The 55464-nt window shown below is 63.7% G+C and carries 58 protein-coding genes and 1 tRNA gene (2 of these 59 only partly in view); 19 read left to right on the top strand and 40 right to left on the bottom strand.

Translation table 11 applies throughout. The annotated features are described in order from the left end of the window. The 4 genes from F3H95_RS06755 to F3H95_RS06740 all read left to right on the top strand — a co-directional run. Positions 1–355 carry the end of an FAD-binding oxidoreductase gene (locus tag F3H95_RS06755; RefSeq protein WP_149745351.1) on the top strand. Its footprint begins 1061 nt before the window's first position, so the window shows 355 of its 1416 coding nt (coding positions 1062–1416); its start codon lies off the left edge, out of view; its stop codon occupies positions 353–355. Positions 356–613: 258 nt separating this feature from the next. Then, positions 614–1195: an NAD(P)H-dependent oxidoreductase gene (locus F3H95_RS06750; RefSeq protein ID WP_149745350.1), complete on the top strand. Its 582-nt coding sequence runs from the start codon at positions 614–616 to the stop codon at positions 1193–1195. A 69-nt stretch (positions 1196–1264) separates the two neighbouring features. Next, complete coding sequence (locus tag F3H95_RS06745; RefSeq protein ID WP_143127326.1) at positions 1265–1837, top strand: transglycosylase SLT domain-containing protein; 573 nt, start codon at positions 1265–1267, stop codon at positions 1835–1837. Positions 1838–1939: 102 nt separating this feature from the next. Then, positions 1940–3469: a pyruvate kinase gene (locus F3H95_RS06740; protein WP_149745349.1), complete on the top strand. Its 1530-nt coding sequence runs from the start codon at positions 1940–1942 to the stop codon at positions 3467–3469. A gap of 48 nt (positions 3470–3517) precedes the next feature. On the opposite strand, the gene F3H95_RS06735 is transcribed toward F3H95_RS06740, so the two are convergent. From F3H95_RS06735 to galE, 5 genes are all read right to left on the bottom strand, one after another. Then, complete coding sequence (locus F3H95_RS06735; RefSeq protein ID WP_149745348.1) at positions 3518–3919, bottom strand: RidA family protein; 402 nt, start codon at positions 3917–3919, stop codon at positions 3518–3520. A gap of 149 nt (positions 3920–4068) precedes the next feature. Next, entirely contained in the window at positions 4069–4677 is a 609-nt protein-coding gene (locus F3H95_RS06730) for an alpha/beta hydrolase (RefSeq protein ID WP_149745347.1), read from the bottom strand. Between the two features lie 9 nt (positions 4678–4686). Further along, positions 4687–5619, bottom strand: coding sequence for a VOC family protein (locus tag F3H95_RS06725; protein ID WP_149745346.1), 933 nt, complete (start codon positions 5617–5619; stop codon positions 4687–4689). A gap of 136 nt (positions 5620–5755) precedes the next feature. Then, positions 5756–6460 (bottom strand): uracil-DNA glycosylase, encoded by a 705-nt coding sequence (gene ung, locus F3H95_RS06720; RefSeq protein ID WP_149745345.1) that lies wholly within the window; start codon positions 6458–6460, stop codon positions 5756–5758. 18 nt (positions 6461–6478) lie between these two features. Beyond that, positions 6479–7468 (bottom strand): UDP-glucose 4-epimerase GalE, encoded by a 990-nt coding sequence (gene galE, locus F3H95_RS06715; RefSeq protein WP_143127320.1) that lies wholly within the window; start codon positions 7466–7468, stop codon positions 6479–6481. Between the two features lie 150 nt (positions 7469–7618). Here galE and F3H95_RS06710 point away from each other — a divergent pair, with 150 nt between their 5' ends. Next, entirely contained in the window at positions 7619–7978 is a 360-nt protein-coding gene (locus F3H95_RS06710; protein ID WP_149745344.1) for a YbaN family protein, read from the top strand. A gap of 6 nt (positions 7979–7984) precedes the next feature. On the opposite strand, the gene F3H95_RS06705 is transcribed toward F3H95_RS06710, so the two are convergent. From F3H95_RS06705 to F3H95_RS06695, 3 genes are read right to left on the bottom strand one after another with little or no spacing between them, the layout of a single operon-like run. After that, positions 7985–8776: a heme ABC transporter ATP-binding protein gene (locus F3H95_RS06705; RefSeq protein ID WP_149745343.1), complete on the bottom strand. Its 792-nt coding sequence runs from the start codon at positions 8774–8776 to the stop codon at positions 7985–7987. Further along, positions 8773–9864, bottom strand: a complete 1092-nt coding sequence (locus F3H95_RS06700) for an iron ABC transporter permease (protein ID WP_143127317.1) — start codon at positions 9862–9864, stop codon at positions 8773–8775. The genes F3H95_RS06705 and F3H95_RS06700 overlap by 4 nt, the downstream gene beginning before the upstream one ends. A 3-nt stretch (positions 9865–9867) precedes the next feature. Continuing rightward, entirely contained in the window at positions 9868–10710 is an 843-nt protein-coding gene (locus F3H95_RS06695) for an ABC transporter substrate-binding protein (protein ID WP_244617937.1), read from the bottom strand. A gap of 198 nt (positions 10711–10908) precedes the next feature. Here F3H95_RS06695 and F3H95_RS06690 point away from each other — a divergent pair, with 198 nt between their 5' ends. Both F3H95_RS06690 and hutX read left to right on the top strand, forming a co-directional pair. Beyond that, positions 10909–11253 carry an antibiotic biosynthesis monooxygenase gene (locus F3H95_RS06690; protein WP_143127316.1) on the top strand — a complete coding sequence of 115 codons (345 nt, stop codon included), beginning with the start codon at positions 10909–10911 and terminating at the stop codon, positions 11251–11253. Then, complete coding sequence (gene hutX / locus F3H95_RS06685) at positions 11250–11783, top strand: heme utilization cystosolic carrier protein HutX (RefSeq protein ID WP_149745342.1); 534 nt, start codon at positions 11250–11252, stop codon at positions 11781–11783. The genes F3H95_RS06690 and hutX overlap by 4 nt, the downstream gene beginning before the upstream one ends. A 70-nt stretch (positions 11784–11853) precedes the next feature. Here the strand turns inward: hutX and F3H95_RS06680 are convergent, their stop codons facing one another. Then, entirely contained in the window at positions 11854–12165 is a 312-nt protein-coding gene (locus F3H95_RS06680; RefSeq protein WP_143127314.1) for a hypothetical protein, read from the bottom strand. A gap of 196 nt (positions 12166–12361) precedes the next feature. Then, complete coding sequence (locus tag F3H95_RS06675) at positions 12362–12550, bottom strand: DUF3008 family protein (RefSeq protein WP_143127313.1); 189 nt, start codon at positions 12548–12550, stop codon at positions 12362–12364. A 152-nt stretch (positions 12551–12702) separates the two neighbouring features. Here F3H95_RS06675 and F3H95_RS27100 point away from each other — a divergent pair, with 152 nt between their 5' ends. The 4 genes from F3H95_RS27100 to F3H95_RS06660 all read left to right on the top strand — a co-directional run bounded on the left by F3H95_RS27100 (position 12703) and on the right by F3H95_RS06660 (position 17923). Next, positions 12703–12975, top strand: a complete 273-nt coding sequence (locus F3H95_RS27100; protein ID WP_188134309.1) for a hypothetical protein — start codon at positions 12703–12705, stop codon at positions 12973–12975. A gap of 109 nt (positions 12976–13084) precedes the next feature. Further along, the gene (gene treY / locus F3H95_RS06670; RefSeq protein WP_188134308.1) at positions 13085–15757 is read left to right on the top strand and encodes a malto-oligosyltrehalose synthase; all 2673 of its coding nucleotides are present in this window, start codon (positions 13085–13087) and stop codon (positions 15755–15757) included. Between the two features lie 514 nt (positions 15758–16271). Beyond that, the gene (locus tag F3H95_RS06665; protein ID WP_149745340.1) at positions 16272–17642 is read left to right on the top strand and encodes an NAD(P)/FAD-dependent oxidoreductase; all 1371 of its coding nucleotides are present in this window, start codon (positions 16272–16274) and stop codon (positions 17640–17642) included. Next, a complete protein-coding gene (locus F3H95_RS06660) occupies positions 17639–17923 on the top strand; it encodes a nitrile hydratase subunit beta (protein WP_149745339.1) in 285 nt (94 codons plus the stop codon). The genes F3H95_RS06665 and F3H95_RS06660 overlap by 4 nt, the downstream gene beginning before the upstream one ends. A 74-nt stretch (positions 17924–17997) precedes the next feature. Here F3H95_RS06660 and F3H95_RS06655 read toward each other — a convergent pair whose 3' ends face one another. Further along, entirely contained in the window at positions 17998–18810 is an 813-nt protein-coding gene (locus F3H95_RS06655) for an SDR family oxidoreductase (RefSeq protein WP_149745616.1), read from the bottom strand. A gap of 268 nt (positions 18811–19078) precedes the next feature. On the opposite strand from F3H95_RS06655, the gene F3H95_RS06650 reads away from it, so the two are divergent. After that, entirely contained in the window at positions 19079–19942 is an 864-nt protein-coding gene (locus F3H95_RS06650; RefSeq protein ID WP_149745615.1) for a glycerophosphodiester phosphodiesterase family protein, read from the top strand. On the opposite strand, the gene F3H95_RS06645 is transcribed toward F3H95_RS06650, so the two are convergent. Next, on the bottom strand, positions 19926–20279 hold the full coding sequence (locus F3H95_RS06645; RefSeq protein ID WP_143127309.1) for a DMT family protein: 354 nt from the start codon (positions 20277–20279) through the stop codon (positions 19926–19928). The genes F3H95_RS06650 and F3H95_RS06645 overlap by 17 nt on opposite strands. Before the next feature lie 320 nt (positions 20280–20599). Between F3H95_RS06645 and F3H95_RS27625 the strand changes: the two genes are divergently transcribed. Then, positions 20600–22405, top strand: coding sequence for a methyl-accepting chemotaxis protein (locus F3H95_RS27625; protein WP_188134307.1), 1806 nt, complete (start codon positions 20600–20602; stop codon positions 22403–22405). A 94-nt stretch (positions 22406–22499) separates the two neighbouring features. Here the strand turns inward: F3H95_RS27625 and F3H95_RS06635 are convergent, their stop codons facing one another. Both F3H95_RS06635 and F3H95_RS06630 read right to left on the bottom strand, forming a co-directional pair. Next, a complete protein-coding gene (locus F3H95_RS06635) occupies positions 22500–23330 on the bottom strand; it encodes a universal stress protein (protein WP_149745337.1) in 831 nt (276 codons plus the stop codon). Positions 23331–23448: 118 nt separating this feature from the next. Further along, on the bottom strand, positions 23449–24459 hold the full coding sequence (locus F3H95_RS06630) for a 1-phosphofructokinase family hexose kinase (RefSeq protein WP_244617906.1): 1011 nt from the start codon (positions 24457–24459) through the stop codon (positions 23449–23451). A 443-nt stretch (positions 24460–24902) separates the two neighbouring features. Between F3H95_RS06630 and F3H95_RS06625 the strand changes: the two genes are divergently transcribed. Further along, positions 24903–25124: a helix-turn-helix domain-containing protein gene (locus F3H95_RS06625; protein WP_244617905.1), complete on the top strand. Its 222-nt coding sequence runs from the start codon at positions 24903–24905 to the stop codon at positions 25122–25124. 107 nt (positions 25125–25231) lie between these two features. Here the strand turns inward: F3H95_RS06625 and F3H95_RS06620 are convergent. The 3 genes from F3H95_RS06620 to F3H95_RS06610 all read right to left on the bottom strand — a co-directional run bounded on the left by F3H95_RS06620 (position 25232) and on the right by F3H95_RS06610 (position 27876). After that, a tRNA-Met gene (locus F3H95_RS06620) sits at positions 25232–25308 on the bottom strand. A gap of 156 nt (positions 25309–25464) precedes the next feature. Next, positions 25465–26661: a tRNA 2-thiouridine(34) synthase MnmA gene (gene mnmA / locus F3H95_RS06615; protein WP_143126828.1), complete on the bottom strand. Its 1197-nt coding sequence runs from the start codon at positions 26659–26661 to the stop codon at positions 25465–25467. Between the two features lie 153 nt (positions 26662–26814). Beyond that, complete coding sequence (locus F3H95_RS06610; RefSeq protein ID WP_244617904.1) at positions 26815–27876, bottom strand: mechanosensitive ion channel domain-containing protein; 1062 nt, start codon at positions 27874–27876, stop codon at positions 26815–26817. 181 nt (positions 27877–28057) lie between these two features. Between F3H95_RS06610 and F3H95_RS06605 the strand changes: the two genes are divergently transcribed. Next, positions 28058–28480, top strand: a complete 423-nt coding sequence (locus F3H95_RS06605) for a DUF1810 domain-containing protein (protein ID WP_143126826.1) — start codon at positions 28058–28060, stop codon at positions 28478–28480. Positions 28481–28501: 21 nt separating this feature from the next. Here the strand turns inward: F3H95_RS06605 and F3H95_RS06600 are convergent, their stop codons facing one another. From F3H95_RS06600 to F3H95_RS06585, 4 genes are all read right to left on the bottom strand, one after another. Then, a complete protein-coding gene (locus F3H95_RS06600; RefSeq protein WP_143126825.1) occupies positions 28502–28729 on the bottom strand; it encodes a hypothetical protein in 228 nt (75 codons plus the stop codon). A gap of 313 nt (positions 28730–29042) precedes the next feature. Continuing rightward, entirely contained in the window at positions 29043–30059 is a 1017-nt protein-coding gene (locus F3H95_RS06595; protein ID WP_143126824.1) for a Tim44 domain-containing protein, read from the bottom strand. A gap of 200 nt (positions 30060–30259) precedes the next feature. Further along, positions 30260–31855, bottom strand: coding sequence for a phosphoglycerate dehydrogenase (serA, locus tag F3H95_RS06590; RefSeq protein ID WP_149745335.1), 1596 nt, complete (start codon positions 31853–31855; stop codon positions 30260–30262). A gap of 96 nt (positions 31856–31951) precedes the next feature. Next, positions 31952–33130, bottom strand: a complete 1179-nt coding sequence (locus tag F3H95_RS06585; protein ID WP_149745334.1) for a phosphoserine transaminase — start codon at positions 33128–33130, stop codon at positions 31952–31954. A 304-nt stretch (positions 33131–33434) separates the two neighbouring features. On the opposite strand from F3H95_RS06585, the gene F3H95_RS06580 reads away from it, so the two are divergent. Beyond that, a complete protein-coding gene (locus tag F3H95_RS06580; RefSeq protein WP_149745333.1) occupies positions 33435–34025 on the top strand; it encodes a DoxX family protein in 591 nt (196 codons plus the stop codon). 81 nt (positions 34026–34106) lie between these two features. Here F3H95_RS06580 and F3H95_RS06575 read toward each other — a convergent pair whose 3' ends face one another. The 17 genes from F3H95_RS06575 to ruvC form a co-directional block, all read right to left on the bottom strand. Next, on the bottom strand, positions 34107–34961 hold the full coding sequence (locus tag F3H95_RS06575) for an outer membrane protein (protein WP_143126820.1): 855 nt from the start codon (positions 34959–34961) through the stop codon (positions 34107–34109). Between the two features lie 233 nt (positions 34962–35194). Then, the gene (glmM, locus tag F3H95_RS06570; protein WP_149745332.1) at positions 35195–36547 is read right to left on the bottom strand and encodes a phosphoglucosamine mutase; all 1353 of its coding nucleotides are present in this window, start codon (positions 36545–36547) and stop codon (positions 35195–35197) included. 240 nt (positions 36548–36787) lie between these two features. Then, on the bottom strand, positions 36788–38725 hold the full coding sequence (gene ftsH, locus F3H95_RS06565) for an ATP-dependent zinc metalloprotease FtsH (protein ID WP_143126195.1): 1938 nt from the start codon (positions 38723–38725) through the stop codon (positions 36788–36790). A 43-nt stretch (positions 38726–38768) separates the two neighbouring features. Beyond that, on the bottom strand, positions 38769–40199 hold the full coding sequence (gene tilS / locus F3H95_RS06560) for a tRNA lysidine(34) synthetase TilS (protein WP_149745331.1): 1431 nt from the start codon (positions 40197–40199) through the stop codon (positions 38769–38771). 2 nt (positions 40200–40201) lie between these two features. Then, entirely contained in the window at positions 40202–41191 is a 990-nt protein-coding gene (gene ybgF / locus F3H95_RS06555) for a tol-pal system protein YbgF (RefSeq protein WP_149745330.1), read from the bottom strand. A 186-nt stretch (positions 41192–41377) separates the two neighbouring features. Further along, positions 41378–41917 carry a peptidoglycan-associated lipoprotein Pal gene (gene pal, locus F3H95_RS06550; RefSeq protein ID WP_143126192.1) on the bottom strand — a complete coding sequence of 180 codons (540 nt, stop codon included), beginning with the start codon at positions 41915–41917 and terminating at the stop codon, positions 41378–41380. 172 nt (positions 41918–42089) lie between these two features. Continuing rightward, complete coding sequence (tolB, locus tag F3H95_RS06545; protein WP_143126191.1) at positions 42090–43397, bottom strand: Tol-Pal system beta propeller repeat protein TolB; 1308 nt, start codon at positions 43395–43397, stop codon at positions 42090–42092. A gap of 14 nt (positions 43398–43411) precedes the next feature. Then, positions 43412–44539 carry a hypothetical protein gene (locus tag F3H95_RS06540; protein WP_143126190.1) on the bottom strand — a complete coding sequence of 376 codons (1128 nt, stop codon included), beginning with the start codon at positions 44537–44539 and terminating at the stop codon, positions 43412–43414. Positions 44540–44549: 10 nt separating this feature from the next. Then, positions 44550–45011, bottom strand: a complete 462-nt coding sequence (gene tolR / locus F3H95_RS06535; RefSeq protein WP_143126189.1) for a protein TolR — start codon at positions 45009–45011, stop codon at positions 44550–44552. A 26-nt stretch (positions 45012–45037) separates the two neighbouring features. Continuing rightward, complete coding sequence (tolQ, locus tag F3H95_RS06530) at positions 45038–45757, bottom strand: protein TolQ (protein WP_143126188.1); 720 nt, start codon at positions 45755–45757, stop codon at positions 45038–45040. A gap of 239 nt (positions 45758–45996) precedes the next feature. Beyond that, complete coding sequence (gene ybgC, locus F3H95_RS06525; protein ID WP_143126187.1) at positions 45997–46440, bottom strand: tol-pal system-associated acyl-CoA thioesterase; 444 nt, start codon at positions 46438–46440, stop codon at positions 45997–45999. Positions 46441–46484: 44 nt separating this feature from the next. Further along, a complete protein-coding gene (locus F3H95_RS06520) occupies positions 46485–46997 on the bottom strand; it encodes an NUDIX hydrolase (RefSeq protein ID WP_149745329.1) in 513 nt (170 codons plus the stop codon). Further along, complete coding sequence (gene ruvB, locus F3H95_RS06515; RefSeq protein WP_143126185.1) at positions 46990–48030, bottom strand: Holliday junction branch migration DNA helicase RuvB; 1041 nt, start codon at positions 48028–48030, stop codon at positions 46990–46992. Before ruvB ends, F3H95_RS06520 begins: the two co-directional genes overlap by 8 nt. Further along, positions 48027–48434 carry a type II toxin-antitoxin system VapC family toxin gene (locus F3H95_RS06510; protein ID WP_149745328.1) on the bottom strand — a complete coding sequence of 136 codons (408 nt, stop codon included), beginning with the start codon at positions 48432–48434 and terminating at the stop codon, positions 48027–48029. Before F3H95_RS06510 ends, ruvB begins: the two co-directional genes overlap by 4 nt. After that, positions 48431–48709 carry an AbrB/MazE/SpoVT family DNA-binding domain-containing protein gene (locus tag F3H95_RS06505; protein WP_149745327.1) on the bottom strand — a complete coding sequence of 93 codons (279 nt, stop codon included), beginning with the start codon at positions 48707–48709 and terminating at the stop codon, positions 48431–48433. The genes F3H95_RS06510 and F3H95_RS06505 overlap by 4 nt, the downstream gene beginning before the upstream one ends. Before the next feature lie 61 nt (positions 48710–48770). Then, positions 48771–49388 carry a Holliday junction branch migration protein RuvA gene (gene ruvA, locus F3H95_RS06500; RefSeq protein ID WP_149745326.1) on the bottom strand — a complete coding sequence of 206 codons (618 nt, stop codon included), beginning with the start codon at positions 49386–49388 and terminating at the stop codon, positions 48771–48773. A gap of 207 nt (positions 49389–49595) precedes the next feature. Further along, a complete protein-coding gene (ruvC, locus tag F3H95_RS06495) occupies positions 49596–50108 on the bottom strand; it encodes a crossover junction endodeoxyribonuclease RuvC (RefSeq protein WP_143126181.1) in 513 nt (170 codons plus the stop codon). Between the two features lie 192 nt (positions 50109–50300). On the opposite strand from ruvC, the gene F3H95_RS06490 reads away from it, so the two are divergent. The 3 genes from F3H95_RS06490 (at position 50301) to F3H95_RS06480 (ending at position 53937) form a co-directional block, all read left to right on the top strand. Next, the gene (locus F3H95_RS06490) at positions 50301–51635 is read left to right on the top strand and encodes a hypothetical protein (protein ID WP_149745325.1); all 1335 of its coding nucleotides are present in this window, start codon (positions 50301–50303) and stop codon (positions 51633–51635) included. A 173-nt stretch (positions 51636–51808) separates the two neighbouring features. Continuing rightward, positions 51809–52819, top strand: coding sequence for an LLM class flavin-dependent oxidoreductase (locus tag F3H95_RS06485; protein WP_149745324.1), 1011 nt, complete (start codon positions 51809–51811; stop codon positions 52817–52819). A 172-nt stretch (positions 52820–52991) separates the two neighbouring features. Continuing rightward, positions 52992–53937, top strand: a protein-coding gene (locus F3H95_RS06480; RefSeq protein ID WP_149745613.1) for an IS630 family transposase whose coding sequence is annotated in 2 segments (ribosomal slippage) — positions 52992–53330 and positions 53332–53937 — 945 coding nt in all. Because the reading frame shifts where the segments join, the coding sequence is not laid out codon by codon here. A 33-nt stretch (positions 53938–53970) separates the two neighbouring features. Here the strand turns inward: F3H95_RS06480 and F3H95_RS06475 are convergent. After that, positions 53971–54615, bottom strand: a complete 645-nt coding sequence (locus F3H95_RS06475; RefSeq protein ID WP_149745323.1) for a hypothetical protein — start codon at positions 54613–54615, stop codon at positions 53971–53973. Between the two features lie 235 nt (positions 54616–54850). Beyond that, a protein-coding gene (locus F3H95_RS06470) for a YebC/PmpR family DNA-binding transcriptional regulator (protein WP_143126177.1) crosses the window boundary here: on the bottom strand, positions 54851–55464 show its 3' portion. The gene runs 133 nt beyond the window's last position; only the last 614 of its 747 coding nucleotides appear in the window; its start codon lies off the right edge, out of view; its stop codon occupies positions 54851–54853.

Raw genomic sequence — 55464 nt, 5'->3', positions numbered from 1 at the left:
GGAAATCTTCGGCGACGAAGTGCCCGGCCATCTCGAGTTCATCAAGTTCGACGGCAACATGCAATGCGCCGGCCTGCCCCTGGTGCGCTACACGACGAAGGAGCGGCTGGAGGAGATCATCAAGATCCACGAGGATCACGGCTGCCCGATCTTCAACCCGCACCGCTACACGCTGGAGGAAGGCGGCATGAAGCAGACCGACGAGGTGCAGCTTGCCTTCAAGAAGGAAACCGATCCGCAAGGGCTGCTGAACCCAGGCAAGATGATTGCCTGGGAGAACCCGAGCTTCGATTTCAAGGCGGGCAAGAACTATCTCTTTCCGGGTTTGCAGGCGTTTGCGGAAGCGGGGGAATAGGATCGCGACCGCCTTATCCGGGGGGATACCACAGGCACAACCATCTGAGAACACCACAGGAAAACCGCCAACCCATCCATTCCGAAGGTACTCCCGGCCGGCTCCGCCGGCCCATGCGTTCACGCACATGGCATCGTGTCTCTCTCGGCTGGGCGGCGAGGGAATGCGGTGCTGGGACAAACGGCGCGGAAGTTTTGACTTGAACCCCGATCGGGCCGGAAAGCGGCAGCCGGCGGGCAACAACTTGGAGCTTTTGACATGCGCGTACTCGTTCTGCATTCCCATCCCGTCGAGGAAAGCTACGGCAAGGCCCTGTTCCGCAAGACCTGCGAGAGCCTGGCGCGGGCCGGCCACGAGGTGGATGCCTGCGATCTTTATGCGGAAGGCTTCGATCCGGTCCTTTCCGCCGACGGGCGGCGCATCTATCACGATCATCCGGAAAACATGGCAGGACTGGAAAGCTATGTGGAACGGCTGAAAGCCGCGCGGGGCCTCGTGATCTGCACGCCGGTGTGGAATTTCGGCTTTCCCGCCATGCTGAAGGGCTATTTCGACCGGGTCTGGCTGCCGGGCGTGTCCTTCGCGCTTGAGGATGGCAAGCTGACGCCGACGCTGCGCCACATCGAGAAACTCGCCGCCGTCCTCACCTATGGCGGCACGCCGATGCGGGCCTTTCTGGTCGGCAACCCGCCGAAAAAGGTGATCACCCGCGTCATCCGCGCCCAGATCAAGATCGGCGCGCCGGTAAGATTTCTCGCGCATTACGACATGAACAACTGCACGCCGGAAACCCGCGCCGCCTTCCTCTCGAAGGTGGAACGGGAAATGGAGAATTTCTGACACTTTATCATTTAAACGTTTAATTAAATCTTTCCCGCTAGATCCGATGTAGGAACAAGAGGTCTAGCGATGCGTTATGCGTTCTTCATCGCCCTTCTGGTTCTTGCCGGTTGCGGCACGGCACCCAGCAGGATCGACAATATCTGCGCCATTTTCGCGCAGAAGGACGGGCTCTTCAACAATTGGGCGCGCGAGGCCAATACGGCATCGCAGCGTTACGGCGTGCCCGTGCCCGTGCTGATGGCGACAATCTACACCGAATCCGGTTTCCGCGCCCATGCACGCCCGCCGCGCACCATGCTGCTGGGCTTCATTCCCTGGACGCGCCCCTCCTCGGCCTATGGCTATGCTCAGGCACTGGACGGCACCTGGGAAACCTACAAGAACGAAACCGGCCGCTGGGGCGCAAGCCGCTCGGATTTCGGCGATGCCATCGATTTCGTCGGCTGGTATCATCGCAAGAGCCATGACCGCAACGGAATCGCCCTGACGGACGGCTATCGCCTCTACCTCGCCTATTATTCCGGCCATAACGGCTATGCGCGCGGCGATTTCTCCTCCGGCACCCGCGCTGCGGCGGAACGCTCCGCAAGCATAGCCAGCCGCTATGAAAACCAGTTGCGCGCCTGCGGCTATCGGTAACAATACCGCCCGCTCTTGCGCTGACGCAAAGACAGCACGCTCTCCGTCACACCATCGTCACCTCCGCATCGCAGCGTCTCACCAGCGATGCGGAGACCGATGATGCAAAACACAGCCACAGACCTGAACCAGCTTCCCACCCCTGAAACCGCAGAGGATGACGACCTCGGCGCACTCTTCGCCGACATGCTGTTCCTGCGCCAGTCGATCGCCAAGGAAACCGCGCCGCTCGTCGAGCAACTGGCAGCCGGGGCCGAGCTGCCGTTTGCCGACGAGGCGCGGCTTGCCAATCTGGCCGATTACCTGACGCTGCGGCGCCGCGACATCCGCCCGCTGCAGCGCCGCCTGATGCGCCTCGGCTTCTCCTCGCTCGGCCGGCTGGAAAGCCGCGTGCTGCCGACCTTCGATGCGACGCTGGCAAGCCTTGCCGCCGCAGCCGGTCGCCCGGCCCCCTTTGTCCGCCCGACGGAGGAAACCTTCTTCCGCGGCGAGGCGGATCTGGTGACGGCCACCGACGACCTGTTCGGCGAAGCCCCGGCAAATCGTCGCGGCCGCATCATGGTGACGCTGCCGAGCGAAGCGGCCGCCGATCCGGATCTCATCCTCGATCTCGTGCGCCGCGGCATGAACATTGCCCGCATCAACTGCGCCCATGACGACCGCGCCGCCTGGATGGCAATGACCGCCCATGTGCGGGCAGCCGGCGAAAAGCTCGGCGTGCCGGTGCGCGTGCTGATGGACATTGCCGGCCCGAAGATCCGCACCGAACAGATCATGCCCGAGAAGAAGGGCAAGCTGCAGGTCAACGATCTCTTCCGCCTTGTGGCAGACGGCGAGCCGGCGCTGACCGGCGGCGTCACCGCCTGCGCCTCCGTCTCGCTGCCGGAAATCGTCACCCGCCTCTCGGTCGGCGACCGGGTCCGCTATGACGACGGCAAGCTGGAAGGCGTGGTGGAAGCCCGCACGCTGACGGACGCGATCATCCGCGTGACCCACTGCAAGACCGGCGGCACCAAGCTGAAGCCGGAAAAGGGCCTGAACCTGCCCGACACGGCGCTTGGCCTTTCGCCGCTCACCACCAAGGACGAGGCGGATCTTTCGACCGTCGTCGAATGCGCGGACATGCTGGGCTATTCCTTCGTCAGCCGGCCGGAAGACATCGATCTGCTGGAGGCAGCGCTTGCCCGCAGCCTTCCGCGTGAGACACCGCTCGGGCTCGTCGCCAAGATCGAGCAGCCGGAGGCGGTGCGCAACCTGCCGGCCCTGATCGCCGCAGCCTTCCGCCACCAGCGCCCCTTCGGCGTGATGATTGCCCGCGGCGATCTCGCCGCCGAAATCGGCTTCGATCGCGTCGCGGAAATGCAGGAGGAGATCCTGTGGATCTGCGAGGCCGCCTCGGTGCCGACCATCTGGGCGACCCAGGTGCTGGAGGATCTGGTGAAGACCGGCCTTCCCTCGCGCGGCGAAATGACCGATGCGGCCATGGCCGCCCGCGCCGAATGCGTGATGCTGAACAAGGGGCCGGCCGTCAGCGAAGCCGTCTCGCTGCTCGATCATCTGCTCTCGCGCATGGACGGGCACATCTTCAAGAAGACGCCGATGCTGCGGGCGCTGAAAAGCTGGCAGGCGTGATATCTGCCGGGGGCTTCGGCGGTCGACGCCGGAGCCCGCTTCCGACCTTTACATCACCTTCGCCGCCGTCACCTCCACCTCGACCAGAAATTCCGGCCGGGTGAACCCGCCGACCACGATCAGCGTGGAGACAGGCTTCGGCTCCAGCGTGTAGCGGTCGCGCACGGCCATGTAGGGGGCGAAATCCTCGCGCTTCGTGACGAAAGCGGAAATGCGGATCACGTCCGCAAAGCTCATGCCGGCCTCCGCCAGAATGGCCTTGATCGCCTCGAAGCAGAGTTCCGCCTGGCCCGTCACGTCAGGCGGAATGGTGTCATCCGGCGCAATACCGAGCTGGCCGGAGGTGACCAGCAACTGGGCACCCGGCGGCACCAGAAGCCCGTGATTGTAATGACCGAAGGGTTTGCGAACGGAGGGTGGGTTGAAGACCTGCTTTTCCGACGACGCCATGCCGCCCTCTCCTGATTCTGTGGGTATCGAGGAAAGTATAGCGACGGCAAGACGGGCCGGAAGGGGAAATGCTGCGGCGCATCAGACGCCGCAGCATTTCCCCCATCAGGACTGACGAACTGCGGAAGGTGGGGCGATTTGAGGAGCCATCAAGCCCCGTAAGGCGCCAGAAACCGCTTCACCGCCTCGATCTCGTTGCTGCGGATCTCGTGGCCGCCGGGGTGCCAGTCGAGGGTAACCTCCTCGCCTTGGGCGGCGAAATAATCGGCGAGAGACTGCGTCAGCGGCACCGGGCAGATCGGGTCGCGCTCGCCGGCGGTGATCAGCACCCGGCCAGCCCCCGCCCGCGGCTGCGGCTGGAAGGGGATCAGCGGATGCATCAGCACCGAGGCGGCAAACAGGTCCGGATGCGCGATCACCACATTGGCGAGAATGTTGGCGCCATTGGAGAAGCCGAGGCCGATCACCGGGCCGGCGGCCGCCGCATCCCGATGGGCAGCGACGAAGGCCGCCATCTTCTCCGTGGCCCGCGCCAGATCCTCCAGATCATAGAGACCTTCGGCCCGGCGGCGGAAGAAGCGGGCCGCACCATGTTCCGACACATCGCCGCGCGGCGAGATCACCGTCGCCTCCGGCAGCAGGCGACTGCCGAAGTCGAAAAACTGGTTCTCGTCGCCACCGGTTCCGTGGAGGACGAAGAGAATGGGCGCGCCCGGTTTCCCGGGGCGCGCGTGGTGAACATAGGCATTCGTGCTCATGATCTGTCCTCAGCCTTCCAGCTTTTCCAGGTGCTGTTCCAGATAGGAGCGCAGATGGGCATGCTGGGTCGGCAGTTTCAGCGCTTCGCCGAGATGGGCGGTGTCCTCATCGCGGTCGAAGCCCGGTTCGTTGGTGGCGATTTCGAACAGCACGCCGCCCGGCGTGCGGAAGTAGATCGCCCAGAAGTAGTCGCGGTCGATGACCGGGGTGACCTGATAGCCGGTATCCATCAGGGCCTTGCGGACCTCCAGCTGCTTTTCACGGTTTTCGACCGCAAAGGCGACATGGTGGACGGAGCCGGCACCGAGATTGGCCCGCGCAATGTTCGGCATCGTTTCGATGTCGATGGTATCGGCACCGTTGCCGCCGGGAATGGCCAGCCGCGTGACGCCATCCTTGTGGTCGACCTGCTCGTAGCCCATGAACTTCAGCAGTTCGACGGTGGCGCCTTCATCGCGCAGCCGCATGGAGGCCGAGTGGAAGCCGCGAATGGCATGATCGACATCGACACCATTGCCGGTCCAGGGTGCGCGGGCATCGTCCTTCACCTCGACCAGCGCGAAACCGTCGCCATCCGGGCCGAAGAAGTTCAGGCGCTTTTCACCGAAGGCTTCATCGGCCTTCAACTCCAGGCTGCCCTTCGAGGCGAGGCGCTCACCCCAGTAGCCGATCGAGCCCTCAGGCACGGAAAAGACGGTGGTGCCGACCTCGCCAGTGCCGGGACGGCCCTTCGCGATATGCGGGAACGGGAAATAGGTCATCACCGAACCCGGCGTTCCCACTTCGTCGCCATAGTAGAGATGGTAGACATCCGGCGCATCGAAGTTGACGGTCTTCTTGACCCGGCGAAGGCCGAGCGTATCGGTAAAGAACTGGTTGTTGGTGCGGGCGCTCGCGGCCATCGACGTGACGTGATGCAGGCCCTTGATCTGGTTCAACATGGCTTACCCCTTTGTCCTCAGGATCTGCGGGCCGGCGATCGGTCCGCTTGTCTGGGGTGAAGATGGTCGCTTTTATCCTTGGCGCATAGAGTGAACAATCAGAACGGATTGTTCACAAAACAAATCTTGCAGCCCTTCAGGCGTCCTGCACCGGCGCAACCGGAAGCTGCCAGTCGATCGGCTCCCGGCCATTCGACACCAGATAGGCATTGGCCTTGGAAAAATGGCCGGAGCCGAAAAAGCCGTTATGCGCCGAGAGCGGCGAGGGATGCGGCGCCTTCAGCACCAGATGCCGGCGCTGGTCGACGAAGGCCGCCTTCTTCTGGGCATAGGAGCCCCACAGCAGGAAGACGACATGGCTGCACTCCTCGTTGACGGCGCGGATCACCGCATCGGTGAAGCGCTCCCAGCCCCGGCCCTGATGGGCGGCAGCGCGCCCCTCCTCCACGGTCAGCACGCTGTTGAGAAGCAGCACGCCCTGCCGCGCCCAGTGCTCGAGAAAGCCGTGCTGCGCAGGCGCAATGCCGAGATCCGTCTGCATTTCCTTGTAGATGTTGACGAGCGAGGGCGGGATGCGCACGCCCGGCCTGACGCTGAAGCAGAGCCCGTGCGCCTGCCCCGCGCCGTGATACGGATCCTGCCCGAGGATCACCACCTTCACCTGAGGCAGCGGCGTGAGATCAAGGGCGCGAAAATACTCGCTGCCCTTCGGGAAAATGCGCTTGCCCGCCTCCTTCTCCGCCGTCAGGAAACGGCGGAGGTCGGCCATGTAGGGGTCGGCGAACTGCGGCGCGAGAACCTGTTTCCAGCTGTCTTCAAGCTTTACGCCACCCTCTGCCATACTCTTGCGATCCTTTTGTTATTGCAGGTGAAAATTGGCCTTGGAATGCCAGTCCCAGGCCGAGCGGATGATGTCGTGCAGGGTATATTGCGGCTCCCATCCCAGCACGGCCTTCGCCTTTTCGTTATTGGCCACCAGCGTGGTGGAATCGCCATCGCGACGGCCGACATATTCGACCGGGAACGGCTTGCCGGACACATCCGAAATGGCGGCCAGCAGTTCCTTCACCGTGGTGCCGGTGCCGGTGCCGAGGTTGAGTTCCACCGTCTCGCCGCCGTTGAGAAGATAATCCACGGCGCGTACATGCGCATCGGCGAGATCGAGCACGTGGATGTAATCGCGCACGCAGGTTCCGTCGCGCGTCTCATAGTCCGAACCGAACACCTTGAAGCCCTGCCGGCGGCCGAGCGCCGCCTCGATGGCAAGCGGGATGGCATGCGTTTCCGGCGTATGCCATTCACCGATGCGACCTTCGAAATCCGCGCCCGCCGCGTTGAAGTAGCGCAGCATCACCGAGCGCAGACCCTTATAGGTGCCGTAATCCTTCAGCGCCTGCTCGATGATGAACTTGGTGCGGCCGTAAGGGTTGATCGGCGCCTGACGGTGTGTTTCGTCCATCGGCACCTGTTCTGGCAGGCCATAGGTCGCGCAGGTGGAGGAGAAGACGAAGGCCTGAACGCCCGCATCCATGGCCGCCGACAGCAGCGTCAGCGCACCGATGACATTGTTGTCGTAGAAGGCGACCGGGTTCTTCACCGATTCGCCCACCTCGATGAGAGCTGCGAAATGCAGCACAGCATCCGGCTTATGCTTGGCGAACACCTCGTCTAGGCGCGCGCGGTCACGGATATCGCCCTCTTCCAGCGGACCCCATTTGACGAATTCCGAATGTCCGTTGGACAGGTTGTCGAACACGATGGGCTGATAGCCGCGCTCGGCAAGCAGCAGGCAATTGTGCGAGCCGATGTATCCGGCACCACCGACGACCAGAACCTTCTTCTGAGACATGAAAGACGACACTCCGTTCAACATTGCGGCGCACTATAGTGTGGACGGCACGGATTGCCAGCAGCAACAACAGCAGAACGAATGGTACAGGCTGAGGATTACATCCTGTGTGGCATGCGCTATGGTCGCGGCACGGAAAGGGATGCGGGGATGCGAATTCTATTGATGGGCCTCGGCTGGCTGTTCGTGGCGCTCGGCATTCTCGGCGCCTTCCTGCCGCTGTTGCCCACCACGCCCTTCCTGCTTCTGGCGGTGGCCTGCTTCACCCGCTCCTCACCAAGGCTGGAGGCCTGGCTGCTGAACCATCCCCGCTTCGGGCCACCTCTGCGAAACTGGCGCGAACACGGCGCGATCTCCCGCCGCGCCAAGGTGGCGGCGGTCGGGCTGATGGCGGCCAGCTATGCGATCTTCGTGGCGAGCACCGCGCCGCCACTGTGGCGGGCGCTGCTGGTGCTGGCTATCCTGCTCTGCTCGTCACTGTTCATCGTCACGCGGCCGGATGCCAGCTGAGCAAAATCAGGCGGAAGCACCGTGGCGGGCCTGCGGCAGGATGAAGGGAATATGCGCGGCCGGCATGCGCCCGACGGCACCGCGGATGCCATAGACGGTCGCAATCGTGGCATCGCTCAGCGTCTCCACCGCCGGACCTTCCGCGGCAACCCGGCCCTTGTGCAGCACCACAATCCGGTCGGCAAATTCCGCCGCCAGATTGAGGTCATGCAGGATGGCGAGCACGATCCCGCCCTCGGTCGCAAAGGCGCGTGCCGTTTCCAGCACGCCGATCTGATGGCCGAGATCGAGGCTGGCGGTCGGCTCATCGAGAAAGAGCGCGCGGGCGATCCCGGCCTCGACGGGACGCGGCACCTGCGCCAGCGCCCGGGCAAACTGCACGCGCTGCTGTTCGCCGCCAGACAGCGAGGGAAAGGCACGCCCCTCAAAGCCGGAGAGGCCGACGCGGGCAAGCGCCGTGCGCGCGGCGGCCGAGGGATCGAGCGCGCCTTGCGCGACCGCCCCCATCCGCACGATTTCCAGCGCCGTGAAGGGAAAGGCGAGTTCGCTCGCCTGCGGCAGCACGGCCCGGCGCGCCGCGAGTGCCTGCGGATCATGCGCCGCAAGCCGCACTCCGTCATAGGTCACCGCCCCGGAGGACAGCTCAAGTTCACCGGTCAGCGCCTTCAGGAGGGTGGATTTGCCCGCACCATTGGGGCCGATGATCACCGTCATCGTGCCGGGCTCCAGTGTCAGGGAAACGGAATCCAGAAGGCGCCGGCCGGCGCGCTCGACGGTCACGGCATCGGCGCGGATCATGCGGCATCTCCCCGGTGGTGATGGCCCTTGCGGCGCAGCAGCAGAAGCAGGAAAACGGGCGCGCCGAACAGCGCGGTGATGATGCCGATCGGCAGTTCGGCGGGCGAGACGACGGTGCGCGCCACGCTGTCGGCCAGCAGCAGCAGCGCGCCGCCGCCGATCGCCGAGGCCGGCAGCAGGAAGCGATGCGCCGGGCCGATCATCAGCCTCAGCAGATGCGGCACCACGATTCCGACGAAGCCGATGGAGCCGGCGACCGCCACCGTCGCGCCGCAGGCCGCTGCCACGGCCAGGATGACCAGCCGTTTCAGCCGCTGCACCGGAATTCCCATGTGGAAGGCGGCGGCATCGCCGAGAATCAGCGCATCGAGACCCCGCGCCACGAAGGGGATGACGACCATGACCAGGGCCACGAAAGGCAGCACGGAGAGGACGCGGGCAAAGGTGGCGCCGCCCAGTGAACCGAGGCTCCAGAAGGTAATGTCGCGCAACTGCCGGTCATCGGCCATGAAGATCAAGAGGCCGGTCAGCGCGGCACTCAGCGCCCCGACCGCAATACCTGACAGCACCAGCGTGGTGGTATGCGTCTGGTTGCCACGGGTCGCGATGCAATAGAGCAGCCACGTGTTCAACAGGCCGCCGAAAAAGGCCATCAGCGGCAGGAACTGGCTGCCCAGCGCCATCGAGACGGGCGCCAGCACACCATGACCGAAGACGATGCCGGCGACCGCAAACAGCGCCGCACCCGAGGTGACGCCGACGACCCCCGGATCCGCCAACGGATTGCGGAACAGGCCCTGCATCATGGCGCCCGATACGCCGAGCCCGGCCCCGACGAGAATGCCGAGGGCCGTGCGCGGCAGTCGCACCGCCTCCAGCACCACCCGTTCCTGCACGGCGAGCGCCTCGCCCCGGCCGGTAAGATAGAGCCAGAGATGGCCGAGATTGACGCCCGTCGGCCCGCTGCCCAGCGAAACCAGGCAGGCGAGCGCGAGGAGAAGAAGAAGGAGGACAAGGCAGAGCACGCCCTGCCCCGAGCGATCCCCATCATCGCGTCTGAAGCGTGCCGGCAGCGTCAGCGCCCGCATGGCTCAGAAGCTCCCGGGATAGAGTTGGGAGGCAAGGCTTCGGGCTGCTTCCGGCGTGCGCGGGCCAAAGCCGAGCAGCAGCAGGCCATCCATGCGCACCAGCGCCTTCGCCGCCGCCGCCGGGGTGGACTGGAAGGCCGGCAGGGCGAAGACCGCCTCATTGGAAAGGCCGTGATTGCCGGATTGCATCACGAGGATCACGTCCGGCCGCGCCGCGATGACGGCCTCGTCGCTCAGTGGCTTGTAGCCGGAAATGGCATCGGCCGCGTTGACGCCGCCCGCGAGACCGATCATTGCGGCGGCTTCCGTGTCCTTGCCGCCAGCCATGATGCGGCCATTGGCCAGCGAGAGAACGAAGAGCACCCGCTTGCGCGGCTGCGGCAGCCGGGCGATATCGGCGGCCAGCGTCTTGAGGTCCGCATCGGTCTTGACGGCCAGCGCCTCGGCCTTGTCCGCCAGGCCGACGGCGGCACCGACATCACGGATCTTGCCAGCGATGGCATCGACGCGCGGCGGCGTGTGGACCGTCACCATCGGGATGGCGCTCGCCTTGAGGATCGCGACCGCATCCGGCGGACCAGCGCCTTCCTCGGAAAGGATCAGATCGGGCGTCTGGCCGAGAATGCCTTCCGGCGACAGCGCGCGCATATAGCCGATATCCGGCTTTTTCATCGCCTCCGGCGGATAGCTGCTCGTCGTATCGCGGGCGATCACCCGGTCGCCGGCGCCCAGCGCATAGAGGATTTCAGTCGCCGTGCCGCCGATCGACACGATGCGCTTTGCGGAAGGATTGGTCGCATCCGAGGCGGAGGCGGAAATGCCGCCAACCGCCGTGGCGAGCCACATGGACAAAAAACCGGCCTTGAGAACGGCGCGCATCGTCATATCATTCGATCCCGATATCGGCCGGGCGCGGGAGGACACCGACGGCGCCTCACACACCCGGATAAACTTGAGTGCATGACACCGGTTTAAGCCTTTTCAACAGGCCGGGCAACATATATCTTGAGTGCATTCCACCAGTTAGAAAGGATGTTCGATCTCATGTATATCGCGATGAACCGCTTCCGTGTCGTTCCGGGCTTCGAGGAGGCCTTCGAGGAGATGTGGCGCAGCCGCGAGCGTCATCTCTCCACCGTTCCCGGCTATCTGGAATTTCACATGCTGAAGGGGCCGAAGCAGGAGGATCACACCCTCTATGCCTCGCACACCGTGTGGCAGAGCCACGAGCATTTCACCGCCTGGACGAAGTCGGAACAGTTCCGCGCTGCCCATGCGCGCGCAGGCGAAAACCGCGGCAAGGTGGAATATCTCTCCGGCCCGCATTTCGAGGGCTTCGAGGTGATCATCCACGAGGACCGCAACGGCAAGACGGCGGAGGCCGCATGAGCCTTTCCGCAAGCATCGCAGTACCTGCGGCGGAGGCGGAGCGGCGCGCGCGGGCGCTCGCCGCTCTTGCCGAAAAACCTGATGGTGTGGTCGAAGCCATAGCGGCAAAGGCCGAGGTGACCCCGGCGGAGATTCTCTCGATCCTGCCGAAGGGCGCGTCAACTGCCGCATCGTCAGAGGATTTCGAGGCGATCTGGTCGGAAATGTCGACCTGGGGCGAGGTGCTGTTCATCGTCCATACCGATGACATCGTGCTGGAGGCGAGCGGCTCGCTTCCCTCCGGCAGCGAAGGGCATGGCTGGTTCAACATCCACGGCGACAGCCCCATCGGCGGGCATATCCGCAAGGAGAACTGCGCCGGCATCACCTTCGTCGACCGCGCCTTCCACGGCCGCCGCTCCTGTTCCGTCTGGTTCATGAACCGCAAGGGATCGGCCATGTTCAAGGTGTTCGTGCGCCGCGACGCGGCCCGCGAACTGGTGGCCGAACAGCTTGTGCAGTTCGAGGCGCTGAGAGATCGCTACGCCTGAGCGGCAAACGGATCCGGGCGGACGGCGCGCGCCTCCGCCCGGTGGTCATCTCGCATCCATGACACACTCATCACACGCTCGCGTCTGACGCGGTGTCCCTGTCGATCAGGCGAAGGATGGGCGCGCAGTTCGGATTGCTGGCGTCGAGTAGGCTGACGGGCGACGTCCAGCCGAGGGTCAGGCCGATGGCGGTGCGAACGGCCCAGACGGGCTCGCCCGTGGCGCGCTCGATCAGCCGCGGCCCTTCGGAGGCCACACATTGCTGAACCTGCTGCACCATCTGCACGGAGGCGTCAGCCTGCTGCAGCTCCTGGCGAAGCTCGGCCTGAACCGGGTTGAGAACGAAGGCGGTGATCAGCCATGCGGCAAGATCGGAGAACATGATCTGGCTCCCTGTCGGCGTCGATGTCGAGGATAAAGAGGTCCGACATCGTGGAAGCGCCGACCTTCCACCAGAGGGGCCCGGACCACCGGGTCGACGCTGATATGGGGAGCGTTGGACGGCGTTCAAGACGCGACGCATCGGCCGGCGCGAAAACCTGGCCGTGCCGGATCATCGCGTGCCATGCGGCCGTCGGTCAGGACTTCGCCACGTGTTCCGGCTTGCCCTTGCGGCTGGTAGAGGCCATGTCGTGCAGTTCCTTTTCCGACATGGATTTCTCCATGCTTTTCGATGCGCCCTGCAGCGCGCTCTTCTTGACCTCGCCGCGCTTGGCGGCGAGCGCCGCACCGGCTGCCTTCTGCTGTGCCTTGGACTTTGCGGGCATCTCTCTTCTCCCGAGTTGCGATTGACGCTCTTCCAACCGCGAAGCATCGGTCGTGGTTCCCCTTCGCGATCCACGTCGAGGGAACCGGAAGGCCGCCGCATCGGTTGTCGGGGCGAGCCGTTCGAAGCGGCGAACCGGGAAAGGATCCGACCATGGACGACAAGGACAATCTCGATGCACGGGCGAAGATGACGGAGGGGGATTCCCGCCGCTTTGCCGAGGACGACCGAGAACGGGTGGAAGACGCGCTGCATGCCCGCGAGGACGTCACGAACGTCAAGGCCGTGCAGGAGGCCGCACGCCTCGGCGGCGGCGATACCTATATCGTTGAGACGGATCTCGAAGACCTCGACGAGCGCATCGATGCGGACCAGCCGGACGGGCGACCGAGCCCGATGGCCAATGCCGATAATCCGGAACGCTGAGCAAGGCGTGTGCGAGTTCCGCCACCCCGCCCTTCTTGCAAGGAACCGGCGCGGGTCTTTTACGTTGGGCAGGCTCGAATCCCAGATCCGCGTCGGAGGCGCATCGAGCTTGACCATCCCCACCTCGACCTACCGCATCCAGTTCCGCAACGGCATGACCTTCGATCGGGCAGCCGCGCTGGTGCCCTATCTGAAGCGGCTCGGCATCAGCCATCTCTACGCCTCGCCGATCTTCACCGCCGCCGCCGGCTCCACCCACGGCTATGACGTGGCCGATGCCAACGAGATCGATCCGACGATCGGCGGACGCGAGGGCTTTGACCGTCTGAGCGATGCGTTGAAACAGCATGGCATCGGGCTGATCCTCGACATCGTGCCCAACCACATGGCCGCCTCGCTGGAAAACCGCTGGTGGCGGAGCGTGGTGGAATGGGGCGAGGACAGCCGTTTCAGCCATTTCTTCGATGCCGACTGGACAAGGCGGTTGACGCTTCCCTTCCTCGGCGAGGATTTCGAAGCCGTTGCCGGCAAGGGTGACATGGCGCTCTGCCTCGACCCGGACGCCGGCTGTCTCGCCTTTTGCTATTTCGACAGCCGCTATCCGCTGTCGCCCGCCACCTATGCGCTGGCCCTCGACGGGATCGACCATCCGCTGGCCGAACGGATCCGGCAGGCGGCAGCGCTCGCCACGCCGGAAGACGAGGACGATTTTCATGCGGAGATGAAACAGCTCGCAGCAACCGAGGACCGCGCTGGTATCGATGCGGCGCTGGCGGAGATGGCCGGCAATCCGGCCCGCCTGAAGGTTCTGCATGACGCGCAGCCCTACCGGCTGATGAACTGGCGCGATGCGCCGAATGACCTGAGCTATCGCCGTTTCTTCGAGATCACCGGCCTTGCCGGCCTTCGCGTCGAGACCGAGGAGGTGTTTTCCGAAAGCCATCGGCTCACCATCGAGCTGGTTCTCTCCGGTCAGGTGGACGGTCTGCGCATCGACCATGTCGACGGTCTCGCCGATCCGCGCGGCTATCTCGCCCGCCTGCGCGAGGCGGTGGGACCGGACTGCTACCTCGTCGTCGAGAAGATCCTGGCCCGGAACGAGAGGCTGCCCTCCGACTGGCCGGTTGCCGGCACCACCGGCTACGAATTCATCGCAGCCCTGTCCGAGGCGCTGGTGGACCGCGAGGCGCTGCCCCGCCTGAATGCCCTCTATGGCGAGGTGGCCGGGCGCACGCTCGATCCGCAGGCGGAACTGCGCGAGGCCAAGGCGCGGATGGTGGACGTGAACTTCGCCGGCGAGTTTGCCCGGCTGGCAAGGCTCGCCGGAGAGATCGCGGCCGGTCATGACGATGCAGGGCGCATCGAGGAAACCGCCCTGAAGACCGCGCTGCGGGATCTGCTGCTCGCCTTCCCCATCTACCGCACCTATGGCAGCGACATGGGGCTGGAGCCGGCGGATCGGCACCGGCTCACGGAGATCCTGGAGAGTGTGCGCGCCTTGCCCTCCCCGCCACAGCCGCAGGCGCTCGGCTTTCTCGCCCGCATCCTCGTCGGCGATGTCACCGGGAGCGAGGACGCCCGCGCCGCCGAGTTCCGCACCCGCTTCCAGCAGCTGACCGGGCCGCTGATGGCAAAATCGCTGGAGGACACGCTGTTCTTCCGGCTGAACCCGATGATCGGGCTGAACGAGGTGGGCGGCGAGCCGATGCCCGAGATCGGCGGCCTGCCGGAATTCCACCGGCTGATGGCGCGCCGGTTCGAGGAGCAGCCGGCCGGTCTGTCCGCCACCTCCACCCATGACACCAAGCGCGGCGAGGATGCGCGCGCCCGGCTTTATGCGCTCGGCGAAGCGCCGGAACTGTGGAGCGGCGCCCTTTCCCGCTGGCGCCACATGAACCGCGCCGCCGTGCAGGCGCTGCCGACTGGCCCCGCCCCCGAGCCGGAGGTGGAGTGGTTGATTTATCAGGCGCTGGCGGGTGTCTGGCCACAGGATCTCACAGCGGAGGATGTGGACGGCCTGCAACGGCTGGAAGAGCGTTTTGTCGCCTATCTCGAAAAGGCGATGCGTGAAGCCAAGTTGCGCACGGGCTGGGACCAGCCGGACGAAGCATATGAGGCGGCGGTGACAGACTATGCCCGCCAGCTTCTCTCGCCGGACGCGGTGGACTTTCGCCGCGATTTCATCGCCTTCCTGTCGCCCGTTCTTCTGGCCGGCGCGATCAATGGCATCACCCAGACGCTGATCAAGCTCTGCGCGCCCGGCATTGCGGATATCTATCAGGGCAGCGAAGGTCTCGATCTCAGCCTGGTCGATCCGGACAACCGTCGACCGCCGGATTTCGAGGCGCTGATCGCCGGCCTCGATTGCACCTGTGATCCGGCCGATCCGCAGGCCTGGCTGGACGGGCGGCTGAAGCAGCGGCTGATCCAGCATCTGCTCGCCCATCGCGGCCGGCGGCCGGATCTGTTTGCGAAGGGCGAATACGTGCCGCTGGCGGCAAGCGGAGAGAGGGCGCGCCAGATCCTCGCCTTTGGGCGGCGGACAGCCGATCAGTCCCTGCTGGTGATCGCGCCGCGCCTGATGCTGGGCGTTCTGGAGGGCCGCGGCGACCGGTTGCCGCCGCCCGATGCCTGGAGGGATACGGCCGTTCACTTGACCGAACGCTTCGGCGGGCGCCGTTTCCGCGACCTCGTTTCCGACGATATCCTCGATCCCGGCGCCGAGCTTGAGGTTCGAAGCCTGTTCGCCACGCGGCCCTTCGCCATCCTGCTCAGCACCTGACGGCAGCGTGGGCGGAGCCTTCGGGCTCCGTCCACCGTTCCGGCGCAAAAGGTTTCGGCCGGACCAACGGAAAAAGGCGCCCTCCCAAGGGAGAAGCGCCTTTTGCAGACCATTTCTTGCGAGCGGGCCCGTCCCAACAAGGCCCGCGCCTGCCGGTCAGCCGATGCCGACGAAGGACAGGACGGCAAGCACGATGACGACGGCGCCGACGAGCCACACGATGCTGTTCATGATAGTCTCCCTTGCTGCGATGGAGCGGTTGCGTTGAAGGAGCGTGCGCCGCCCCTTCAGGCAAAGCCGACGAGGTTGAGGACGGCGATGACAATCACCACGGCTCCCACGAGCCAGACGATGCTGTTCATTTTCATGCTCCCTGGTTGGTTCGCTCCATCAACGGTGGCACAGGGGAAAGGTTCCACCTGCCAAAGCTGGAACCTTTGATGGATCAAGCAGTTGGGCAAAGCGTCAGGGGCAATCCAGACTCTCGCCCGACCTCTGACGGCAAGGAATGACGATGAGCTTTCACCCCGATACCAGCAGCCTTCTGCGCGGCCCGAGGCGGCATCGGCCACAGGCGGCGAGCCCTCCGGCGCGCCCTGCACGCGTGGTGATCGTGGGGGCAGGCTTCGGGGGTCTGGCCGTCGCCGGCGGCCTTGGCAATTCCCCCATCGATGTCACCGTCATCGACCGGCGCAACCACAATCTCTTCCAGCCGCTGCTCTATCAGGTGGCAACCGCCGCACTGTCCCCCGCCGACATTTCCGAGCCGATCCGCCGCAGCCTCGGGCGCTTTCGCAATATCCGCGTGGTGCTGGCCGAGGTGACCGGCGTCGATACGGCTGCCCGCACGGTGCTCCTCGATCACGGCCTTCCCATTCCCTATGACCGGCTGGTGATCGCGACCGGCTCCGAATACAATTATTTCGGCCATGACGCTTGGCGCGCCGCAGCCCCCGGCCTCAAGACCATCCACGAGGCGCGGCAGATCCGCCAGCGGCTGCTGCTTTCCTTCGAGCGAGCGGAACTCTCGCAGGATCCCGAGGAGAAAAAGGCGCTGCTCACCAGCGTCATCATCGGCGGCGGCCCGACGGGTGTGGAAATGGCGGGCGCCATTGCCGAACTCGGCCACTTCATGATCACCCGTGATTTCCGCCAGCTTTCGCCGGAACATTTTCGCGTGCTGCTGCTGGAGGCCGGCCCGCGGATCCTCGCGGCCTTTCCGCAGGACCTGACCGACTATGCCACCCGGGCGCTTGGCAAGCTGGGCGTGGAGGTGATGACCGGGCGGCGCGTGGAGGATATCACAGCCGGCAGCGTCATCGTCGGCGGCGAGACGATCCGCACCGCCAACGTCATCTGGGGGGCCGGCGTCAAAGCCTCGCCGGCCGCCGGCTGGTTCGGGATCGAGGGCAAGGCGGGCGGGCGCATTCCCGTAGATCCAGATCTGCGCGTCAGCGGGCTGACGGATGTGTTTGCGATCGGCGATACCGCGCTGGGGCTTGCAGACGACGGTCAGCCCTTGCCGGCGCTGGCGCAGGTCGCCAAGCAGCAGGGGCAATATCTCGGCCGAGCGCTGCGGCAGGAACTGCTCGAGGGTCGCACTCCCAAGCCCTTCCGCTTTCGCAACCGGGGCAACACGGCGGTCATCGGCCGCAATGCGGCGATCTTCGATTTCGGACGCTGGCATCTCAAGGGCTATTTCGCCTGGCTGCTCTGGGCGCTGGTGCATGTCTATCTGCTGGTGAACTTCGAAAAGCGGATTCTGGTCACGGTGCAGTGGATCTGGCGCTACCTCACCCGCCAGCGCGGCGCCCGCCTGATCGACGAGACCCTCACCGTCATCCATCACGTGCCGGAACGACAGACGCAGGAGGAACAGGGATGAACACCGCCAATCCGCAATTGGAGGGTCTTTATCTCGCCGTTGCCGCGATCAATCGCCTGTTGGTGGAAAAACAGCTGCTGACGCATGAGGAAATCCGCGAGACGCTGCGCGAGGCGGAAACGCTGGTGCTTGCCAATCCGGACCCGCAATCGGTCTCGGCTGCGCATCACAAGGCCGTCGCCTTTCCCATCCGCCTGCTGATTCTGGCCAATGACGCGGCAGAGCATGGCGAGACCGCCGATTTCGAGGATCTGACCCGGCAGGTGGGCCGCAGCACCTGACAGCGTGATAGCGCGCCTTCCAAGAGAAACGGCGGCCCGCAAGCCGCCGTTTCGTCGCACATGACCCGTCTTGATCAGAGGATCGGCTTGCCGCCGGTGACCGCGATGGTGGCGCCCGAGACATAGCTCGACAGCGGATCGGCGAGCATCACATAGGCGGTGGCCAGCTCCGCCGGCTGGCCCGGGCGCTTCATCGGCACCTGCTGGCCGAAATTCTGGACGGATTCCTTCGGCAGCGTCGAGGGGATCAGTGGCGTCCAGATCGGCCCCGGAGCGACCGTATTGGCGCGGATCCCCTTCTCCGCCAGCAACTGGGCAAGGCCTGCGGTAAAGTTCTGGATCGCGCCCTTGGTGGTGGCATAGGCAAGCAGCGAGGGGTTCGGATTGTCCGAATTGATCGAGGCGGTGTTGATGATCGCACTCCCCGGCTTCATGTGCGCCACGGCCGCCTTGGTGAGATAGAACATGGCGTGGATATTGACCTTGAAGGTCAGCTCCCATTCCTCGTCCGGAATGTCCTCGATGGAGGAGAAGGTTGCCTGATGGGCGGCATTGTTGACGAGAATGTCGATGCCGCCGAGGTCGCGCACGGCGGTGTCGATCACCTCGCGGCAATGCTCGGCCGATTGCAGGTCGCCGGAAACGAGCACCGCCTTGCGGCCGGCTTCTTCCACCAGGTGTCTGGTGTCCTCGGCATCCTCATGTTCGTCGAGATAGGAAATCAGAACATCCGCCCCTTCGCGGGCAAAGGCGATGGCGACCGCGCGGCCGATGCCGCTGTCGCCGCCGGTAATCACCGCCCTCTTGCCCGAAAGACGGCCGGAGCCGCGATAACTCTGCTCGCCGTGATCGGGAGCCGGATTCATCTGGCCGGTGCGGCCGGGCATCGGAATCTTGTCCTGCGGGAAGGGCGGCGTCGGATACTGCTGAGACATGGTGCGATGCCTTTCTGTCTGGGAAAACACCTTTGCGGAACTGCCGCCCTCCGCTGTTGTTCCCGGCAAAGCCTTTGCGCCCATGCCATACGGCAGCCGGGGCCCGCCGACAGGACGGCAGGTGCGCGCGAACAATTTGTCATCGGGCTATGATAGGGACGACACGGTTCCTAGGATGAACTGCACGCGAATCGACCTTTTCCTCACCGAACGGAATGCCATGATGGATACGACGCCCGGCCTCGACCTCTATCACGACGGGCACCGCACCCGCCTCAAATGGCACCGTCTTCGCCTGTCGCTCTCGGCGCCGCTGTTTTCCGCCGAGACGATGGCGAAGGGCTTTGCCGTGGGTGCCTCGATGGAGCTGGACCTCAGGGTACGGGCCGATGGCGGCTTCGTGGTGCTGCATGACAAGACGCTGGACGGCGAAACCGACGGCCACGGCCGTGTGCGGGAGACCGCTCCGGAGACTCTGCGCGGCCTTGTCATGAAGGCAGGCGGCACGCCGCCCATTCTCAGCGAGGATCTGGCACGCCTGCTGACGACGGCGCATCCGGACGCACTGCTGCAATTCGACATGAAGGACGATCTCGCAACGATCGGCGAGGCGGGACTTGCGCATCTGCAAGCGCTGTTTGCCGATGCAGCCGGCGCGATCATCATCAGCGGCGGCGATCTCGATCTCATTGCTGCCTTGAAGACGCGGCTGCCTCGCATTGCCCGCGGCATCGATCCGACGGACACGCTCGTCGCGCTCCTCGCCGCCGAAGGGCCGGCGGCAGTGGAATCCGCACTGGAGGCCAATCTTGCCGGCCCGACCGAGCCGGACACCGTCTATCTGTCCTGGCCACTCGTTCTCAGGGCGGCACAGGCCGGGCTCGATCTGATCGCGATCTGCCACCGCCATGGCTGCAAGGTGGATGCCTGGACCTTCAACCTCGCCGACCCTGATGCCGGTTTCAGCGACACCGAATGGGCGCGGTTTTCGGCCCTGATGGCGCTGAAGCCGGATCAGATCACCACCGACGAGGCACCGGCCACCGAACGGGCCTGGCGGGCGCGTATCACCCCCGGAAGATGAACGAGGCGCCGACCGCGATCAGCGCAAAGCCGATCGCATGGTTCCAGGTGAGGTTTTCTCCCAGCCAGAACACCGAGAAGCCGGAGAACACCAGAAGCGTGATGACTTCCTGGATCGTTTTCAGCTGCGCGGTCGAATAGACCTCCGAGCCGAGGCGGTTGGCAGGCACCGCCAGACAGTATTCGAAGAAGGCGATGCCCCAGCTGGTGATAATGGCAATCCAGATGGCAGTGCTCTTGTGCTTGAGGTGTCCATACCAGGCAAAGGTCATGAACACGTTGGACGCCAGCAGCATCAGGATCGGATAAATCGCGGCGGGGGAAAAGGAAAAAGGCATGGGCGGGGCTCATCATCAAAGGGAGCGGCGACAATGCCGGAACGTCAGCGATTGCTCAAGCACGGAAATTGCGCGTGAAAGATGCGCACCGGCGCCGTTCCCGGAGCTGGCGGAGGCCCCGGACACGCCCGAAATCCTAAATTAGTTCAGTGGATTCTACACAGACACTTAACCAATTTGAGAGAGTGTCCGATTTGGCAGAATGATAAAAATTGATCTTTGCGAAAAGCAATTCTCTGCCACCCGCCCCTGCAGGAGGAGACAGGAGGTCACCTCGCTTCAGCATCCCGCCATTCAATGGTTTGACGATGTTACGACACATGTCGATTCGGACGAAAATTCTGTCCGTCATCATTTTTCTTGGTCTGTTCTCTCTCGCCGGCATCTTTTATCTCAGCCTGCGTTTCGACACGGTGAATGACCGTTACGCTGCCTTCATTGCCAATGAATCCACCGCGGCGGTGCTGGGTGCCCGTTCCTCCGCCGGCATGTGGACGGCCGTAAATGCCATTTCGCGCGTGGCACTGAACGAGGTTGGCACGCCCGCCTATGACGAAGGCAAGGCCGCATTCCTGCGCAATCTGGATGGCGCCAGGACCAAGCTGATCGACATTTCGCAGAAGGTGCCGCAAACCAAGGCAGCGGCAGACGAACTGCTGGCCATCTCCGAACAGTTCAAGGGCGTCTTTGACAAGGTCGTCGCCGCCAAGGAAGCCGGCCGCACGGAGGATGCACTGGCGCTCGTGCGCTCGCTCGACACGCTCTCGACCAATTTCTCCAATCGCTCCGGCGCCAACAACCAGGTCCTGAGCGAACTGGTGGCCAATGGCGGCAAGACGATTTCCGCCGAAACCAGCAGCGTCATCACCAACAGCATCATTGCCCTGGTGATCGGCATCCTCGCCACCATCGTCGCTGCCTTCTACGTCGCGCGCGCCGGCATCACGGCACCGATGGAGAGGCTGCGTGCCCGCATGGTCTCGCTCGCCGCCGGCGAAACGGACGCCGCCATCGACGGCACCGACCGCAAGGACGAGATCGGCGCCATGGCCAAGACCGTGGAAGTGTTCCGCAACAATGCGCTGGAACGTGCCCGCCTGGCTCGCTCCAACGAAGCCGAACGGCAGAAGACCGAGGCAGAGCGCGCCCAGCACGAGGCCATCCGCTCGGAAGAAGCCGGCGCGTTGGCCGATGTGGTGCAGGCACTGGCCTCCGGCCTCAGAGCCCTCGCCGATGGCGACCTGTCGCACCGCATCACGCGGCCTTTCACCGATAAGCTCGACCAGCTGCGCACCGACTTCAACCACTCCCTGGAGAAGCTTGGCCAGGCCATGCGCCTCGTCGGTACCAATGCCGAGGCCATTCAGGCCGGCGCAAACGAGATCCGCTCGTCGAGCGATGATCTGTCGCGCCGCACCGAGCAGCAGGCCGCCTCCGTCGAGGAAACGGCTGCCGCCCTGGAAGAGATCACAACCACGGTGCGTGACGGCGCCAAGCGCGCCGAGGAAACCCGCCGTCTGGTGGTCGCAACCGGTGAAGACGCCCGCAATTCCGGCGGCGTGGTGCGCTCGGCCGTCGATGCCATGCATGCGATCGAAAAGTCGTCCGGCGAGATCTCCAACATCATTGGCGTGATCGACGAGATCGCCTTCCAGACCAACCTTCTGGCATTGAACGCCGGCGTTGAGGCAGCCCGCGCAGGCGAAGCCGGCAAGGGTTTTGCCGTCGTTGCCCAGGAAGTCCGAGAGCTTGCCCAGCGCTCCGCCCAGGCCGCCAAGGAAATCAAGGGGCTGATCAATACCTCGAGCGAACAGGTCGCCAATGGCGTGACACTGGTCGGCAATACCGGCAAGGCGCTGGAAGGCATCGTGACGCAGGTCCAGCAGATCACGGCGCATGTGCAGGCCATCGCCGATGCCTATCGCGAGCAGGCTCTCGGGCTGCAGGAGATCAATACGGCGGTCAACACCATGGACCAGGGCACGCAGCAGAATGCCGCCATGGTGGAAGAGGCAACCGCGACAGCCCATCATCTGTCGACCGAGGCGGAGGCGCTCACCCGCCTTCTCGCCCAGTTCCGCCTGGCGGAAGCCTCCGGCAATGTTCGGATGAATCGCGCCGCCTGACCGGCGACGTCGCAAACCGTCGAGAAAAGAAAGGCCCCGGATGTCGCCACATCCGGGGCCTTTCTCGTTGGGACGACGTCAAATGCCGGACGGTTCAGCGGGCGATCAGCACCGGCACCGGCGCCGATTCCAGCATGCTCTGCGTCACGCCGCCGAACACCCTCTCTCGCAGGCGCGAATGGCCATAGGCGCCCATGACGATCAGATCGGCGCCGATTTCGCGCGCATGCGTCTTCAGCACATCCTCGACGGAGCGGCCGCCGCTCGGCAACTGGTCGACGATCACGTTGACACCGTGACGCGTCAGGAAGGCCGCAACATCGCCGCCGGGCTCGCCGCCATTTTCATGATAGGCCGCATCCGGGTCCACCAGGGTGACGTGAACGCTGTCGGCATTGGCAAGGAAATCGATCGCTTCGCGCGCCGCGCGACCGGCCTCGGCGCGCGAGTTCCAGGCAAGAAGGACGGTCTTCACCCGGCTGGTCGCCGCATCGCCCGCCGGCAACAGCAGCAGCGGACGCTGCGCATCGAACACCGCGCCATCCACAACGGACGCCAGCAGCGGCGAAGCCGCCCGCAACTTTTCGCCTACCACCACCAGATCGGCATAAAGAGCGCGCTGGAAGACGATGCCAGGCAGGAAGGCGCGTTCGGTATAGTAGCGGTCGACATCGAAGGGGATACCGGCGGTCTCGCAGGCATGGATCGCCCGATCGGCGGCGGCCTGCACCTGTTTCATGTCATCCACCCGCGCGTCAAGCCAGATGGTGCCGACCGGATAGTCGCTCACCGTTGGCGGCACCGAAAGCTCGACCACCAGCACGGAAAGATGCGCGCCAAGCTGTGTGGCAAGCTCGATGGCGCGGTTGAGTTCGGCGGCCTCGTCGCGGCAACCGACGACGGCAAGAATGGTCTTGAACAGCATGATGGTGCTCCCTTGTCTTCCCCGGCGGCGGAAAAACCGCGAGGCATGCAGTGAGGCTAGGCCCGTCCTTGCCCCCTGCCCTTGATCTTTCTCAAAGACCTGTCGGTTTCGCGCGCCGTCAGGCGCGGGCGAGCAAGACGGCGGCCGGCGCCTCATGGGTTGCGGCGCAGGTTTCGCCGTACAGGCGCAGGATATCGGCACGACGGCACAGTTCCGTTCCCGGGCTCATGACAGCGGCAGCACCGGCGGCCACACCGAAGCGGAAGGCCTCGTGCATGCTCTCCCCCTTCGAGAGCGCCCAGACCATGGCCCCGACGAAACTGTCACCGGCGCCGACGGCCGAGCGGACCGGAACCTCGATCGCCGGCATGCGGAAGGTTTCGTCCGGCCCGACCAGCAGCGCCCCCTCCGCCCCGAGCGTGAGAGCGACATGGTGGACGACGCCGCGGCGCACCAGATCACCGGCAAAGGCCGTGGCGGCAGGCAGGTCAAGGCTGTGGCCAGCCAGCTTTTCCAGCTCGCTGAGGCTTGGCTTGAACAGGAAGATGCCGCCTCCGGCGATGGCAGCCGCCAGCGGCTCGCCCGAGGCATCCAGCACGAAGCGCCCCCCGGAGGCAGCCGTCAGCTGCGCCATGCGGGCATAGGTATCGACAGGCGCACCGCGCGGCAGACTGCCGCTCGCGACCACATAACCGGCCCGCTCTGTCTGGATCAGATTGCAGATCGGGACGATTTCCGCCTCCGACACGAGCGGTCCCTCGGGCACGAAGCGATATTCGAGATGAGTCTCTTCCTCGTAGACCATGAAGGCAATGCGCACCGCGCCAGCCATTGGAAAGATGTGGAGGTCGAGCGACAGATCTGCCAACATCGCCTCCATGATCACGCCGCTCGGGCCGCCGGAGAGGACGGCGACCTCCGGATCGCCGCCAAGCTCGGCGATCACGCGGGCCACGTTGATGCCACCGCCACCGACCTCCTGTCGCTGGTTGCGCACCCGCACCTTATGAGTGGGCACCACCTTCGTGGCATCATTGGAGAGATCGAGCGTGGGATTGAGCGTGATGCAGATGATCCGGGACATGCTGGTCTCAGCCCTCGTGATGGGGGACAGGGTGATCGGGGACATGCGCGCCTTCCTGGTCGTGACGGCGCGGGCGGTCCATTCCGCCCGCGAAGGACATCGGGGCCGCCATCGGCCCGGGCATCCCATGGCTAACACGCAGGCACGCGAATGGTTTGATCCAGCGCATCGCAAGCGCACAAATTCTCACGGTTCCGGTAGGGGCTTCGGGTTTCGCAGGCGGAAAGCCATATAAGAACAATTGAATATACTGGCGTAGCCTCATGCTAACCGGAACCTGCTAAGACAGACCGCAGGACAACCTTTCATGCGCAGAAGCGGGAAAATCTGCGTGATCGGCCGGCACACCGTGCGCAAAGGGTTGGACTCTCGCTGCGAAAGCCCTATCTATGTTGCGCTGCAGCAAATAGATTTCGTATCGCAGCAGCGTCCTTTGAGCTGATGCCCAAATTTTTCCGACCCTGGTCGGCACTACCAAAGGAGTACCCATGACATTGTCACAGACAAACTTTGCAGAAAGCAAACCGGTTTCGACGGCCCAGGTCATCGGCGAAAGCCGGCGCGCCTCTGGCTACAGCCTGGAAGACCTCGCTGTCACCTGCGGGCTGACGGTGCTTGAACTTCAGGCCATCGAGGCTGGCAAGGATACCGATGCCAATCATCTTCGTCGCGTCGCTGCGGCGTTGAAAATTCCGTCGCTGACGGTGTGATGCCTTGATGGGGAGCGGGTGGCGGGCCCGCTCACATCAGGCTTTCACACACGCAGGCGGTTCATGCGCTGCGAAACCTATTCGACTTTCAAGCTTTTCGGATTTTTTGGTAGCGGGGGGCGGAATTGAACCGCCGACCTCAGGGTTATGAATCCTGCGCTCTCACCAACTGAGCTACCCCGCCAGACCGCTGCCGTGATGTCAGTTCCATGAACCGTCCGGCGCGATGGGGGGCTTATAATGGGATGCTCCAACCAAAGTCAAGCACGCCCCGCTCAAAAAGCCGAGCTTTTCCAAAGCCCGTGGAACGGCGCGCCAAAGCGCCGCTCCGGACCGGTGGTCAGGCCGCAACAGGGGTGGAGAGAAGCGTCTTCAGCGAGGCTTCCGCATCGGCCGCACGTTCCGAACGCTCGATGAAACCGCCGCCCCAGACGCGCGCATCCGCCCCTTCGGCCGAATAGAGCACGCAGGCCTGGCCGGGAGCGACGCCGGCCTCACCGACGGCGAGATCGACATAGATGCCTTTTTCATTGGCAAACAGCGTGGCCGGCGTCGGCGGGCGCGTGGAGCGCACCTTGGCAAAGCAGGCAAAGCCCTCGCCGGCATCGAGATCCAGTGCACGGTCGCCGATCCAGTTCATGTCGCGCAGATAGACACGGTGGGTATCCAGCGCCTCCTTCGGCCCGACGATGACGCGGCGCGAGCGGGCATCGAGATAGACGACATAGAGCGGCTCGCCGGTCGCCACCCCAAGCCCCTTCCGCTGACCGATGGTGTAATGCACGATGCCTTCGTGGCGACCGAGCACGCGGCCATCGAGATGCACGATATCGCCGGCAAGGGCCGCATTCGGCTTCACCTTGCTGATGATGTCGGAATATCTGCCCTGCGGCACGAAACAGATGTCCTGGCTGTCGGCCTTCTTGGCAACGACGAGGCCCATCTCCTCGGCAAGCGCCCTGACCTGCGCCTTCGACATGCCGCCGAGCGGAAAGCGCAGATAATCGATCTGCTCCTGCGTGGTGGCAAACAGGAACCAGCTCTGGTCGCGGTCGGCATCGATCGGGCGATAGAGCGCGCGGCGGTTCGGATTGTCGGCGCCCGGGTTCGGGCGCGAGCGGATATAGTGGCCTGTTGCCAGCGCATCGGCTCCCAGTTCGCGGGCGGTCGCCAGCAGATCGGCGAACTTGACCGTCTGGTTGCAGGCAACGCAGGGCACCGGCGTCTCGCCCATGGCATAGGCTTCGGCAAACGGGTTGATCACCGTTTCGCGGAACCGTTTTTCGTAATCGAGCACGTAATGGGGAATGCCGAGCGTCTCGGAGACGCGACGCGCATCCTCGATATCCTGCCCCGCGCAACAGGAGCCGGCCCGGTGGACGGCCGCTCCATGATCGTAGAGCTGCAACGTGATGCCGAGCACGTCATAGCCCTGACGTTTCAGAAGTCCGGCAACGACAGAGGAATCCACGCCGCCCGACATGGCGACGACAACGCGCGTATCTTCCGGCTTCTTGTCAAAATCCAGCGTATTCACAGGAACTCTCTCGCTCGAACATGCCCAGCGATCTGTTCCGCCGGCCCAAGCATCTCTTCATCGGACGGGTTCGGCCGTCCCCAGTACTTCTGGCGGATATAGAAAGGACGCGGCCAAAACGCAAGGTTTTCGGCGCAATGGCAGGGTTGCAGCTTATGAAGACATCCTTTGCCCGGCCTCGTCATGGACTACGGAAGAGTTGGGACCGACGCCAGAAAATGCCTCGGCGCGCACCTTTGGCAGGGCTCCCGGATACTCGCGCTGGATGAAGGCCATCAGCTTCTCGCGCACCTCGCAGCGCAGGTCGAAGGTCCGGCCACCATCGGCGGCGGAGACGAGAATGCGGATCTCCATGACGCTCTCGCGAAAATCTGTGACGGCGACATTGACCACCTGCCCGTCCCACAGCGGCGAGTTGCGGGCGATCTCCTCGACCTTGCGGCGGATCTCGGCAACGGGAATAGTATAATCGAGATAGATCATCACCGTGCCGATCAGGGCCGCGCCCTCGCGCGTCCAGTTCTGGAAGGGCTTCTCGATGAAATAGCCGAGGGGCAGGATCAGGCGACGCCAGTCCCACAGCTTGACGACCACGTAGGTGGAGGTAATTTCCTCCACCTTGCCCCACTCGCCCTCGACGATCAGCGCATCATCGATGCGGATCGGCTGGGTGATCGCCAGCTGGATGCCGGCAAACAGGTTCTTCAGAACCGGCTGCAGGGCCAGACCGAGCACGATGCCGGCCACGCCCGCAGAGGCCATCAGCGAAACACCGTATTGCCGCACGGCCGGAAAGGTCATCAGCGCGGCCGAAAGCGTCAGCGCAATGATCAGCGTGGCAGCAACCCGCTCCATGATGCGCGATTGCGTGACATGCTTGCGGGCGAGCAGATTGTCTTCCGCATCGAGCTTGAAGCGGCGGAGATAGACCGTGGTCCAGATATGCAGCGTGGTGCGCGCCATCCAGCCGATCAGCACGATGAAGCAGAGCAGCAGGATATGCCGTAGAATGCCTGTTTCCTGGTCGCTCAGCGGCGCGATGCCGACAGCCGGCGCCAGCACCCAGGTGACGATGGCAAGCCGCAGCGGCTGTTCCGTGCGCGACACCAGCGAGCGCCAGAAGAGATCACGATTGGCGACAATCCGGGTCAGCAGGCGAAAGACGAAACGGTGCACAAGCCAGCCGACGATAACCGCCAGACAAAGGATGATCATGCTGAGCAGCCAGTCTGGCAGAAACCGAATGGCCGTTAAAAGGTAGAGTTCGAGACGCTGTTCCATGGTCCGGCAGTTAGGGTGCGCTGCAACAAGGAAAAGAGAGCGGCGTTGACAAAATGGTGAGTTCGCCTGTCCCATCAGGACCAGTGAGCCGCGTTTCAGCCATCAGGAGGCCCCTATGCCCGACGATCCCTTTCATCTCGCCCGCTTCGTGATGGCGCAGGAACCGGTTTACGAAACCGCGCTGGCGGAACTGGAGGCCGGTGCCAAACGCTCGCACTGGATGTGGTTCATCTTTCCGCAGATGGCGGGACTTGGCCATTCCGAAATGGCCAGGCGCTATGCGATCAGCGGCCGGGCAGAGGCGATGGCCTATCTCGCCCATCCCCTTCTCGGCGAACGGCTTGCCGCCTGTACCGCCGCCATGCTGGCGCATCGGCACCGATCGGCGCATGCGATCCTCGGCACACCGGATGATCTCAAGTTCTGCTCCAGCATGACACTGTTTGCCGCCGTCAGCGAGAGCGGCTCGCCCTTCGCTCGGGCCCTGCAGCAGTTCTGCGCGGGAGAGCCGGACGCGGCGACGCTGGCGCGTCTGTGACCTCGGCGTCAGAACGCAGGCCTACTGCCTGTCCACACTGACCGAGGATGCCTGGTGGTAATAGGTCATCGTGCCCGTCCAGCGGTCAAGGACGTAGGCATGCGGCTGGTCGCCGGCTGCGACAACCTTCATGTCGTAGCGGTTCCAGAAGGCAACGGAACCGGCCACCACAAGAACCACGACTGCCCAGAGGATCGTCCGGACCAGCGGCCTCTCCCCCTCCGCAGGCTCCTGTTCATCCCACGGCATCGACGGCAGTCCCTCCCCGGCTCCCTCATCCAGCCGCATGCGAACGACCAGCCTTTTGCATCCTGTTCAACAGTCTCATCGTAAACACTCGCGCTCTTCTGCCCGTCATCATGCAGACATGCAGCAAAAGAGGCAAGTTCATCTTGCGCACATCAATGTATCGAAAACAAAACCCGGAGCCGTCAAACAAATCCGGATGACCCTTCAGGCCGAAGACAGAGTTTTGGACAAGCAAAAGGCCCGCCGGTCGGCGAGCCTTCTCGATGTCATTCCACGCTGATGCGCCGACATGTCGTCCGCAGCGCGGCCTGTGTCAGTCAGTGCCCTGGATGGCAGAGAGCTTCCAGTCTTCGCCCGGCTTGCGCACGAAGGTCCACACCTCGGTGGTTTGCGTCGGGGTGGCAGGATCGCCCTGGGTCACGGCGCCGGTCTTGCGATTGCGCATCACGTCGATGCTCTGATAGCGCATGGCAACCGTCGCATAGTCCAGACCATTCTCGCGCCAGGATTCGGCGAGATCGCCCTGCAGAAGACGAACATCCGTCACCTCGTTGCGCACACCCTGCGTTGCGTTCTCGCCCAGTTCTTCGGCCAGATAGGACATGGCTTCCGGCGTTGCGAGGACGCGCAGGCGTGCATAGTCCTCGGCGCCATAGGCGCTCTGGACGTCGGTCAGCAGACGCTCGAACGCGTCGAGATCGCCATTGGTGATGCCAATCTCGTCGGTCGCCTTGGAAGCCACGCGCGGGCGGGTCGCCGCGGCGGCACCTGCGGCAGCGGCGCCTGCAGACCCCATCTGCGGGATCCTGAAGCCCGCCCCCTGCGCGGGCGGCGCATCATAAGAGTAACGGCTGGCGCTGCCCGTTGCCGGCTGGGTGCGGCGGGCGAACATGCGCATCAGCAGGAAGATCAGGCCGCCGATCAGAAGCATCTGGAACAGCATGCCGAACATGCCGGCCAGGCCACCGAAGCCATGCCCCATCATCATGCCGAACAGGCCGCCGAGGAACAGGCCGCCGAGAATGCCGCCGCCGAAGCCGCCAAAAAGACCACGGCGGGCTTGCTGGCCCGCAGCCTGCTGACCGGCTGCCATGCCGGGATTTGCGGCATTGGTCTGGGTGTTCGGCGTCATCGACCGCTGGATCGGGGCAGCCGTATCCGGCGCCGTGCGAGTGGTCGGCGGAGCCGAATAGGTGCGCGTGCCACGACTGCCAAAACCGCTCGAACCGGCGCGGCGCGCCTCGGCGAAATCGACCGCAGCAAGAGACACGGCCATGCCGATGACCATCACCGACAGAACGTGCTTGAAGCGCCGAAGCCTGGATAACATCTCTCTCTCCTCACAGAACCGCTTTTGGCGGGTTATGCCACCCATATAGCCATCAACGGTTGACGGTTTTAGAGGTCCGATCCGATTTTTCGGATTTGTGAAGAAATTTGACCGGCATCGCGTCGATATCGCGCTGACCGGACACGAAAAAGCCCGGCGCGTTTTCACGCACCGGGCTCATCTGTCCTGGGAGACGCCGATCAGTCGACGTTGAAGGTGAGCGGCTTTGCCTGCTTGATCGCTGCATTGGCGGTCAGCTGGTCGAGGACGGCCTTGTCCACGGCACCATCGACATAGAGAAGCGCGATGGCATCGCCACCTTCCTTCTCGCGGCCCAGCTGGAAGTTGGCAATGTTGACGCCGGCATTGCCGAGCGTGGAGCCCATGAAGCCGATCATGCCGGGCACGTCGGTGTTGGAGATGTAGATCATGTTCTGACCGACATCCGCATCCATGTTGATGCCCTTGATCTGGATGAAGCGCGGCTTGCCATCAGAGAAGACGGTACCGGCCACCGAGCGGGTCTGCTTGTCGGTCGTCACCGTCAGCTTGATATAGCCGTCATAGACGCCGGTCTTGTCACGCTTGACCTCGGAGAGCACGATGCCCTTTTCCTTGATCATGATCGGCGCCGAAACCATGTTCACATCCGCCACCTGATTGCGGATCAGACCGGCGAGCAGCGCCGAGGTGAGCGCCTTGGTGTTCATGGTGGCGGTGACGCCATCATAAAGGATCTCGATTGCCTTGATCGGGTTTTCCGTCACCTGACCGGCAAACGAGCCCAGAACATCGGCCAGACGGATGAAGGGCTTCAGGATCGGCGCTTCTTCCGCAGTGATCGACGGCATGTTGATGGCATTGGAGACGGCACCCTTGACGAGGTAATCCGCCATCTGCTCGGCCACCTGCAGCGCCACGTTTTCCTGGGCTTCCGTGGTGGAGGCGCCGAGATGCGGCGTGCAGACCACGTTCGGCAGGCCGAACAGCGGGCTTTCCTTGGCGGGCTCCACTTCGAACACGTCGAAGCCGGCACCGGCGACATGGCCGGACTTGATGGCTTCGGCAAGAGCTGCCTCATCCACCAGACCGCCGCGGGCGCAGTTGATGATGCGCACGCCGGGCTTCGTCTTGGCCAGCGCTTCCTTGGACAGGATGCCCCGCGTCTTGTCGGTCATCGGCACGTGCAGGGTGATGAAGTCGGCCTTCGCGAGCAGCTCGTCCAGCTCAACCTTGGTCACACCCATTTCCTGCGCGCGCTCGGCCGACAGGAAGGGGTCATAGGCGAGCACGTGCATCTTGAGGCCGATGGCACGCGAGCAGACGATGGAGCCGATATTGCCGGCACCGATGACGCCAAGCGTCTTGCCGGTGATCTCGACACCCATGAACTTCGACTTTTCCCACTTGCCGGCCTGCGTGGAAACGTCGGCAGCCGGAAGCTGGCGGGCGACGGCGAACATCAGCGCAATGGCATGTTCTGCGGTCGTGATGGAATTGCCGAAGGGCGTGTTCATCACGATGATACCGCGCTTGGAGGCAGCGGGGATGTCGACATTGTCGACGCCGATCCCGGCGCGACCGACAACCTTCAGATTGGTGGCGGCAGCGATCAGCTTTTCAGTCACCTTGGTGGCCGAGCGGATCGCCAGACCATCGTAGTTGCCGATGATTTCGGCAAGCTTGTCCTTGTCCTTGCCGAGCTGCGGCTGGAAATCGACTTCGACGCCGCGATCGCGGAAGATCTGGACGGCGGTTTCCGACAATTCGTCGGACACGAGAACGCGAGGTGCCACGAGAGGCCTCCTTCAGAAGAGTTCAAGCAAAAAGGTTCAGTCTTGTCTGGGAAAGCGGCTTCGCCTCACACGGCGAAGCCGAACGCACGCAATGCTTCAGGCGGCAGCCTTGGTCAGCGCGGCCTTCTGGGTCTGATAAGCCCAGGCGAGCCACGGCATGACGGCCTGCATGTCGGCGGTCTCGATGGTCGCGCCGGCCCAGATGCGAAGGCCGGACGGGGCATCGCGATAGGCGCCGATATCAAGCGCAACGTTTTCCTTTTCGAGGAGAGCGACGACGCCCTTGGCGAAGGCAGCCTGCTGGTCGGCATCGAGCGCGGCCACGTCCGTGTCAACGATCTTCAGGCAGACCGAGGTGTTGGAGCGGGTCGCCGGATCAACCGCGAGGTTGGCGATCCAGTCATTGGCCTCGACGAAATCGAAGATGACCTTGGCATTGGCGTCGGCACGCGCGATCAGCGCCTCCAGACCACCGATCGATTTTGCCCAGTTGAGCGCGTCGATGTAATCTTCGACGCAGAGCATGGAGGGCGTGTTGATCGTTTCGCCGACAAAAATGCCTTCGATCAGCTTGCCGCCCGAGGTCATGCGGAAGATTTTCGGCAGCGGCCAGGCCGGAACATAGGTGGTGAGGCGTTCGACGGCACGCGGGGACAAGATGATCACGCCGTGACCGCCCTCGCCGCCCAGCACCTTCTGCCAGGAGAAGGTCACGACATCGAGCTTGGCAAAGTCGAGACGCTGCGCGAAGGCCGCCGAGGTGGCGTCGCAGATCGTCAGGCCCTTGCGGTCGGCCGGGATGAAATCGGCATTCGGCACGCGCACGCCTGAGGTGGTGCCGTTCCAGGTGAAGACGACATCACGGTCGAAATCGACCTGCGTCAGATCGGGCAGCAGGCCGTAATCGGCATTGAACTTGCGGACATCGGCCAGCTTCAGCTGCTTGACCACATCGGTCACCCAGCCGGCGCCGAAGCTTTCCCAGGAGAGCATGTCCACGCCACGTTCGCCAAGCAGCGACCACATGGCCATTTCGACGGCGCCGGTATCGGAAGCCGGAACGATGCCAATGCGATAATTGGCCGGCACCTGAAGAATTTCGCGGGTAAGATCAATGGCCTGCTTCAGCTTGGCCTTGCCCACCTTGGCGCGGTGCGAACGACCGAGCGGGGCATCAGCGAGCGCATCAATCGACCAACCGGGGCGCTTCGAGCAGGGGCCAGAAGAAAAATGGGTATTGTTCGGACGTACGTCCGGCTTTGCGAGATCCGCCATTGTGGCTATCCTTCCAGATAGAAAGCCTCTCGTTGGGGAGAGGTGTCCCGCCGCTGGTGTTATGGGATGCCCGGCTTTCGGTCAAGTCGCAAATCAAACGATCTCTGTCTTTTTTGCGTGACCCCGGCACGCGCCCCAAAACTTGACCTGGATCAACATGAATTATTCGTGGCGAATTATGATCAGCCATCGGTTGTGAATGCGGTGCCAATGATTGCCGCGCCTGTGCGTTCCATCCGCTGGACCGGTGAGCCGCTTTTTCGGTCCGATGACCAATTCATGTTTGAGAACAAGGACCTATACCATGGCCATGCAAAGCATCTATACGCCTGTGCAGCAGCAGGAAAAGAGCCATTTCTATCTGCCGTTCCTCGCCGGCTTCTACGAACACTTCGCCCAGCCCTTTGCCTGGACGGCATTTCGCGTGGCGATCGGCGGCATGCTGATGATCGAGGGCTATCCGAAGATCATAGCGCCGATGGCGCAGGTGGGATTTGTCGAGAATCTCGGCTTTCATCCGGGTTGGATCTGGTCGCCGACGCTCGCCGCCATGCAGTTCTTCGGCGGCCTGATGATTGCGCTCGGGCTCTTCACCCGCCCGGTCGCGCTTGCCAATGCCGTGATGCTGGCCATCACCCTGTGGTTCCACTTCGCCCACCCTTACGGCCACGCGCTGCTGACGGATGGCGGCATTGCCGCGCTGAAAGCCGGTAGCGACCTGTTCACGCCGAACGCAGCTGTCCGCCTGATGGATGGCGGCGCGAAATTCCTCGAACAGGTGCAGACCAAGGCCGAGCTTGCCTCGCTGTTCTGGACCGGTGGTGCCTTCTTCTTCGCAGCCTTCGGCGGCGGCTACTGGTCGGCAGACAAGCTGTTCCTGAAGCGCGAATTCTGATCCTCCCCCGAACCAGACGCACAACGACCAAAACCCGCCCGGCGCGAACCGGGCGGGTTTTGGTCGTCCAGAAGATATCCCTTACTTGTAGACCAGCGGTGCGGGTTCGTCCTCCGCAACGGACGGCTGAGGGCAGCCGCCGAACAGATAGCGGGCGCCGATGCGGGCCTCATGCACGTCGAAGCCCTTGTCATAGCCCGGCCCGCCATTCGAGGCATAGCCGAACATGTCGCCGCCCTGCACATGGCGGTAGCGATAGCCGATATCGGCCTTGAGGTTGCAGGTCACGTCCACCGTCGCGCCGGCCATCAGGGCATAGGTGAAGCGCCAGCTTCCCTTGCCACCATGCTCCACCGTCGCATCGCAATTGGAGGGATTGCCGGTCTCGCAGGAGGTGTTGCTGAGCTTGCTCCAGTTCACATAGGTGCCGCCGATGCCGCCCCCGACGTAAGGCGTGATGGAACCATAGGTGCCGAGGTCGACATAGGCATTGGCGAGAAGGCTGTAGGCCTTCATGTGGGCGATATCCTGCGACGTACAATTGGTCACGCAGGCGCCGGAGGCCGCGCCGCCGCCGCTGGTCGAGCCATCGAAGCGGCTGCGGAACGTGTAGTCGAAGGTGAGATCGGTGCGCAGGAAGTTGTTGACCTGATAGCCGACGCCGGCACCCAACAGAAAATTGTCCTTCAGTTCGGCACGGGTGAAATCGGCCTTGCCCGCGGAGGAACCGCCCTGGAAGAAATCAGCGCCCTTCATATCCTGGAAGGCATAGCCGGCATCGCCGCGCAGGTACCAGCCGCTCGCGGCCTCCTGCACCGTCACCTCCGGTGCGTTCAGCAGCATCGGATCGATGGCGGGTTGCCGGCCAAGGTCAGCCGCATGGGCGGCGCCCGCAGCCAGCAGCACGGCCAGCGCGCCGATCAGGGTATTCCTCATGGGATTTACTCCAGGTCTCTCATGTCGACGCGGGGAGCGCCGTGAATCATTCCGGTTTGCCCCGATCATCGATCAGAAAGGTAAAGGAGCGATTAACCCTAACATACGGTGAAATCAGAGGTTTCTTCTCCGCTCGAGTTAACCGGATGCTAACGTTCCGCGCCGGCCCGTCATGCAAAAAGGCCCGCCGGCGACGCCGGCGGGCCTTGAAGCTGCAAGCAAGAGGAGCGCGATCAGGCAGCGGTGCGGACGTTGCCGATCACATTGATGAGATCGTTGACGATGCGCTCCACCTGGGTGCGGTCATCGCCCTCGGCCATCACGCGAATCAGCGGTTCCGTGCCGGAGGGGCGAATCACCAGTCGGCCCCTGCCGCCCAGCTCGGCCTCAGCACTTTCGATCGCCTGACGCACGATGATGTCCTCCAGCGGCTTGCCGCCGCTGAAACGGACATTGCGCAAGAGCTGTGGAACGGGCTCGAAGCGACGGCAGACCTCGCTGACGGTCTTGCCGGTGCGCTTCACGGCCGCAAGGATCTGCAGGCCGGCCACCAGGCCGTCGCCGGTGGTGCCGAAATCCGACAGCACGATGTGACCGGATTGTTCGCCGCCCACGTTGAAATCGTGATGGCGCATATGCTCCACCACATAGCGGTCCCCCACCTTGGTGCGCGCAAGCGTCAGGCCCTTGTCGCCCAGGAAACGCTCGAGGCCGAGATTGGACATGACGGTGGCGACAATGCCGCCGCCGCGCAGCTTCTCGTCCTCGGCCCAGCTCTCGGCGATGACGGCCATCAGCTGGTCGCCGTCGATGATCTCGCCGCGCTCATCGACGATGATCACGCGGTCGGCGTCGCCGTCGAGGGCGATGCCGATGTCAGCGCGCACCTCATGCACCTTGCGCTTCAGCGCGTCCGGACTGGTCGAGCCGCAATCGAGGTTGATGTTGGTGCCGTTCGGCGTGTTGCCGATGGTCACCACGTCAGCCCCGAGCTCCCAGAGGGCCGCCGGGGCCACCTTGTAGGCGGCGCCATTGGCGCAATCGATGGCAATGCGAAGGCCGTGCAGCGTCACATCCTTCGGCAGGGTGCGCTTGACGAATTCGATATAGCGATAGATATCGCCATCGACGCGCTTGGCGCGACCAATCTCGGCAGGTTTTGCCAGCTGCGAATAGAGATCCTTGTCGAGAAGCGCCTCAATCTCCTGCTCCAGTTCGTCGGACAGCTTGTAGCCATCCGGGCCGAAGAGCTTGATGCCATTGTCTGCGAAGGGGTTGTGCGAGGCGGAAATCATCACGCCGATATCGGCCCGCAGCGAACGGGTCAGCATGGCGACGGCCGGTGTCGGAATGGGGCCGAGCAGGTAGACGTCGAGGCCGGCTGCGGTAAAGCCTGCCACCAGCGCATTTTCCAGCATGTAGCCGGAGAGACGCGTATCCTTGCCGATCACCACCCGGTGGCGATGATTGCCGCGCCGGAAGATCGTGCCGACGGCGATGCCGACACGCATCGCGAGGTCTGGCGTCATCGGAAAAACGTTCGACTGTCCACGAATGCCGTCTGTGCCAAAATAGCGGCGTGTCATGAATGCTCCTTGGTGCTCGCGCGCTCGTTGCGCGTCTTCTGTCCCGAGCAGCAGCCGGCGGATCGCGGCCGCGCGGGACTGGCATGCTCGCTCATGCCATAGTTTGCGCTTGTGGGCACATAAATTACCGTCAAAATCCATTATATCCCGTTACCGAAGCGTAAACCCCGCTCCGTTCCCAACGAGAAAAGGCCGCCCGGTTGCCCGGACGGCCCCTGAAACAATCAGGCAGGGGTGGCCTCAGTGCGGTTGCGGTTCAAGACCGCTTTCCGGCTCGCCGTTGCCCTTCGGTTCGTCCTTCTTCGCACCGGCCTTCGGAACGGCGGTGCCGCGCGTCGTCGGGCTGTCGTCACCGGCATCGCGGGAGGGCTTCTGGCCCTTCAGCAGCGCCTTGATCTCGTCGCCGGACAGCGTCTCGTATTCCAGCAGCCCTTCGGCAAGCGCGACGAAATCGTCGTGATGGTCGGTCAGGATGCGGCGAGCCTCGGTATAGGCCTCGTCGATGAGGCGGCGCACTTCGTTGTCGATCTTCTGAGCGGTGGCCTCGGAGACGTTGCGCGACTGCGACACGGAATGACCCAGGAAGACTTCCTGCTGGTTTTCGCCATAGGCGACCTGGCCAAGGATATCGGAGAAGCCCCACTGGGTCACCATGGCGCGGGCAAGCTTCGTGGCCTGCTCGATGTCAGAGGACGCCCCGGAGGTGATGTTCTCCTTGCCGAAGGTCAGCTCTTCCGCCACGCGGCCACCCATCATGATGACGAGGCGCGACACCATCCACTTGTAGCTCATGGAGTAGCGGTCACCCTCCGGCAGCTGCATGACCATGCCGAGCGCACGGCCGCGCGGAATGATGGTTGCCTTGTGCAGCGGATCGGCCACCGGCACGTTCAGCGCAGTGATCGCATGGCCGGCCTCGTGATAGGCGGTCAGCTTCTTCTCGGCCTCGGTCATGGCGGAGGAGCGGCGTTCCGCCCCCATCATGATCTTGTCCTTGGCGTCCTCGAACTCCTGCATGGTGACCACGCGCTTGTTGCGACGTGCGGCCATCAGGGCAGCCTCGTTGACGAGGTTCATCAGATCGGCGCCCGAGAAGCCGGGCGTCCCGCGGGCAAGCGTCTTCAGATCGACATTCGGCGCCAGCGGCACGTTGCGGACATGCACCTTGAGGATGCGTTCGCGGCCGACAATATCCGGGTTCGGCACGACGACCTGACGGTCGAAACGGCCGGGACGCAGAAGCGCCGGGTCGAGAACGTCCGGACGGTTCGTCGCGGCAATCAGGATGATGCCCTCATTCGCCTCGAAGCCGTCCATCTCGACCAGCAGCTGGTTGAGCGTCTGCTCGCGCTCGTCATTGCCACCGCCGAGGCCTGCGCCACGGTGACGGCCGACCGCGTCGATTTCGTCGATGAAGATGATGCAGGGCGCATTCTTCTTGGCCTGCTCGAACATGTCACGGACGCGGCTTGCGCCCACACCGACGAACATTTCCACGAAGTCCGAACCGGAAATGGTGAAAAAGGGCACATTCGCCTCGCCGGCAACCGAGCGGGCGAGCAGCGTCTTGCCGGTCCCCGGAGGGCCGACGAGCAGCACCCCGCGCGGAATGCGGCCACCGAGGCGCTGGAATTTCTGCGGGTCGCGCAGGAATTCGACGATTTCCTCGAGATCCTGCTTGGCCTCGTCAACGCCAGCGACATCATCGAACGTCACGCGGCCATGCGCTTCGGTCAGAAGCTTGGCCTTGGACTTGCCAAAGCCCATCGCGCCGCGCGAGCCGCCCTGCATCTGCCGCATGAAGAACAGCCAGACGCCGAGGATCAGCAGCATCGGCAGAAGCGTGCCGAGATAGCTCAAAAAACCGGAAGACCCGTCCGATTCCGGCCGCGCCACGATCGTCACGTTCTTGGACTGCAGGCGCTCGATCAACGTGTCGTCAATGACGGGAGAATAGGTCTGAAAGCCCATGCCGTTCTCGGCATAGGTGCCGAGAACGCGGTTGCCGGTCACGACAACGTCACGCACGCGTCCGGAATCGACGTCGCGCAGAAACTGAGAGTACGGGACTTCCCGCGAACTCGTCTGCGTCGGCGCCGTCTGGAACATGCTGAACAGGGCGATCAGCAAGAGGGCTATGATCGCCCAGAGGGCGAAATTGCGAAAGTTTGGGTTCATCGAACTCCCCGGACAATGACGGAGGCTGTGATCAGCCGCCGCCTTACTTGTCGCATAACATAGGATTGCGGCAGGGCGTTGCCAAGGCAACACTCCCCGCCGATCCTCTTTTACGATCGAAAACGTTAAACGGTAATGGCGGAAATGGCCGCAAGCCCATCTGTTCGGTAAAACAATTTGCCAAATCCAGCTCGAAGGCAGGCAGGAATGCCCGGTAGGGCTGCAGAATCGGCTGACGGCAAAGATTCTCTCCAGTCCTGCTCCCCTCGCCACCGCTCTCCCCTGCGATGGCCGGCAGCGCCCGCAGCGCGGCAAGCGCCAGACTGGCCGGCGCCTGGGGAAATGTCCGCTCTGCGCGCACACGATCAGCCGGATGCGGGCCGACGGAAAGCTGTTCCTGTGTGCGGTTGTGGAGCAGGAAGCGGCCATCCCATTCCACCGATTCGCCAGGCGGCACCATCACGGTCGGCAGGTCACGGCTTTCGCGCAGGACGTAAAGATGATCGCCGCGTCGATCGAAGAGAACGCGCCCCGCAGTGAGGCGACCGCGCCTCTGCGTGCGCAGGAATGCGACGATCCGTCCCAGGCTCTCGCGCCCGGGCGGATGCGTGCGCCCGCCAAAGACCGCGCACAGCGCGGCAGAAGCGGCACTGAGCAAGAGGTCGTCCGCGCCGGCGAAGGTCTGGGGGTCCAGCCGCGCGAGAACACCCTCGGCCACCGACAGTCCCTGACGGAACCGGGCGGCCACTTCCCCGACAATTGCACGGCGCTCCGTCGCAGGCCGCTCCAGATCCTCGGGCGACGGACAGGATCCGGCCCCTGCGAGTGCGGCACGCATGCGGGCCCGTTCGAAACGCGGGTCGCTGTTGGAGGGGTCATCGATCCAGCCAAGGCCAGCCTCGCGCAGAAACGAGCGGATCGCCTGCCGGCGGACGCCGAGAAAGGGCCGCAGCAGCCAGTAACGACCAGACAGCAGCACCGCCGGCGCCATGCCAGCAAGGCCGAGGCCGCCCTCCCCCCCCGCGCGGCTGGCGCGCATGGCGAGCGTCTCCCACTGGTCGTCCAGTGTGTGGCCGGTGAGGATCGCATCGGCGCCGACGTCATCGGCAAGGGTGGCGAGAAGATCATAACGTGCGGCGCGCGCCGCCGCGGAGATGCCGGTGGCTGGCTTGCTTCCTTGCCAGACGCGGGTGGCATGGGGGATGCCGAGACCGGCGCACCATTCCGCAACGGCCATTGCCTCCTGCCTCGCCTCGGGGCGCAGCCCGTGATCGATGGTGGCGGCAAACAGGTGGATGTCGTGTCGACCGGCATCCTGGCGGCCAAGGTGGAATGCCTGAAGCAATCCTTTCGAATCGCTGCCGCCGGAGACGGCGACGAGAAGCCGGGCGGAGGGCGGCAGTCGAAGGAGGACATCGCACGCTGCAGCGAGCGGGGACGAGCCGGCCGCGTGCGCAAGGCCCTCGGGGGGCATGGTCAGCAACCCAGGCGCTTGACTTCGCTGGCGACCTTCGCCTGCACCGGCTTGCCGGCATTCGGATAGCGCCGGTTCACCTCGCGCAGCGTCGCACAGGCGGTCTCGCGATTGTCGAGGGCAGCGAGCGACATGCCGAGCTTCAGCAGCATTTCCGGCGCCTTCGGCGAATTGGCATAGCTCTGGTGTGCGTTCAGGAAGGTTTTCGCGGATTCGTTATATTTGCCCTGCGAATACTGGGCTTCGCCCAGCCAGAAATTGGCGTCGGCGGCGCGGGCGCTCTTCGGATAGGCGGTGATGTAGCTGCTGAATTCGGTCTCGGCGAGCGCATAGTCGCCCGAGAGAACGTGATTGTAGGCGGCGCGGTAGGCATCGCTCTCGTTGCCAAGCGATGCCGTCTTGGTCGGATCGCTGGCAGCAGCAGGCGCACTGCCGGAATCAACGCCCGGCAGGCCGGCAGAATTGCGCGCACCCTGGTTGAGCGTTGCACCGACAGGCGCACCCTTGTTGTCGACTTCCAGCGAACCGAGCGTCGTCTCTCCCGGCGCCGTCGAACGCCGGCTTGTGGCCGGTGCCGAGGGCGCGGCAGGGGCCGGCGCGTCTATGATGGAGGTAATTTCATCGTTTTTTTTTGAGCCGGCTGCCGGCGCGGCAGCGACAGAAGGAGCGGCAGGCGCACCAGACTGGCCTTTTTCAAGCTGCTGGAAACGAAACTCGTTATCCTCCTGCGTCTTGCGCATCTGCTCCTGCATCTGCAGCAGCTGGAAGCTCATTTCCTCGACGCGGCCATTCAGCTGGCGAACAACCTCTTCCAGCTGCTGGATGCGCACCGCATCATTGGCGCTCTGTACCTGCACCACGGGCGCCTCGGGCACACGCGTGACCTGGCCGGCCCTGTGTCCACCGGAAAGGAAATTGGAAAGCGAAAATGCGCTCGCCTGCCCGCTCATCGCCGCAAGCCCCAGCATTGCTGCCAAGACAAGTTTCTTCATGTCGTCCGTCCCGCTTTATGTCTCGGTGGCGCCAGGATGGCGCGCGCCGTTGCGATTCCTGTTACCAGCAAAAGGCCATCACGTTAACCATCAAAAGATAACCGAACTTCGGCCAAACTATGAACAAGCAAAAAGGGCGGCCACGAAGACCGCCCTTTCCGAAAACTTTCAATCGACGGGGACCGATCAGGACCCGGCGCCGCCGAGAACCGTGACGGCGCGACGGTTCTGCGACCAGCAGGAGATGTCGTCACAGACGGCGACCGGACGTTCCTTGCCGTAGGAGATGGTCTTCATGCGGCTGGCCGGAACGCCACGCGAGGCGAGGTAATCGCGGGTGGCGGCGGCACGGCGGGCGCCCAGCGCCAGGTTGTATTCACGCGTACCGCGCTCGTCGGCATGGCCTTCGATGGTGATCGCATAACGCGGATAGCGCTGCAGCCACTGGGCCTGACGGTCGAGCGTCTGCTGGGCGTCGGCGCGGATCGAGGTGGAGTCCGTATCGAAGAAGATGCGGTCGCCGACGTTGACGGTGAAGTCCTGGCTGGAGCCCGGGGTTGCCGCACCGGCGCCGCCGGCGCCAAGGCCGAGTTCGCCGGCGCTGTTCGGCATGTTCTTCTTGTTGGCGCAACCGGCAAGCGCCAGCGCGAGCGTGAGCGCGATGACGGCGGGATTGCGTGCGAGGCTCTGCATGCGGCTCATCGCCGGGGTATGGGTACGGCTCATGGCCGATCTCTCCTTGATCAACATTCTGGCGTTGCCGAACCGTAACTGCACCTGGTTAACGGCCAGTCAATGCCTATGGTTAATAATCTGCTATCAACGGCTATTTCAGCGCAAATTCAGGCAATTGCCCCGCACGCAGCCGAAACGCGCCCGTGCGGGGCACGGTGAGGCCCTACTCGAGAAGCGGAGACCAGGCCGGGTCGGATGCGAAGGCCGGCGTCTTGATCATCTGTTCGTTGTACCCTGTCAGGTCGATGGAATAAAGCTGCGGGCCGCCGGCACCTGCCGCCTGGCGGAAGAACATGATGACGCGGCCGTTCGGCGCCCAGGTCGGGCCTTCATTGTGGAAGCCGGTCGTCAGGATGCGCTCGCCCGAACCGTCCGGCTTCATCACGCCGATCGAGAACTTGCCAGCCGACTGCTTGGTGAAGGCGATCAGGTCGCCGCGCGGCGACCAGACCGGCGTGGAATAGGAACCATCACCGAAGGAAATGCGGGTCTGGCCGGTGCCATCGGCATTCATCACGTAGAGCTGCTGGCGGCCGCCGCGGTCACTTTCGAAAACAATGCGGCCACCATCCGGCGAATAGGAGGGCGAGGTATCGATGGCAGCGGTGTTGGTCAGGCGCGTCGTCGTGCGCGAGCGCAGGTCCATCGTGTAGATGTTGGAATTGCCGTCCTGCTGAAGGCTCATGATCACCTTCTGGCCATCGGGCGAGAAGCGCGGCGAGAACGTCATGCCCGGGAAATTGCCGACGACTTCACGCTGCCCGGTTTCCAGCTGCAGCAGGTAGACGCGCGGCTGCTGGCCTTCGAAGGACATGTAGGTGACTTCCTGCCGGTTCGGCGAGAAGCGCGGCGTCAGCACGATATCCTTGGAATTGGTCAGCATGCGGACGTTGAAACCGTCCTGGTCCATGATGGCCAGCTGCCGCTGGCGTGCCGTCTTCGGGCCGCTTTCGGAAACGAAGACGACGCGGGTATCGAAGTAGCCGTTTTCGCCCGTCACCTGCTTGTAGATGGCGTCAGCGATGATGTGGGCCACGCGGCGCCAGTTTTCAGGCTGGGTGAAGAACTGCTGGCCGGTCATCTGCTGGCCGGCAAAGGTGTCCCACAGGCGGAACTCGGCGCGCAGGCGGCCATCGCCTTCGCGGGTCACGCGGCCCGTGACCAGCGCCTGGGCGTTGATCGCCTTCCAGTCCTCGAAGCGCGGCATCTGGTTGGGGTCGGTGATCTTCTGGATGAACGCCGCCTTGTTGACTGGGGCGAACAGGCCCGAGCGCTGCAGGTCGGCGGCAATCACCGACGAGATCTGCGCCCCGATATCGTTGGCCGACTGGAAGTCGGTGACGGCAATCGGGAGCGGTTCGACATTACCCCGATTGATGTTGATTTCCACGCGCGCCTGCGCCGGGGCCGCGAACATCACGGCCATCCCGGCGAGCGCAAGCAGCACGCGGATGAAAGAACGTTTCATCATGATAACAAAGCCTTTCAAAGCAGTTCGCTTGGATCAAAGTTGACGACGACTTCGCTCCAGGCGTCGTATTTGTCGGCGGGAAGATTCTTGAATGGCGACGAGCGCATGACGGCGCGCAACGCACTGGATTCCAGCGTGCGGCGGGCATTGTCCGAACCGCCGGTGGCCTTGACCTCGGGCCGTCCGATGATGGCGCCAGTTTCGTCCAGCTTCATCGTCACGGTGATGATGATGCCCTGGGCCCCCTCGATGCCGGAAATGACCGACCAATTGTTCTGGATCTGCCCACGCAGCGCGTCGATCTCGCTCTGGCTGAGCTTCGAACCACCGGTGTCACGCTTGCCGCCGAGTGCTGCCGGCGCGGACGAACGCTTGGCGCCGCCGCCGGCCGCATCCTGCTTGTTGAGCAGGGCGGCGATCTCGTCGGCATTGAAATCGCTCTGCTTGGACGAGGTCGACTTGGCGGTATCCTGCTTCTTGTCGGCCACCTTGCGGTCCGGCGTCTTTTCGGCGGGCTTCGGCGTATCGGGCTTCTTCGGCTCAGGCTTCTCGACGGGCTTGGCCTCCTGCGGCTTCGGCACGTCAGGCTTCGGGCGGGCGGCCGGCACCGGCACGGAATCCGGCGTCGGGATCTCCTCTGCCTTCTGTTCCTCGGGCTTTGGCGTAGGCTGGGGTTCCGGCTTCGGGATCGGCGGTGTCGGCTCCGGACGCGGCTGCGGGAGTGCGGCGACCTCCTGCGGCTTCGGGGCGGTTTCCTCGGGCGCCACTTCCTTGACCTTGTTGTCCTCGGTCGTCGGGTTCGGCAACGGCTTTTCGGTCTTCTGCGGCGCGGCGGCCGCTTCCGTCTGAACCGGCTTCTTCACCGGCGTCGGCGGCGTCTTCAGATCGACGTCGTTATCGCCCGAATTTTCGGCATTCTCGACGACCTTCGGCTTCTGCGTCGGCTTCGGGGCCGATTTCTCCGCCATCGGCGCCTTCTTGTCGCCCTGCTGGATCTGCGTGATCGATTCCACCGGCACGATATCGACCGGCAGAGCCTCAACGTCCCCGACCTCGAACTTGGCCGGCGCGCTCAACGAAAACAGCGCCCAGGTCAGAACCAGGAAGTGCAGGACCAGCGATGTGCCAAGGCTACCCTTCATCGCGAACGGATCACTTTTGCTGTTCTTGCTGCGTCACGAGACCGATGTTCTTGAAGCCGGCAGCGGAGATGCGCGCCATCACCTTCATGACAACGCCATAGGCGGCGGCGGTATCGCCACGCACATAGATGCGCTCGTTATAGCCGGTGGTGGCGATCGCCTCGAGCTTCGGCACCACTTCCTCGATGGCAATGGGCGTTTCCTGCAGATACACCTCACCCTGCGGATTGACGGAGATGGTGATCGGCTGGGTATCGGAATTCATCGCCTTCGCCTGGGTCTGCGGCAGGTCGATCGGTACGCCGACCGTCAGCATCGGCGCGGCCACCATGAAGATGATCAGCAGAACGAGCATGACGTCGACCAGCGGCGTCACGTTGATCTCGCTGATCGCGCCGCCGCGACCACGACCACCCCGACGACCACGCCGGCCGCCGCGCGCCGCATTGCCTCCACCTGCAGACATACCCATGTGCGTATACTCCTCAGCGTCGCGCGTTACTGCGCGGCCTGACGCGGCTGCAGTTTTTCATCGATCTGGCGCGACAGGATGGCGGAAAACTCGTCCGCGAAACCTTCCATGCGCGCGCCAAGCTTGCCGGCATCGGCCATGAACTTGTTGTAGGCCATGACAGCGGGAATGGCCGCAACGAGGCCGATCGCGGTGGCAAGCAGCGCCTCGGCGATACCGGGGGCCACGACCGCGAGATTGGTGGACTTCGAACCGGCAATCGCCTGGAAGGAGGTCATGATGCCGACGACGGTGCCGAAGAGGCCGATGAAGGGACCGGCTGAACCGATGGTGGCGAGCGAGCCGAGACGCGCCTCGTAGGTTTCGCTTTCGCGCGAGATCGTCACGTCCATGGCCCGGTCGATGCGCATCTGCAGACCGATCGGCGAACGGGCGCCGCGTTCGAAGCTCTTCTTCCACTCACGCATGGCCGCGACGAAGATGGCGGCAAGGCCTGTGTTCTGCCGCTCGGCCAGCGTACGATAGAGTTCTTCCAGCGACTGCCCGGACCAGAAGACCTGCTCGAACTGGTCGAACTGGCGCCTGGCCTTCGTGAAGTTCATGTACTTGTCAATGACGATCGCCCAGGTCCAGACCGAAGCGCCCATCAGGCCGATCATGACCAGCTTGACGATCAGACCTGCCTGCATGAAAAGCGACAAGAGGCTTACCGAGCTTGCAGCCGCCGCCAAATCCGCGTGTTCCATATGTTCACTATCCCCGAATCCCAACGCCCGGCACGCATAATACGGACCGGGTCGCAAGCGCAGTCTGTGATTTGCGCGCGTACGCTGAAGTGCCCGTATGCCTGAGGTTTCAGGAGGCCTTCTCGCCTTCAAATTTGGTCAAACGAAGGCGTGCACCGCACAATTTCCGTGGAGGCCATTAAGACAATATTATCGTTAAGAATAGGTTACGGCCGGTTCTGCATCACAGGCGTATCGCATCACGCGCCCGTGAAAGCATTGGCAAGACTTTCCGGCAGCCGCCGCGGCCGGCCGTGCCGGTTGATCACGGCGATCACCACCCTTGCAGCAATCAGCAAGGTTTCGCCCCGCCGGATTTCCTGCTGCAGCACCATCTTGGCACCGCCCGCCTTTTCCGTTCGCGTCAGGATTGTCAGAATATCATCCATGCGGGCCGGCGCCTTGAAGTCGATCTCCATGCGATGCACGACAAAGACAAGCCCCTCCTCGTCGAGCGCCAGCAACGCGCTCTGCTCGCAGCCAAGGCAGCGCAGATAATCGGTGCGACCGCGCTCGAGAAAGTGCAGGTAGCGCGCATGATAGACGAGACCGGAAAAATCGGTGTCCTCGTAATAGACCCGCTGCACAAGGCGGTGGCCGGTATCGGTCAACAGGCCGGCGAGAGAAACGGTGAGGTCGTCCATCAATTCTGGTCCGCTTTGATCAGGCAGGGATTCGGGGCGACCCTCTAGCCCCGATCGAGGTTCTTGTCATCCCAGACGAGATGCCGCGGCACCTCGGGCAGGTTTTCGATCTCGCCCGCGATGAAATAGGGCGGGATATCCAGCGCCGTCAGCGCCACCGTCGTCGCCGGCACCCACTTGAACTCCAGATCGTTGTCGCCGTCCTGAATGCGGTGCACGATGCCGTCCGCCGCAAACGGAAAGGTCTCGGGGATCTGCATGAGGTAATAGATGCCGAGTTCGTGCCAGTCGCGGCCTTCGTAATGGAAGAAGTTCTCCACGATCCACAGGGCACGGACGACCTCGACGGCGACGCCCAGTTCCTCGATCATCTCGCGTTTCAGCGTCTCTTCCGAGGTCTCGCCGATTTCCGCGCCACCGCCCGGAAAGGTCCAGAAGGTCTCGTGCGTGGCACGATGCACCAGCACATGGCCGTTGCGGAAACCGAGGCCGGCAATGCGCATCTGGAAGGTGCGCCTGGGCTTCGCCTTGATGCGGATGCGGGTCCCCTCACTCATCGTCGAGGCTCAGGCGGAACTGTGCGGCTTCCAGATCCTTCGGCGGCTGCAGGCCAAGATGCTTCCAGGCGGTGGCCGTCAGCACGCGGCCGCGGGGCGTGCGCTGGATGAAGCCCTGCTGGATCATGTAGGGCTCGATGATGTCCTCGATCGCATCGCGCGGTTCGGACAAGCCGGCGGCAATCGTCTCGATCCCCACTGGCCCCCCGCCGAAATTCACCGCGATCATCGAGAGATAGCGGTTGTCCAGCTGGTCGAGGCCCATGTTGTCAACGTTGAGGCGGGTCAGCGCCTCGTCGGCGATCTGCCGCGTCACCGCCTCGGCGCGGGCCACCTCGGCAAAATCGCGCACCCGGCGCAGCAGGCGGCCGGCAATGCGGGGCGTGCCGCGGGCGCGGCGCGCAATCTCGCGCGCGCCCTCGTCCGTCATGCCAAGCCCCATCAGGCGCGCTCCGCGCCGCACGATCAGTTCCAGTTCCTCGACCGTGTAGAAGCTGAGTCGCACCGGAATGCCGAAGCGGTCACGCAACGGCGTGGTGAGCAGGCCAAGACGCGTGGTGGCGGCGACCAGCGTGAATTTCGACAGGTCGATCTTCACCGACCTTGCCGCCGGCCCCTCGCCGATGATGAGGTCGAGCTGGAAATCCTCCATCGCCGGATAGAGGATTTCCTCCACCGCCGGATTGAGGCGATGGATTTCGTCTATGAAGAGAACATCGCGCTCTTCAAGGTTGGTGAGAAGTGCGGCGAGATCCCCGGCTTTCGCGATGACGGGGCCGGAGGTGGAGCGGAAGTTGACGCCAAGCTCCTTTGCCATGATCTGCGCCAGCGTCGTCTTGCCAAGTCCCGGCGGCCCGACGAACAGCACGTGATCCAGCGCCTCGCCACGGTTCTTCGCCGCCTCGATGAACACCTTCAGATTGGCCCGCGCCTCCGCCTGGCCGGTGAACTCGTCCAGCGACTGCGGCCGAAGGGCTGTGTCGAAATCCTCACCCTTCTTGTCCGGCGAGAGAATGGGGTTGGGCAGGGTCATGCGAGGAGTTCCATGCCAGGCACGCGTGCCGCGGCTTTTTGATCGAAGGTCAACGTCGCGGCACAACCCGCAAGACGGTTCAGTTCACTCAGGAGAGCATCGGCGAAATCGACATTGGCCATGCGGCACAGATGCAGCGCATTGCCGACGGCCTCATAGTCAGCCACGTCGAATTCACGACGCTCCAGCACCGCCTGAAGGAAGGCAAGGACAGACGGGCGGTCATAACCATAGAGGCGGCGTAGAACCCAGTTCGTCTCGAGGAGTACGGAGATATTGATATAAAGCGCATCCTCTTTCCCAAGCTTTGCCATCAGCGCCGCCACCGCTTCAGCCTGACGCCTGTCGTCCGCAACGGCGAGGCGGACGAGTATGTTCGCATCAATGCCGAGACGCCTGCTCATGGATCCTCGACGGCGACATGTGCCCGAAGATAACGATCGACCGCTGCGTCAGAGACAATGTCGCGGATATCGTCACCCTGCGAAGCCACGGAAGCAGGCGGTCGCCCCAGCATGCCGAGAAGTCCCGCCAGCGGCTTGTTGCGCGGCACGATAATCAGCTCGCCATCACGCACCCAGGCATAGCACTTGTCGCCCGGCTTCATGTCGAGTTGATCCCGAAGCGCCTTCGGCACCGTCATCTGCCCCTTGGATGTAATGGTGACATTCGTGTTCATCGCAGCACCCTTGCTCCTTACTTTTTCACAATAGTAAGGAAAGGCGCCGCAAACAAGGCGGTCATCGGGAGAGTTCCTTGAGCCCGAGGCGGATCAGCCTGGCGCTGTCGGCGCCCTCGCCGCCAGCCTTCAGCGCGGCCGCCACGGCATTGGCCGCCTGCTCGCGCGAATAGCCGAGATTGGTGAGCGCCGAAACGGCATCCGCCACGGGGGCTGCCGCAACGCCCTCCCCCAGCTCCTGCTTGAGGCCGATTCCGGCGCTGGCCTCGCCGGCAAAGGCAGGCGCCTTGTTCTTCAGTTCGGTGACGATGCGCATCGCGACCTTCGGGCCGACGCCCGGTGCGCGGGAAATCGAGGTGCGGTCCTGCAGTGCGATCGCATTGGCAAGTTCCGGCGGCGTCAGGGTGGAGAGCACGCCGAGCGCAACCTTGGAGCCGACGCCCTGCACGCTCTGCAGCAGGTTGAACCATTCCCGTTCCAGCGCGCTGAGGAACCCGAACAGCTTCAGCTGGTCCTCGCGCACATAGGTCTCGATGAACAGCACCACCGCCTCGCCGGCAGAGCCGATGCGTGCCAGGGTGCGCGACGAACAATAGGCGACGTAACAGACGCCGTGCACGTCGACCAGCACATGGTCCTCGCCGATTTCGTCAATGGTGCCCTTGAGCTTACCGATCATGATGGGGATCCGTCCGGGATGATGCCGCAGGAAAAGAAGACGCTGGCGGCCCGATTGTCAGCGCGGCTGGCCGCAACCCGGGATGCGCCCGCGCCCGGCGGAAATGCCCACCGACGCCCCGCACCCGCCCGCATCGAACTGCCGCCTGCCACCTCTGTCCCCTTACCTCGTGCCTAGAGCGCAAACTGGAACAAGTCAAGAACAAACTCAGGCGCGGGCCAGCACCCGGCGCATGCGCTCGCCGCCGCGATGATGGGCGTGGCAGATGGCGATCGCCAGCGCATCGGCGGCGTCATTGCCGGTGAACTCCACCTTCGGCATCAGGATCTTCAGCATCATGTGGATCTGCTGCTTCTCGCCGTGACCGACACCGATGACCGCCTTCTTCACCGCATTCGGCGCATATTCGGAGACGGGCAGACCGGCGCGCGCCGGCACCAGCATCACAACGCCACGCGCCTGCCCGAGCTTGAGCGTCGCCACGGCATCCTTGTTGACGAAGGTCTGCTCCACCGCTGCCTCGTCCGGCCGATAGGCATGCACCACTTCGGCCAGCCCGTCATGCAGCTGGCAGAGACGAGAGGCGAGATCCATGTCGCCATCGGAGGTCACCGTACCGGAGGCCACGAACTTGAGGCTGTTGCCCAGCGTGTCGATCACCCCCCAGCCGGTGCGGCGGAGGCCCGGGTCGATGCCGATGATGCGAATCGTCTGTGTCATGTGTGCCATCCTATCGCGACGTGACCTGTATCGACCAGACGCAACGCGAACAAAAAGAAAACATTTGCGCGAATCCCGTTAACCACCCGTTAAGGCTGGCCCATCAATCCTCGGACAGCAGCCTCAACTTCGGCAACTCTACGCACCGAATCACATTAGGTGATGTGCGTAGATCAAGACTGGAGGTCCATCATGATGATGTTCACCCGCTTGAAGAACCAGTCGATCGAGACGATCCTGCTGCTTGCCACCTTCAATCTGGTGGCCGTGGGGCTGATCGCCATCAAGGCGGCGCGTGTCTCGCCCGAAATACTGGGCTTCAGCATTGTAGCGGCGTTTGCGGCAGGTACGGCAATCGCCATCCTCGCCTTCAAGCTCGCGGACCCTTTGAACCGGCTTGCCCAGCAGGCCAGCGAATGGAACAGACCGGACACGGAGGCAGACCTTGCCGACAGGGAACGGACGGATACGATCGGCACGCTGGCGCGCGGCATTTCGGGCCTGAAGGAAGCCATTCAGGACAACGAAGCCGATCATTCGGCCGCCCGCGGCGTGCTGGATGAGGCCATGCGCCGTCTCTCCAACGGCGACGCCACGACGCTGGTGCAGCAGCCGTTCCCGGAGGCCATGGAAGGCCTGCGGGTGCGCTTCAACCGTCTCGCTTCAATGCTGAACCTGAACCTTTCGGTCATCAGCCGTGCCACGCAGGGCATGCGCGAGCAGGCCCGCTCCAGCCAGGCGGATCTCACGGTCATCGGGGACCGGCTCGTCAATGCGCGCCCGGCCATGCAGAAGGCGTTGAGCGCCATCGAGGTGATGCAGCGGGCAACCCGGCTGCGCGGCGAGGATGCACGCTTGGTCAGCCGCAGCACCGCCGAGGGTCAGCAGGCCAGCTGGCGTCTCGGCCGGGCGGCCGGCGAAGCGCATGACGCCGCTGCCGCTGCCACCAGCACCTTCGGGGACCTGTCGCAACTGATCGAGCGCGTCGGCGATCTGGCGATCCGCGCCGAAAGCCTTGCGAGCGCCAGCGAACAGCGGCTCAGGGCACCGTCAGCCTCCAGCCATCCGACGGCTGCACATGGCCGTCCAACGGTGCAGCCCATTCCCGCCGATGCGCTGCGCCAGCTGGCTGCCGACTGTACCGAGGCCGCGCGCAGCCTGATGCTGCAGTACCGGCAGGTTGACAGCCATCTGGCCGATACCCAGCATGCCCTGTCGCGGGTGCTGCGCGAGACCGACTGTGTCGGGCAGGCGCTGACGGAAATGGCCGAGCCGGCCGAACGCCTGTCGCACAACGTCGACCTTGAACACCAGCGCCTGACACTGGCGCACGAGACCGTGGGCGAGACGGCGGTGGTGCTGGAGCGCAGCCGCGAGATCGTTGCATCCACGGAGGCATGCCTCGTCAAGGTGGCCGGCGATGTCGCGATCATCGATACGCGTCTGTCCCTCTTCGCGTTCACGCAACAGGACGAGCCCGTCCGCCGCGAACGCGGACTGAAGCCGACGCTGCGCAGCGTGACCTGAGACCCCTCGCCTTTGTCCGCTGGCTGAAGGATGGCGTGAACCGTGCAGGGCTGACCGGACGATCAGACCCTCTGCAGCAGACCCGTGCGGGAAAAATCCCGCGCCCCCTTAGAATGCGGCCACGGCTTTCCTAAATGGAGATCTGACACAACATAAAGTTTGAGTGGTGACGCATGATCCCCTTTTCCATTCTCGACCTGTCGCCCGTGGCGGACGGGTCCAGCGTCAGCGACGCACTCGACCAGTCGCGGCGCCTCGCACAGAAGGCGGAAGCCTTCGGCTACCGGCGGCTCTGGCTTGCCGAACATCACGGCATGCCGGGCATTGCAAGTGCCGCAACCGCCGTTGTCATCGGTCATGTCGCAGCGGCAACGAAGCATATCCGCGTCGGCTCGGGCGGGGTTATGCTGCCCAATCATTCACCGCTGGTGATCGCCGAACAGTTCGGCACGCTGGAAGCACTGTTTCCGGGCCGCATCGATCTCGGCCTCGGTCGCGCGCCGGGGACGGACATGCGCACTGCGCGGGCGCTCCGCCGCAACCTCGAGGCCGGCGCCGACAGTTTTCCGCATGATGTGGTGGAACTGCAGCGGCTTCTCGGAGAACCGCGTGAAGATCAGGCCATCCTCGCCGTACCCGGTGTGCGTGCCGAAGTACCGATCTGGCTGCTCGGCTCCAGCCTCTACAGCGCGCATCTTGCGGCGGCGCTTGGCCTGCCCTATGCCTTCGCCTCGCATTTCGCGCCCGACATGCTGCTGGATGCCCTGGCGATCTATCGCGACCGCTTCCAGCCCTCCGCCCAGTTGGACAAGCCCCATGCCATGGTGGGCGTGATGGGCGTGGCGGCCCCGACCGATGCGGAAGCGGCGCATCTCTTCACCTCGGCGCAACAGCAGTTCATCAACCTGCGCCGCAATGTGCGCACGAAATTCCCGCGCCCGATCGAGAGCATGGACGGCGTCTGGAGCGAGATGGAACGAATGAACGTGGAGCACACGCTGCGCTATGCCGCCGTCGGCTCACCAGCCACGGTGGAGACGAAGCTTCGCGCCTTCCTGAAGGAGACGGAGGCGGACGAACTGATCATCTCGATGCCGGTGCACGACATCGAAAAGCGGCTGCGCTCCGTCGAACTGTTTGCCGGCCTGCCACTGATGCAGCATGCGCAAGCAAGGGCGGCCTGAGCGGGACCACCACACTCCCTATCCGGCGAACCGCCGGGAAGTCCGCGCCCAACAAACAGCCCGACATCAGAAACCGGCCTAGAGTTTGTCATCGCTAATCGGAATCGCGAGGGGATTCCGTTGATTTGATTTTTGTGATTCAAGATCATTGCTGGATGGGAGGCCAGCAATGATGGTGCGACCTCTTTCACTCGATTTGCGAACGCGTATAGCCGCCGCTTTGAAGGAAGGCATGACCGTTCGTGCCGCCGCGGAGCGGTTTGGGGTGTCGGCTGCAACAGCGGTCCGTATTGGGAAACTCGATCGGCTCGGTAAAGGCCTGATGCCGGCGAAGATCGGCGGGTATGTCAAACCAACACTGAGGGGCGCTGCAGCCGATGCGGTGCGCCAGCGGCTGCAGGTCAAGTCCGACTGGACGGTGCGTGCGCTGTCGGCGGAGCTGAAGTCTGCGGGGATCAACGTGTCTCATGACACCGTCTGGCGCTTCTTGCGCAGCCAGGGCAAGACCTTCAAAAAAAACGCTGATGGCAAGCGAGCAGGATCGTCCGAAGGTGGCCCGGTTGCGGATGCGATGGAAGACCCATCAACATCGGCTTGATCCGGACCGCCTTGTCTTCATCGACGAAACCTGGATCAAGACCAACATGACGCGCACGCGCGGCTGGTGTCAGCGCGGCGAGCCACTCATCGCAAAAGTCCCTCATGGTCATTGGAAGACGCTGACGTTTCTGGCCGGCCTGCGCAGCGACAGCATCGTTGCCCCATTCGTCCTCGATGGCCCCATCAATGGCATCGCCTTTACGGCATGGGTCCAGCAAAGCCTGGTCCCAACGCTGAAGGCTGGCGATATCGTCATTCTCGACAATCTCGGGAGCCACAAAGGAAAAACAGCCCGAGACGCGATCCGAGATGTCGGCGCACATCTCTTTTTCCTGCCGCCATACAGTCCAGACCTCAATCCCATCGAGATGATGTTCGCCAAGCTCAAGACGCTCGTCAGAAAGGCGGACGAGAGAACCGTGGAAACAACATGGAGACGAATAGGAGAACTCCTCAAGGCGTTCAGCCCGCAGGAGTGCTCAAACTACTTCAGACATGCAGGCTATGGTTCAATTTAAAACTGACAGACTCTAGGAGGGGCCGGGAGCAGATCAGGCGGTCGTGGCGCCCGTTGCAGGCGCTTCGGCTGTCGACCAGCTGAGATAATAATACTTGTCGCCGATCATGCCGAAATAGGCGCTCGCGCCATTTGCCTTGTCGATATAGCTGCCATCGTCGTTGCGGACATATTTTCCGCTACCATCGCGTTGCAGGTGTGCCTTCAGGAAACCGCTCCATTCAGCGGCCGTGGCAGTCGCCGGCTGGTTTGGCTTGGCATCCTTGCTGGTGGCATCCCAGGCGGTCACGCTCTTTCCACCTTCGGCATCGGTCACCGTCAGCTTGCCGGCATCCAGTGCCTTCAGCATGGATTCCGCCTGGGCGCGGGTGGCGGGAGAGTTTTTCAGTTCCGCAAGCTTGTCACGCAGCCCCTGCATGAAGGATTCGCTGCCGATATCGGCAGAAACCGTCTTCGGCGCCGTCTCGCTGCTGCTGTCGGTGGTGTTGCCGGTCAGAACATCGGCAAGGCTGTAGGTGGATGTCGAGGCGCTGCTGTCATCGCTGCTGTCGATGCCGTAATGGGCAAGCAGCGTGCTGGCCAGACTCTGCTGCTCCGTGTCCTGCTGCTCCGTTTCCTTGAACACGCGGATGGCCGTCTGTGTCGACCACAGGCGAACGGTATCGATGGAAGAAACCATGGCTGTCTCCTGTCTTGCGGGCGCTGACAGCGCTCCGGGGTTCCGGTCGAACAGACTCACGCGGCAGACCGGCTGGTTCGCCGGAACAGTTCCACCCGAAACCTGCCTCAAGCTGGAGAATCGGAGTCGGGGTCGGAAATGGCGATGCCATCCGCGACCGGCGGACTGTCCGGCAAAACGCAAAACGCCGGCCCTTGCGGGACCGGCGCCACGATCTCTCAAACCCCGCAGGATGTCAGGCGGAGAGTTTTGCCATCACCTCGTCGGACACCTCGAAGTTCGAATAGACGTTCTGCACGTCGTCATCGTCTTCCAGGCTGTCGATCAGCTTCATCAGCGACTGGGCCTTTTCCTCGTCGACCGGCACCGTGTTCTGCGGCTTCCAGATGGCCTTGACGGTATCGGCTTCGCCGAGCGTCGCTTCGAGTGCCTTGGACACTTCGCCGATGCTTTCAAAACCGCAGATGATGGTGTGGGTTTCCGCGTCCGAGACAACGTCATCGGCACCCGCCTCGATAGCGGCTTCCATCACGGCGTCGGCGCTTCCGGCCGAGGCCTTGTAGACGATTTCGCCGACGTGATCGAAGGAGAAGGACACCGAGCCCGTTTCCCCGAGCGCACCGCCGGCCTTGGTGAAGATCGAGCGGATGTTGGAGGCCGTGCGGTTGCGGTTGTCGCTGAGCGCCTCGACGATCACGGCCACGCCGCCCGGGCCATAGCCTTCGTAGCGGATCGCATCATAGCTCTCGGCATCGGCGCCGGATGCCTTCTTGATGGCGCGGTCGATGTTGTCCTTCGGCATCGACTGGGCCTTGGCGTTCTGGATCGCCAGGCGAAGGGCCGCATTCA

The organism is Rhizobium sp. RU35A (genome assembly GCF_900156005.1).
GTDB classification, from domain to species: domain Bacteria; phylum Pseudomonadota; class Alphaproteobacteria; order Rhizobiales; family Rhizobiaceae; genus Neorhizobium; species Neorhizobium straminoryzae.
Note: the sequence above shows the minus strand (reverse complement) of the source record. Positions and strands in the feature narration are given on the sequence as shown.

Coding starts and splice junctions, on each gene's coding strand:
- F3H95_RS06750 (WP_149745350.1), top strand. CDS start 614: ATGCGCGTACTCGTTCTGCATTCCCATCCCGTCGAGGAAAGCTACGGC.
- F3H95_RS06745 (WP_143127326.1), top strand. CDS start 1,265: ATGCGTTATGCGTTCTTCATCGCCCTTCTGGTTCTTGCCGGTTGCGGC.
- F3H95_RS06740 (WP_149745349.1), top strand. CDS start 1,940: ATGCAAAACACAGCCACAGACCTGAACCAGCTTCCCACCCCTGAAACC.
- F3H95_RS06735 (WP_149745348.1), bottom strand. CDS start 3,919: ATGGCGTCGTCGGAAAAGCAGGTCTTCAACCCACCCTCCGTTCGCAAA.
- F3H95_RS06730 (WP_149745347.1), bottom strand. CDS start 4,677: ATGAGCACGAATGCCTATGTTCACCACGCGCGCCCCGGGAAACCGGGC.
- F3H95_RS06725 (WP_149745346.1), bottom strand. CDS start 5,619: ATGTTGAACCAGATCAAGGGCCTGCATCACGTCACGTCGATGGCCGCG.
- ung (WP_149745345.1), bottom strand. CDS start 6,460: ATGGCAGAGGGTGGCGTAAAGCTTGAAGACAGCTGGAAACAGGTTCTC.
- galE (WP_143127320.1), bottom strand. CDS start 7,468: ATGTCTCAGAAGAAGGTTCTGGTCGTCGGTGGTGCCGGATACATCGGC.
- F3H95_RS06710 (WP_149745344.1), top strand. CDS start 7,619: ATGCGAATTCTATTGATGGGCCTCGGCTGGCTGTTCGTGGCGCTCGGC.
- F3H95_RS06705 (WP_149745343.1), bottom strand. CDS start 8,776: ATGATCCGCGCCGATGCCGTGACCGTCGAGCGCGCCGGCCGGCGCCTT.
- F3H95_RS06700 (WP_143127317.1), bottom strand. CDS start 9,864: ATGCGGGCGCTGACGCTGCCGGCACGCTTCAGACGCGATGATGGGGAT.
- F3H95_RS06695 (WP_244617937.1), bottom strand. CDS start 10,710: ATGTGGCTCGCCACGGCGGTTGGCGGCATTTCCGCCTCCGCCTCGGAT.
- F3H95_RS06690 (WP_143127316.1), top strand. CDS start 10,909: ATGTATATCGCGATGAACCGCTTCCGTGTCGTTCCGGGCTTCGAGGAG.
- hutX (WP_149745342.1), top strand. CDS start 11,250: ATGAGCCTTTCCGCAAGCATCGCAGTACCTGCGGCGGAGGCGGAGCGG.
- F3H95_RS06680 (WP_143127314.1), bottom strand. CDS start 12,165: ATGTTCTCCGATCTTGCCGCATGGCTGATCACCGCCTTCGTTCTCAAC.
- F3H95_RS06675 (WP_143127313.1), bottom strand. CDS start 12,550: ATGCCCGCAAAGTCCAAGGCACAGCAGAAGGCAGCCGGTGCGGCGCTC.
- F3H95_RS27100 (WP_188134309.1), top strand. CDS start 12,703: ATGGACGACAAGGACAATCTCGATGCACGGGCGAAGATGACGGAGGGG.
- F3H95_RS06665 (WP_149745340.1), top strand. CDS start 16,272: ATGAGCTTTCACCCCGATACCAGCAGCCTTCTGCGCGGCCCGAGGCGG.
- F3H95_RS06660 (WP_149745339.1), top strand. CDS start 17,639: ATGAACACCGCCAATCCGCAATTGGAGGGTCTTTATCTCGCCGTTGCC.
- F3H95_RS06655 (WP_149745616.1), bottom strand. CDS start 18,810: ATGCCCGGCCGCACCGGCCAGATGAATCCGGCTCCCGATCACGGCGAG.
- F3H95_RS06650 (WP_149745615.1), top strand. CDS start 19,079: ATGATGGATACGACGCCCGGCCTCGACCTCTATCACGACGGGCACCGC.
- F3H95_RS06645 (WP_143127309.1), bottom strand. CDS start 20,279: ATGCCTTTTTCCTTTTCCCCCGCCGCGATTTATCCGATCCTGATGCTG.
- F3H95_RS27625 (WP_188134307.1), top strand. CDS start 20,600: ATGTCGATTCGGACGAAAATTCTGTCCGTCATCATTTTTCTTGGTCTG.
- F3H95_RS06635 (WP_149745337.1), bottom strand. CDS start 23,330: ATGCTGTTCAAGACCATTCTTGCCGTCGTCGGTTGCCGCGACGAGGCC.
- F3H95_RS06630 (WP_244617906.1), bottom strand. CDS start 24,459: ATGTCCCCGATCACCCTGTCCCCCATCACGAGGGCTGAGACCAGCATG.
- F3H95_RS06625 (WP_244617905.1), top strand. CDS start 24,903: ATGACATTGTCACAGACAAACTTTGCAGAAAGCAAACCGGTTTCGACG.
- F3H95_RS06610 (WP_244617904.1), bottom strand. CDS start 27,876: ATGATCATCCTTTGTCTGGCGGTTATCGTCGGCTGGCTTGTGCACCGT.
- F3H95_RS06605 (WP_143126826.1), top strand. CDS start 28,058: ATGCCCGACGATCCCTTTCATCTCGCCCGCTTCGTGATGGCGCAGGAA.
- F3H95_RS06600 (WP_143126825.1), bottom strand. CDS start 28,729: ATGCCGTGGGATGAACAGGAGCCTGCGGAGGGGGAGAGGCCGCTGGTC.
- F3H95_RS06595 (WP_143126824.1), bottom strand. CDS start 30,059: ATGTTATCCAGGCTTCGGCGCTTCAAGCACGTTCTGTCGGTGATGGTC.
- F3H95_RS06585 (WP_149745334.1), bottom strand. CDS start 33,130: ATGGCGGATCTCGCAAAGCCGGACGTACGTCCGAACAATACCCATTTT.
- F3H95_RS06580 (WP_149745333.1), top strand. CDS start 33,435: ATGGCCATGCAAAGCATCTATACGCCTGTGCAGCAGCAGGAAAAGAGC.
- F3H95_RS06575 (WP_143126820.1), bottom strand. CDS start 34,961: ATGAGGAATACCCTGATCGGCGCGCTGGCCGTGCTGCTGGCTGCGGGC.
- glmM (WP_149745332.1), bottom strand. CDS start 36,547: ATGACACGCCGCTATTTTGGCACAGACGGCATTCGTGGACAGTCGAAC.
- ftsH (WP_143126195.1), bottom strand. CDS start 38,725: ATGAACCCAAACTTTCGCAATTTCGCCCTCTGGGCGATCATAGCCCTC.
- tilS (WP_149745331.1), bottom strand. CDS start 40,199: ATGCCCCCCGAGGGCCTTGCGCACGCGGCCGGCTCGTCCCCGCTCGCT.
- ybgF (WP_149745330.1), bottom strand. CDS start 41,191: ATGAAGAAACTTGTCTTGGCAGCAATGCTGGGGCTTGCGGCGATGAGC.
- pal (WP_143126192.1), bottom strand. CDS start 41,917: ATGAGCCGTACCCATACCCCGGCGATGAGCCGCATGCAGAGCCTCGCA.
- tolB (WP_143126191.1), bottom strand. CDS start 43,397: ATGATGAAACGTTCTTTCATCCGCGTGCTGCTTGCGCTCGCCGGGATG.
- F3H95_RS06540 (WP_143126190.1), bottom strand. CDS start 44,539: ATGAAGGGTAGCCTTGGCACATCGCTGGTCCTGCACTTCCTGGTTCTG.
- tolR (WP_143126189.1), bottom strand. CDS start 45,011: ATGGGTATGTCTGCAGGTGGAGGCAATGCGGCGCGCGGCGGCCGGCGT.
- tolQ (WP_143126188.1), bottom strand. CDS start 45,757: ATGGAACACGCGGATTTGGCGGCGGCTGCAAGCTCGGTAAGCCTCTTG.
- ybgC (WP_143126187.1), bottom strand. CDS start 46,440: ATGGACGACCTCACCGTTTCTCTCGCCGGCCTGTTGACCGATACCGGC.
- F3H95_RS06520 (WP_149745329.1), bottom strand. CDS start 46,997: ATGAGTGAGGGGACCCGCATCCGCATCAAGGCGAAGCCCAGGCGCACC.
- ruvB (WP_143126185.1), bottom strand. CDS start 48,030: ATGACCCTGCCCAACCCCATTCTCTCGCCGGACAAGAAGGGTGAGGAT.
- F3H95_RS06510 (WP_149745328.1), bottom strand. CDS start 48,434: ATGAGCAGGCGTCTCGGCATTGATGCGAACATACTCGTCCGCCTCGCC.
- F3H95_RS06505 (WP_149745327.1), bottom strand. CDS start 48,709: ATGAACACGAATGTCACCATTACATCCAAGGGGCAGATGACGGTGCCG.
- ruvA (WP_149745326.1), bottom strand. CDS start 49,388: ATGATCGGTAAGCTCAAGGGCACCATTGACGAAATCGGCGAGGACCAT.
- ruvC (WP_143126181.1), bottom strand. CDS start 50,108: ATGACACAGACGATTCGCATCATCGGCATCGACCCGGGCCTCCGCCGC.
- F3H95_RS06490 (WP_149745325.1), top strand. CDS start 50,301: ATGATGATGTTCACCCGCTTGAAGAACCAGTCGATCGAGACGATCCTG.
- F3H95_RS06485 (WP_149745324.1), top strand. CDS start 51,809: ATGATCCCCTTTTCCATTCTCGACCTGTCGCCCGTGGCGGACGGGTCC.
- F3H95_RS06475 (WP_149745323.1), bottom strand. CDS start 54,615: ATGGTTTCTTCCATCGATACCGTTCGCCTGTGGTCGACACAGACGGCC.